This window comes from Micromonospora humi, from assembly GCF_900090105.1.
GTDB lineage: Bacteria > Actinomycetota > Actinomycetes > Mycobacteriales > Micromonosporaceae > Micromonospora > Micromonospora humi.
Window position 1 is genome coordinate 56622 of the sequence record NZ_FMDM01000016.1, and the last position, 56273, is coordinate 112894.

Below are 56273 nucleotides of genomic sequence, written 5' to 3' on the forward strand. Positions count from 1 at the left end.
CCGATCCAGCCGCTGGGATGGCGGACCCGCATCCGGTTGTCCGGGTCGACCAGCTCGGCGACCGGCAGCCGGGCGACGTGCGCGACCTCGGCCGGCTCCCGCGGGTGCACCGGGTGCGGGTCGTGCCACCAGGCGAGCACCGGGGTGACCACGAAGTCGCTGACCGGGATCCAGAGCCGGGGCAGCTCGGCCAGCACGGTGACGCTGCCCGGGTCGAGGCCGACCTCCTCGTTCGCCTCGCGCAGCGCGGTGGCCCGGGCGTCGGCGTCCTCCGGGTCGGCGGCGCCGCCGGGGAAGGCCGGCTGACCGGCGTGGTTGCGCAGTGTCGCGGCGCGCTGGAGGACCAGCACGTCCGGCCCGACGCCGGGCTCCTCGCCGAGCAGCACCAGCACGGCGCTCTCCCGGCCGCCGGTCTCGGGGGTGGTGAGCCGGGTGAAGTCCTCCGCCCGCGCGGTGCCGAGCCGGCCCAGCAACGGGTCGAGCCAGGCCGGCGGCCGTCGGGTCATACCCGCACCCCGAGGTGGGTCTGCACGAGCGTCGCGAGACGGGCGTCGTCGAGCGCGCCGGTGCCCTCGATGTGCCGGATCCGGCCGTCGGCGCCGACCAGGACGGTCAGCGGGAACGCGCTGCGTTCGAGCGCGCGCTCGAACGAGTCGCCCTGGTCGACGAGCATCGGGAAACCGACGCCGAAGTCCTCGCCGATGGACTGCGCGCCGCCGCGGCTGTCCCGGCTGTTCACGCCGATCACCTGGAACCGGCCGTCGGCCCGTTCGCTCAGGCGCTGGAAGGCGGGCAGTTCCTTGCGGCAGGGCGGGCACCAGGACGCCCACACGTTGATCACGGCGGGGCCCTTGACGTCGCGCAGCTTGACCGGCGCGCCACCGGTGAAGCAGTTGAGCGCCAGGTCGGGCAGCGGGCCGAGGGGCTTTCCGGCCGGCGCGGGCACGGCCGAGGCCGGCGCGACGGTCAGCGGGGCGCAGTCGGCGAACGGGGACGGGCGCTCCGCCCGGGTGGCCGGCGCCGGGCCGGCCGGCTCTTCGGCCGTGGCGGTGCAACCAGCCGCCGCCAGCAGCACCAGCGGGGCGAGCAGGCGGGCGAGCCGGCGGGTCACGGCGCGTCCGCCGCGGCCGCCTGCTGCGGCACCAGGTCGGGGTCGAGGCCGACGGCCGCCGCGAGGTCCCGCGCGCGGGGGCCCTTCAGCAGCTTCGCCGCCGCGGCCGGCTCGGTCGGCCCGGTGCCGTAGGCGGGGCAGAGCTTCGCCAGCGTGCACGCGCCGCAGGCCGGCTTGCGCGCGTGGCAGACCCGGCGGCCGTGGAAGATGATCCGGTGCGACAGCATGGTCCAGTCGCGCTTCGGGAAGAGCGCGCCGATCGCGTGCTCGATCTTGACCGGGTCGGTCTCGGCGGTCAGCTGCCAGCGCTGCACCAGCCGCTGGAAGTGGGTGTCGACCGTGATGCCCGGGACGTCGAACGCGTTGCCGAGGATGACGTTGGCGGTCTTGCGCCCGATCCCCGGCAGGGTGACCAGGTCGGCCAGCCGGCCCGGGACCTCGCCGTCGTAGCGCTCGCAGAGCGCGCGGCCCAGGTTGATCAGTGAGCTGGTCTTGTTGCGGTAGAAGCCGGTGGGCCGGATCAGCTCTTCCATCTCGCCGCGGTCCGCCCCGGCGTAGTCGGCGGCGGAGCGGTAGCGGGCGAACAGCTTCGGCGTGACCTCGTTGACCTTCTTGTCGGTGCACTGGGCGGACAGGATCGTGGCGACCGCCAACTCCAACGCGTCGGAGTGGTCGAGTTCGCAGTGCGCGTCGGGGTGGGTCTCGGTCAGCACCCGCCCGATGCGGCGGGCCCGACGCGTACGGCCGAGGTCGGTCTCGGGGGAGCGCGTGGTCACGCCGGCCAGCCTACGTCGCGGGGCCGACGCTCCGGTGGGTCGACGCGGGCGGCGTGCGCTCAGCCACCCTTCGGCGCGCTGATCTTGCCGGACGCGTCGATCTTCGCGCCGGTGTCCGGGAAGTCGGCCCGGGTCACCTCGCGGACCAGACCGAGGCCGCGGTCCTGCCGGTCGACGGCCGGCCGACCGACGCCGTTCATCGCGGTCGAGGTGAACGTGCCACCGGCGAAGCGACCCTCGGCGGTGAGCGACACCTTGAGCACGCCGCCCCACCCGAGCCGACCGGAGCTGTTCAGCGACTTCCCGCCGCCGGCGAAGTTGCCCAGGCTGTAGGCGATCAGCCGGCCCTGGTAGAACTCCATGCCGCGCAGCACGTGCGGGCCGTGCCCGATCACCAGGTCGGCGCCGGCGTCGATCACGGTGCGGGCGAAGCGCATCGGGTCGCCCCGGTTCTCGCCCACGTACGTCTCGGTGCCCGGTTTGACCCTGGTCTTCTCGGCGCCCTCGGCGCCCATGTGCACCTGCACCACGACCAGCTTGGCCATCCCCTTGGCCATCTCGATGACCTGCTTGGCGGCGTCGAGGTCGACCAGGCTGTTCGACCAGGGGTACGACGAGAAGCCGACCACTGCCACCTTGACGCCCTTGACGTCGACCACGGTGATCTCGCCGGGCGCCCCGGTGTGCTTGAGCCCGTGCGCCTCCAGCGCCGACTGGGTGTTCTCGTAGCCCTGCTGGCCGTAGTCGTTGCCGTGGTTGTTGGCCTGGTTGAGCAGTTGGAACCCGGCCGAGCGCAGGTGCGCCGCGTAGCCGGGCGGCGCCCGGAACTGGTAGCAGTTCTTCGGGTTCGGGCCGCACTTGCCGGCGCCGGTGTCCTCGGTGAGCGGCTCCTCCAGGTTGCCCATCACCAGGTCGCCCTTGAGCGCGGACTTCACGTCGTCGAAGAAGCCCTTGCCGCCGTTGGGCGGCAGCCGGTTGGGCGCGTTCCCCATGATCACGTCACCGGTCGCGGTGAGGGAGATCGACGCCTCGGTCGTCCCGCCGGTCGCCGCCGGCTGGTCGCCGGTCGCGGGGCCGGCCGAGCCGGTCGACCCGCCACCCTGCCCGGTCTGCCAGACCGGGTCGTCGGTGCCGCCGGAGTCGGAGCACCCGGCGGCGAGCAGGACGGCGAGGAGCGCGACGAGCGCGACGAGGCGCGAGCCGGGGGCCGGACGGCCGGGGACGGCACGGCGCGGGCCGGCGGCGCGGCGGGAACGGGGCAGAGAGCGGGCGGGAGCGTACATCGTCGGCGACGCTACCGTGCCGGGAACGCCGCGACGAGGACCGAATGGCCGGAATACCGGGACCGGCGGTTGTCGGCGGGGCCCGCCGGACCGTCTCCGGACGCTCGGGGCGACGGCGGGAGCGGTCCGGCCTTGCCCGGTCGGACCAGGGGGCTCCGCCGCCCCGCCGGCCGGTGAGCTGCTGCTCGGCGAGGAGACCTCAGCCGGCCCGCCGGTCGGACCAGGGGACGACGGTGCCGGCGCCGCCGGCGCGGACGGCGGCGTGCACGGCGCGGGCCAGCGGGGCGCCCCAGGTCGAGCGCGGGCCGCCGTACGGGGCCGGCTCGCCGTCGGCCGGGCAGAGCACGGTGACCGCGTCGGTGGCGGTGCCGGTGGCCGGCAGTCCCAGGTCCCAGATCGCCTGCGCCTTCGCCTCGGTGGCCGTGGCCACCGCGTTGACCAGCGCCGCGTCGCCGAGGCGGGCCGGCACGTACACGACGATGTTGACCGTCCCGACGCGTTGGGCGGGCGCCGCGGGCGCCGGCGCGGCGGCCCACACCGGGGTGCCCAGGCCGACGGTCGCCCAGACCCGCACGTCACGGTCCGCCCGGCGCACCACCTCGGCCACGTCCACCCCGGTCAGCAGCCCGACCCCGGGACCGGTCAGGTCGAGGTCGCGGGCCAGCTCGGCCAGGTGGGCGGCGGGGTCGTCCCGGTCGTACGACATCGGCACGGTCGCGTTCAGCACCCACCGGCGGACGCCGATCCCCCCACCCAGCGGGGCGGAGCCGACCGCCAGCAGCGGCGCCTCGGCCCGCCAGCACAGCAGCGGGATGTCCCACCCGGATTCGGACCGGCTGGTCAGGGTCGGCTCGCTCAGCACGCCGGTCACCCTACGATCACAGGTGGGAACGGGTGGTGCCGGCCCGGCCCGGAGGGCGGGTATCCAGGGGTGCACCTCCGATTCCTGCTCATGTGCGCCTAGACTGGCGGCGCGCGAGGGATCAGCGGACGGCGGACCCGGGCCGACGGACGGCACGCGCAGGCGGAGGTGCGCGATGGACGAGGTACTGGCCCGCAGCGGGATCTTCCAGGGTGTCGACCCGGAGGCTGCCGAGGCGCTCGCCAAGGAGATGGAGACGATCGACGTCCGCAAGGGCGAGGTCGTCTTCAACGAGGGCGAGCCCGGCGACAGTCTCTACATCCTCCTGTCCGGCAAGATCAAGGTGGGCCGCCGCGCCGCGGACGGCCGGCAGAACCTGATCGCCGTGATGGGCCCGTCGGACATGGTCGGCGAGTTGTCGCTGTTCGACCCCGGCCCGCGGACCGCGACCGCCACCGCGGTCACCGACACCCGGCTGGTCCGGCTGCGCAAGCAGGCCCTGCGGCCGTGGCTCAACAACCGGCCCGAGATCGCCGAGCAGCTGCTCCGGGTGCTGGCCCGCAGGCTGCGCCGGACGAACGACTCGCTCGCCGACCTGATCTTCACGGACGTGCCGGGCCGGGTCGCCAAGAACCTGCTCCAGATGGCCGGCCGGTTCGGCACCCGCGACGGCGGCGTGCTGCGGGTGACCCACGACCTCACCCAGGAGGAGATCGCCCAGCTCGTCGGCGCCTCCCGGGAGACCGTCAACAAGGCGCTCGCCGACTTCGCCTCCCGCGGCTGGCTGCGGCTGGACGGCAAGAGCATCATCATCCTCGACCCGGAGCGCCTGGCCCGCCGCGCCCGCGTCTGATCCACCGCCGGCCCGGGTGTCTCCCGGCCGTCCTTCGTCCCGGCCCGGACCGCCGCACGCGGTCCGGGCCGGTTCCGTCCGGGGCCAGTCCTCGCCCGGACCGATCCTCGGTCGGGCCGGTGCCACCCGAACCGATGCCCGCCCAGGCCGGTGCTCGGTCGGGCCGGTGCCCGCCCAGGCCGGTTCCATGCCGGCGGTGTCGCCCTGACCGGGCCGATGGCGCCGGCGTGGCGGCGGGCCGCAGGGCAGCACCGTAGGGTCGTCTGCCGGGCGCAGAATCGCTGGACCTGCCGGCGCCGGTCGCGCAGGCTCGGGCGATGCATGAACGTGTCGCCGTCCTCTCCGACATCCACGGTGTGCTGCCGGCGCTGGAGGCCGTCCTGGCCGAGCCGGACGTGGCTGCCGCCGACCTGATCGTGCTCACCGGCGACCTGGCCGCCGGTCCGCAGCCGGTCGAGGTGCTGGACCGGCTCACCGCGCTCGGCGACCGTGCCCGCTGGGTCGGTGGGAACGCCGACCGGGAGCTGGTCGAGGCGCGGGCCGGGAAACCGTCGGAGATCGAGGTCTCCAACTGGGCGGCCGGGCAGCTCCGCGCCGACCAGGTGGCCCGGCTGGCCGCGTTGCCGCCGTACCTCAGGCTGCCGGTGACCGGTCTCGGCGAGGTGCTGTTCTGCCACGCGACGCCCCGCGACGACGTGGAGGTCGTGCTCGTCGACTCGCGGCCGGCGCGCTGGGCCGAGGTCTTCGCCGGCCTGCCCGCCGAGGTCGGGACCGTGGTCTGCGGGCACACCCACATGCCCTTCGCCCGGTTGGTCGACCGCCGCCTGGTGGTCAACCCGGGCAGCGTAGGCATGCCGTACGGGGGCGCGGGCGCCTGGTGGGCGCTGCTCGGCCCCGGTGTGCAGTTGCGCCGCACCCGGTACGACGTGGACGCCGCCGCCGACCAGGTGGTCGCCGGGTCCGGCTTCCCCGAGGCGGCGGCGTGGGTCGACGAGTATCTGCGCGGGCGCTACTCCGACCTGGACGCGCTCGCCGTCTTCGGGCCCCGGGACGGTCGCTGACCGTCCATCCTGGACGGGTCGCCCCGATCCGCGACTCTGCGATAGCGTGGCGTGATGGGCCGGCGGTACCGGATACTCCTCGTCTCCAGCAGCGGCGGTGTCCTGCTCGACCTGCTCGCCCTGCGCCCCTGGTGGGAGCGGCACGACCCGGTCTGGGTGGCGGTCCACGCCCCCGACACCGAGGTGGCGTTGGCCGGGCAGCGGGTGCATTGGCGGCCCGAGCTGTCGACCCGCACCCGGCTGCGGGTGCTGCCGGCGACCTGGTGGGCCCTGCGGCTGCTGCGTCGGGAGCGACCCGATGTGGTGGTGTCGGCCGGCACCGGGGTGGCCGTCGGCGTCTTCCTCGCCGCCCGCCTGCTCCGGGTGCCCTCGCTGTGGCTGGAGACGTTCAACATGACCGGGCCGGCCGGCGCCGCCGCCCGGCTCTGCTCCCGGCTCGCCGCCGCCGTGCTGGTGCAGCGTCCCGCGCTGCTGGCGTCCCGCCCCCGCGCGGTGCTCATCGGGGAGCTCTACTGACCATGGCCCGCGTCCTGGTCACCGTCGGCATGGGCCCCTGGCCGTTCGACCGCCTGGTCGACGCCGTCACGCCGCTCTGCGCCGCGCACGAGGTGTTCGTCCAGACCGGCACCTCGACGGTGACCCCGCCGTGCCCGCACGCCCCGTTCCTCCCCCTGGACGACCTGCGGGAGCGGCTGGCCACCGCCGACGTGGTGGTCACCCACGCGGGGAACACCGTCCGGCTGGTGCAGCGACTCGGCCGGGTGCCGGTGGCGGTGGCCCGGGAGGCGGCGCGGGGCGAGATGGGCAACGACCACCAGGTCGCCTACCTGCGCGAGGAGGAACGCTCGGGGCGGGTGGTCGCGGTGTGGGAGGTGGCCGACCTGCCGGCCGTGGTGGCCGCGCACCCCGAACGGCAGCGGCGGTTGCTGGCCGAGCGGCCGCTGCCCGGCGCGGTCGACGGCGAACGGCTCGCCGAGACGCTGGACGCGCTCTGCGCCCGGCTGGTCCGATGAGCCGGGCCGGCGAGCGCCCGACCAGGCCGGTGAGCCGGGCCGGCGAGCGCCCGACCAGGCCGGTGAGCCCGGCCGACGAGGCGTCGCGCCGGCCGGGCACGTCGCCGTTCGCCGCTCATCCGCTGCGCCGATACGCGTTCGCCTGGTCGGTGCTGGCCGGTCGCACCGGCCGGCACCTCGACCTGGGCTGCGGTCCTGGCGACTTCCTCGGCACGCTGCACGAGCACGGCACCGTGACCTGCGAGGGCGCCGACCCCCACCCGGGCTACCTGGCCGGGCTCGCCGAGCGCCACCCGAGCCTGCCGCTGCACCGGCTCCGAGTCGGTGGGCCGCTGCCGTTCGCCGACGGCCGCTTCGACTCGGTCAGCCTGCTCGACGTGCTGGAGCACGTGCCCGACGAGGCCGCGGTGCTCGCCGAGGCGCACCGGGTGCTCGCCCCCGGCGGGCTGCTGGTGCTGACCGTGCCGCGCCGGCACGTCTTCAGCTTCCTCGACCCCGACAACGCCAAGTTCGACTTCCCCCGGCTGCACCGCCTGGTCTACTCGTGGCGGTTCGGGCCGCAGGTCTGGCACAGCCGGTTCGCCGACCTCTCCGACGATCTGCGCGGCGACATGTCGGTCGGCCGGGACCGGCACACCAACTACCGCACCGCGGACCTGCTCCGCCTGCTGCGCGCCGCCGGCTTCGCACCGACCACGGTGACCGGCGCCAACCTGTTCTGGCGGTGGTTGCAGATCCCGGCGCTGCTCGCCGGCGGGCCGGTACGCCGCCTGCTGGAGCGCGGCATCCACCTCGACGGCCAACTGTTCCGCTCGGCCAACCTCTTCGTCGTCGCCCGGAGGCACCCGTGAGCACCGTCGACATCGTCCGGAGGCACCCGTGAGCACCGCCGACACCGGCCGGAGGCGGCGATGAGCGTGGCGGACACCGCCCGGCTGGCGTGGTTCTTCGGCCGGCTCGCGGTCAAGGAGCGGGTCGCGCCCCGGCTGCACGTACGGCCGCTGGTCGCCGAGCTGTTCCTGACCGACAACTGCAACCTGCGCTGCACGAGCTGCGGCTGTTGGACCACCAACACCCGGGGTGAACTGTCCACCGAGGAGTGGCGGGACGTGCTGCGCCAACTCGTCGCGCTGCGCATCCACAAGGTGAACTTCACCGGCGGTGAGCCGTTGATCCGGCCGGACGCGCTGGCCCTGATGGCGTACGCCCGCGAGGTGGGGGTGCGTCACCTGCACCTGAACACCAACGGGATCCGGCTCACCCCGCCGGTTCTGACCGAGGTGCTCGCCGCCGGCGTACGCAGCTTCAACGTCTCCGTCGACGGCCCGACGGCATTGGTGCACGACCGGATCCGGGGCCGGCTCGGCGCGTTCGAGACGACGACCCGGCACCTGCGGCACCTGATCGCGGAGCGCGACCGGCTCGGCCTGAAGGTGCGGATGAACTTCACCGTGATGCGGGACAACGTGGACAGCCTGCCCGGCATCGCGGCACTGGCCCAGGAGCTCGGTGTGGCGCTCTACCTCAACCTGGTCACCGACCGGACGTTCCTGTTCCGCACCGAGGCGGTCACCGGGCAGACGGACGTTGCCGGCGACCGGCTCGACGCGGCGCTGGCCGAGCTGGAGGCGGTGGCCCGGGCCGACCGGCGCTGGCTGCCGCGCTACTCGGAGCTGCGCTACCTGCGCGGGCACTTCGACGACCTGGTGCAACGTGACCTGCCGTGCGCGGAGTCGCAGCTCAAGCTGATGGTGCACTCCCGGGGCGAGGTCGGCGGCTGCTGGGCGCACGACCCGACCGCCTCGGTCCGGCAGCGTCCGATCGCCGAGATCGTCGACGCTCCGGCATACCGCGCCGAGCACGCGCGGCTGTTCCGCAAGGAGTGCGTCGGCTGCGGCAGCAACTACAGCCTCAACCTGCGGTGGCGGCCGGGCACCTATCTGGCCGACCGGCAGTGGCGACGCGGGCGGCGCAGCCTTGTCTGAGCCGATGCGCCCGAGCCAGCCGCTGTACGACGCGCTGGCCCCCGGCTACGAGGAGCACTTCGCGGTGCCGCACCGGCGCGCGTACGACGATCTGGCGTGGGAGCGGGTGCGGGCGCTGCTGCCGCCGGACGGCCCGGTGGTGGACGCCGGTTGCGGGGTGGGCCGGTGGGCCCGGCGGCTGCTCGACCTGGGCCATCCGGTGACCGGCGTCGAGCAGGCCCCGGGGATGGTCGCCGAGCTGCGCCGCCGTCCGCCCGGGCCGGGCTTCACGCTGGTCGAGGGCTCGATGACGGAGGTGACGCTGCCCGCGACGGCCGGCGCGGTGCTGGCGATGGGCTCGCTGCAATACACCGCCGACCCGGAGGGCGCGGTCCGGCAGCTGGCCGGTTGGCTGCGCCCGGGTGGGGTGCTGGCGGTGCTGGTCGACTCGCTGGTGGGGCTGGTGCTGGAGCTGGTCGGCGCCGGCCGGGGCGAGGAGGCGGTGGAGCGGTTGTCCCGCCGCCGGGGCGTCTGGCGGTCCGCCGGGCACGCGGCCGACCTGCACCTGCTGGATCGCGCCCGGCTGGAGGCCGGGTTCGCCGCCGCCGGCCTGGTCGAGGTGCGCAGCGCCGGGCTGCTGGTCAGTGCCGGGCCGCTGGGCCGGGCGGGGTTGGCCGAGCGGCTCGCCGCCGACCGGGACGCGCTGCTCGCGCTGGAGCGCCGGCTGGGCGATGATCCGGTCCTCGCCGACGCCGGCAAGCAGCTGCTGGTGACCGGCCGCCGCGCCCCGACCTGACCGTTCGGGCCGCCGCCCGGCGGTCGGAGCGGCGAGGTTCAGCCCAGGCAGCGGTGCAGCGCGGCGACGACCCGTTCCGCCTGCTCCACGGTGAGTTCCGACGACATGGGCAGGGCCAGCGCCTCGGCGTCCAGCCGTTCGGTCACCGGCAGCCGTTCACCGCCGCCGAGCGGGCCCCGGTGGATCGCCGCGAAGTAGGGCTTGGTCTGCACGCCGAGGGCGGCCAGCTGCGCCGCCACCCGGTCGCGGTCGGCGAGCCGGGCCACCCAGTGCACCCAGCAGTGCCGGTCCCCGGCGCGGACCCGCTGGAACCGCATCGGCAGGGTGCGGGCGGCGTCCGCGTACACCTCGGCCACCTCGGCCCGGCGGCGGACCAGCGTGTCCAGCTCGGCGAGCTGGTCGACCGCGACCACGGCGGGCAGCTCGTTCATCAGCTCGGAGCGGGTCCAGCCGGCCGGTGCGGCGAGCACCGCCTCGGCGGCGCCGGCGGGCAGCACCAGGGCGCCGCCGGCCCCGCCGGCCGAGACCACCTTGGCGAAGCTCATCGAGTACGAGTGGGCCAGCGCCTGCTGCGCCACCGGGCGCCCCTGGTGCAGGCTGCCGAGGGCGGCGGCGGAGTCGGCCAGCAGCGCCACCCCGGCGGGGTCGCAGACGGCCCGCAGGGCCGGGTAGTCGCACGGGTTGCCGAAGGTGTCGACGCAGAGCACCACCCGTACCCCGCCCTGCTCGACCGCGGCGGCGACGGCCGCCGGGTCCAGCGTCCAGGTCGCGGCGTCCACGTCGACGAAGCGCAGCGCGTACCCGAGTTGGACCAGGATCTCCGCGGTCGCGGGGAACGTGTACGACGGCAGCACGGCCACGTCGCCGGGGCGGGCCGGGCCGACGGTGGCGGCCACCATGATCCGCAGTGCGGCGGTGCCGGACGCGGTGACCAGCACCCGATGGTCGTCGTCGAGTTCCAGCTCCTTGCCCAGCCGTTCGGTCAGCTCCCGCGTCCACCGGTTGCCGTGCTTGACCTCGCCGCTGGCGAGCGCCTCCTGCTGGCGGGCGGCCACCAGCTCGGGGTGGGCCGGCGGGGGCGGCACGACGACCGGCAGCGGCGGCCGGAACAGCGGCGTCCGGTCGTGGTCCACCTCGGCGACCAGCGCCGGCAGGTGCGGGCGGAGCGGGCCGATCCGGTGGCCGGCGGCGGTCAGCCTGTCGGTGACCACCAGGCCGGAGCTGTCCGGCGTCCGGCGGGGCACGGTCCGCAGCGGCGCCGACGAGCCGCACAGGTCCCGGATCCAGGTGGCGAGGTCGGTCAGCGGCACCGGCTTCCCGCCGACGTTCCAGACGCCGGGGCCGATGCCGTCGCGCAGCATCCGGGCGAGCGCGTCGGCGGGCAGGAAGCTGCGGACGGCGTCCGCGGTGACCGGGAGCGGCAGCCCCTGCCGGGCCCGGCGGATCAGCCGGGTGGCGACCCGGTGCTGCCCCGCGCCGACGACGTTGGCGAGTCGGAGCACGGTGAGCCGGTCGGGGTCGACCGCGTCGGCGACGAGCCGTTCCTGGGCGAGCTTCGCCATCGCGTACGTCCAGCGGCCGGTGGGGTCGGCGTCGGCCATGGCGCGGGCCAGCGGGGCGGCCCGCCAGGGCGGGCACGGGCTCCGAGCCAGGTCGCGGGCGAGCGCACACCAGTCGTCGATCTCCTCGACGGTCCACGGCAGCTCGGGCGCGGTGTCCTCGGTCAGCGGACCGGCCGCCGCGCCGTAGACCTCGACGGACGAGGTGAGCACCACCCGGCGGCCGGTGAGCCGGGGCAGCAGCCGGGCGGTGCTGACGGCGTTGTCCAGCGGCAGCGTCCAGGGCCGGCGGGGGCGTGGCTCGCTCGCGCCGAGCAGCACCACGACGACGCCCGGCGGCAGCTCGGGCGGGTCGTCGGTGAGCAGGTCGACCCGGATCCAGTCGAGCCCGGCAGCGGTGCTCGCCTCGGCCGGCGGTCGACGGTCCACGGTGGTCACCCGCGCGCCGGTGGCCAGCAGCGCCTCGGCGGTCACGGTGCCGAGGAAACCGGCGCCGCCGACCAGCACGAATTCATCCATGTCGTGCCCTCCCCGTGAACGGAGCACAGTATCGCGGAATCCCACCGTCGGAGGTGTCGGATGTCCGCCCGGAGAAAAAGTCAGTCTTGACTGTTTGTTTCCGGGGCGGGACGCTGTCCCCGTGCCCACCGCACCGACCCGCGTCCCGCAGCAGGAACGCAGCCGCGCCACCCAGGCCCGGCTGCTGGAGGCGACCGTCGAGTGCCTGGTGGAGCACGGCTGGTCCGGCACCACGACCACCGTGGTGGCCGCCCGGGCCGGCGTCTCCCGCGGCGCGCAGCTGCACCACTACCCCACCAAGGCCGCCCTGGTCACCGCCGCCGTCGCCCACCTCGCCGAACGCCGGGCGGTGGAGCTGCGCACCGAGGCGGACGCGCTGCCCGCCGGCCCGCGCCGGCTGGACCGGGTGGTCGACCTGCTCGCCGCCGCCTTCACCGGGCCGCTCTTCGTCGCCGCCCTCGAACTCTGGGTCGCCGCCCGCACCGACGCCGAGCTGCGTGACGCGCTCGTGCCGCTGGAGGCCACCGTGGGCCGGGAGATGCACCGCCTCACCGTCGAGCTGCTCGGCGTCGACGAACGCCGCCCCGGCGTTCGTGAGGCGGTGCAGGCCACCCTCGACCTGCTGCGCGGGCTGGGCGTGGCCAACCTGCTCAGCGACGACTCGACCCGCCGCACCGCCCTGCTGCACACCTGGAAACGCCAGCTCGCCACCCTGCTCACGCCCGACGCCACCACCGACCCGCGCGACGCCCGCCCCGCCGCACCGGGGCCGGCCGACGCCGCCCCGCCCACCGCCGGCCCGTCCGGCGACGGGCGGCAGTGACCCGAAGCCCCTGACCGGCACGACTCGCCCGGAGGCACCATGGTCGACCCGACCGCCCTGCTCGCGGACCTGGCCGCCGAGTCCGAGCAGCTCGACGCGCTCGTCGCGGAGCTGCCGGCGGACGGATGGGAACGCCCGACACCCGCACCGGGCTGGACCGTCTCGCACCAGATCGCGCACCTGGCCTGGACCGACCACGTGGCCCACCTGGCCGCCACCGACGAGTCGGCGTTCTTCGCCTCGGTCACCGCCGCGCCGGACCCGTCCCGCCTGGTCGAGGACGGGACGGAGTCCTTCCTCGCCCCGCCGCCCGCGCTGCTGGCCCGCTGGCGGGACGGCCGGGCCGCGCTCGCGGCCGCCCTGGCCGCCAGCCCGGCCGGCGAGAAGCTGCCCTGGTACGGGACCCGGATGTCGCCCGCCTCGATGGCCACCGCCCGGATCATGGAGACCTGGGCGCACGGCGAGGACGTCGCCGACGCGCTCGGCGTCACCCGCGCCCCGACCGCCCGGCTCCGGCACATCGCCCATCTCGGCTTCCGTACCCTCGGTCATGGTTTCGCCGCCCACGGCCGCGCGGTGCCGGCGGACCCGGTCCGGGTCGAGCTGAGCGCGCCCAGCGGCACCGAGGTCTGGGCGTTCGGGCCGGCGGACGCGGCCGACCGGGTCACCGGCCCGGCGCTCGACTTCTGCCTGCTGGTCACGCAGCGCCGGCACCGCGCCGACCTGGCCCTGGTCGCCGCCGGCCCGGTCGCCGACGAGTGGCTGGACGTGGCCCAGGCGTTCGCCGGTCCGCCCGGCGGCAAGCGAGAGCCGGCGCGGGAGGTCTCCCCGTGAAAGTGCTGCGGGTGGGCAACGCGTCGGGCTTCTACGGCGACCGCTTCGCCGCCTGGCGGGAGATGCTCGACGGCGGCGAGCTGGACGTGTTGACCGGCGACTACCTGGCCGAGCTGACCATGCTCATCCTCGGCCGCGACCGGATGCGCGACCCCTCACTCGGCTACGCGAAGACGTTCCTGCGGCAGCTGGAGGGCGTGCTCGGCACCGCGCTGGAGCGCGGGGTCACGCTGGTCACGAACGCCGGCGGCCTCAACCCGGGCGGCCTGGCCGACGCGGTCCGGTCGCTCGCCGGGCGGCTCGGCCTCGACGTGCGCGTCGGGTACGTGGCGGGCGACGCGCTCCAGCGACCGGACGCGCTGACCGCGAACGCGTACCTGGGCGCGTTCGGGATCGCGGCCTGCCTCGACGCCGGCGCCGACGTGGTGGTCACCGGCCGGGTCACCGACGCGTCGCTGACGGTCGGGCCGGCGATCGCCCGGTTCGGCTGGACCCGCGACGACCTCGACGCGCTGGCCGGGGCGACCGTGGCCGGGCACCTCATCGAGTGCGGGGCACAGGTCACCGGCGGGAACTTCAGCTTCTTCACCGAGTTGCCGGACGGCGGCCACCGCCCCGGCTTCCCGATCGCCGAGCTGCACCCGGACGGGTCGTCGGTGCTGACCAAGCACCCGGGCACCGGTGGCGCGGTCACCGTCGAGACGGTCACCGCCCAGCTCCTCTACGAGGTCGGCGGGCCGGACTACCTCGGCCCGGACGTGGTGACCCGGCTGGACACGGTCCGGCTCGACCAGGCGGGCCCGGACCGGGTACGGGTCTCCGGGGTACGTGGCACACCGCCGCCGGACACGCTCAAGGTGGGCGTCAACAACCTGGGCGGCTTCCGCAACTCGATGACGTTCGTGCTGTGCGGCTTGGACATTCCGGCCAAGGCGGCCCTGGTCCGGGGCCAGGTGGAGGAGGCGGTCGGCAAGGAGGGGCTGGAGTTCACCCTGGCCCGCACCGACCATCCGGACGCCGCCGACACCGAGGCGGCGAGCGCGCTGCTGCACGTACACCTGCGCGACGGCGACAAGGCGCGGGCCGGGCGGGCGTTCTCGGCGGCCGCGGTGGAGCTGGCGCTCGCCTCCTACCCGGGCTGCACGTTGACCACGCTGCCCGGCGACGCCACCCCGTACGGGGTGTTCACCGCCGACGCCGTCGCGCAGGACGCGGTGGAGCACGTCGCGGTGCTCCCCTCCGGCGAGCGCGTGCCGATCCCGCCGCCCTCCGTGGTGGGTGGTTTGCAGGGGCCCCCCGCTATGCACCGGGCGTTGACAGGGGGCCCCTCCTTGCACCGCACCCGGCGGGGGGCGCTGGGTGAGGTGGTGGGCGCGCGGTCGGGCGACAAGGGCGGCGACGCCAACCTGGGCGTCTGGGCCCGCACCGACGCCACCTGGTCGTGGCTGCGCGACTGGCTCACCGTGGAGCGGCTGGCGGACCTGTTGCCGGAGACGGCGACGCTGACCGTCGAGCGGTACGAGCTGCCGAACCTGCGCGCGGTCAACTTCGTCATAAGAGGCCTGCTGGGGCAGGGCGTGGCCGCGTCCACCCGGTTCGACCCGCAGGCCAAGGCGCTCGGCGAGCTGCTTCGCGCCCGGGTGGTCGACCTGCCGGCGGAGGCGTCGCGATGACCATCGTGGACACCCCGGAGCGTCGCCAACTGCGCGAGCTGACCCGCGCCTTCGTCACCCGGGAGGTCCTGCCGCACCTGGCGGACTGGGAGCGGGCCGGCGAGGTGCCCCGGTCGCTGCACGAGACCGCCGCGAAGATCGGGCTGCTCGGCATCGGCTTCGCCGAGTCGGTCGGCGGCAGCGGCGGCGACCTGCTCGACTCGATCGTGGTCACCGAGGAGATCATCCGCTCGGGTGGCTCGTCCGGGTTGGTCGCCGCGTTGTTCACGCACGGCATCGCGCTGCCGCACATCGTGGCCGCACAGGACGAGGCGCTCGTCGACAGGTACGTCCGGCCGACGCTGGCCGGGACGATGATCGGCGCGCTGGCGATCACCGAGCCGGACGGCGGCTCGGACGTGGCGGGCATCCGCACCTGCGCGGTGCGCGACGGCGACCACTACGTGGTGAACGGGTCGAAGACCTACATCACCAGCGGCGTCCGGGCCGACTTCGTGACCACCGCGGTCTGCACCGACTTCCCCGGGTCGGGCTCGCTGAGCCTGCTGGTGATCGACAAGGGCGCACCCGGGTTCACCGTGGGCCGGCGGCTGGAGAAGCTGGGCTGGCACTGCTCGGACACCGCCGAGCTGTCCTTCGCCGACGTGCGGGTGCCGGTGGCGAACCGGGTCGGCCCGGAGGACACCGCCTTCCTGGCCATCATGCAGCAGTTCGCCGCCGAGCGGCTCTCGCTCGCCACCCAGGCGTACGCGACCGCGCAGCGCTGCGTGGACCTGGCGGTGCGGTGGTGCCGGGACCGGTCCACGTTCGGCCGACCGCTCGCCAGCCGGCAGCTCGTCCGGCACCGGCTGGCCGAGATGCACACCCGAGCCGAGGCGGCCCGCGCGTACGTGCACGAGGTGGCCGAGCGGGTGGCCGCGAAGCAACCGGTGGTGACCGAGGTGGCGATGGCGAAGAACGTGGCGGTGGCCGCCTGCGACTTCGTGGTCGACGCCGCGCTGCAACTGCACGGCGGCTTCGGCTACCTGCGCGACGCCGAGGTGGAACGGCACTACCGGGACGCCCGCATCCTCGGGATCGGCGGCGGCACCACCGAGATCATGAACGAGATCATCGCGAAGGGCATGGGCCTGTGAGCACTGTTCTCCAGAGCACGATCGACGCGACGACGCCGGGCTTCACGGCCAACCGGGAGGCGCTGCTGGAGCGCCTCGCCGAGCTGGACGCGGCGCTCGACCAGGCCCGCGCCGGGGGCGGGGAGAAGTACGTGACCCGGCACCACGGGCGCGGCAAGCTGCTCCCCCGGGAGCGGATCGAGCTGCTGCTCGACCCGGACAGCCCGTTCCTGGAGCTGTCGCCGGTGGCCGCGTACGGCACGGATTTCCCGGTCGGCGCCAGCACCGTGACCGGCATCGGCGTGGTCGAGGGCGTGGAGTGCCTGGTCGTGGCGAACGATCCGACGGTACGCGGCGGCGCGATCAACCCGTGGTCGCTGGCGAAGACCCGGCGGGCGGGCGAGATCGCGCTGGCCAACCGGCTGCCGATGGTGAACCTGGTCGAGTCGGCCGGCGCGGACCTGCCCACCCAGGCGGAGATCTTCATTCCCGGCGGGCGGGTGTTCCGCGACCTGACCCGGCTCTCCGCGGCAAAGATCCCCACGGTCAGCGTGGTCTTCGGCAACGCCACCGCCGGCGGCGCGTACGTGCCCGGCATGTCCGACTACACCATCATGATCCGGGACCGGTCGCAGGTCTACCTGGCCGGACCGCCGCTGGTGAAGATGGCGACCGGTGAGGTGACCGACGACGAGGCGCTCGGCGGCGCGAAGATGCACGCCGGCACGTCCGGCCTGGCCGACTTCCTCGCCGAGGACGAGCGGGACGGGATCCGGCTGGCCCGGCAGTGCGTCCGCCGGCTCAACTGGCGCAAACACGGCCCGCCGCCGCGCAACCCGTCCCCGCTGCCACCCCGGCACGATCCGGAGGAGTTGCTCGGCATCGCCAGCGCCGATCTGAAGGTGCCGTTCGACCCGCGCGAGGTGCTGGCCCGGGTGCTCGACGACAGCGCGTTCGACGAGTTCAAGCCCGGCTACGGCAGCGCGCTGGTGACCGGCTGGGGCGAGTTGCACGGCTGGCCGGTGGGGGTGCTGGCCAACGCCCGGGGGGTGCTGTTCAGCGAGGAGGCGCAGAAGGCCGCGCAGTTCATCCAGCTCGCCAATGCCGCCGACACCCCGCTGGTCTTCCTGCAGAACACCACCGGCTACATGGTCGGCACCGAGTACGAGCAGCGCGGCATCATCAAACACGGCGCCCTGATGATCAACGCGGTGTCGAACTCGACGGTCCCGCACCTGACCGTCAACCTGGGCGCCTCCTACGGCGCGGGCAACTACGGCATGTGCGGCCGGGCGTACGACCCGAGGTTCCTGTTCACCTGGCCGAACGCGAAGTCGGCGGTGATGGGCCCGGCCCAGCTGGCCGGTGTGCTGTCGATCGTGGCCCGGCAGGCCGCCGCGGCCCGGGGACGCGAGTACGACGAGGACACCGACGCCGCCATGCGGATGATGGTCGAGCAGCAGATCGAGTCGCAGTCCGGGGCGCTGTTCCTCTCCGGCCGGCTCTACGACGACGGGGTGATCGACCCCCGGGACACCCGTACCGTCCTCGGGCTCTGCCTGTCGGCGATCCACAACGGACCGGTGAAGGGCGCCGACGGTTTCGGCGTCTTCCGGATGTAGGGGGCTGGGGAATGATTACGAGACTTCTCGTGGCCAACCGGGGGGAGATCGCCCGCCGGGTCCTCGCCACCTGCCGGGCGCTCGGCGTGGCCACCGTGGCCGTGCACTCCGACGCGGACGCCGACGCGCCGTTCGTGGCCGAGGCCGACCAGGCGGTCCGGCTGCCGGGGAACACGCCCGCCGAGACGTACCTGCGCATCGATCTGATCCTGGACGCGGCCCGCCGGTCCGGCGCGGACGCCGTCCACCCCGGCTACGGCTTCCTCGCCGAGAACGCCGAGTTCGCGGCGGCGGTGACCGACGCCGGCCTGACCTGGGTGGGGCCGACGGCGAAGGCGATCGCCGCGATGGGCGACAAGATGGCCGCCAAGGCGCTGCTCGCCGACGCGGGCGTGCCGATGCTGCCCACCTGGACCGACCCCGACCAGGTCACCGACTTCCCGGTGCTGGTGAAGGCCAGCGCGGGCGGCGGCGGCCGGGGCATGCGCATCGTCCGCGACGCCGCCGGGCTGGCCGAGGCCGTCGCGGGCGCGCGCCGCGAGGCGGCGGCGGCGTTCGGCGACGGCACGGTCTTCATCGAGCGGTACGTCGAGCGCGGCCGGCACGTCGAGGTGCAGATCTTCGGCGACACCCACGGCACGGTGGTGGCGCTCGGGGTGCGCGACTGCTCGATCCAGCGCCGGCACCAGAAGATCGTCGAGGAGGCGCCCGGGGTGCTCCCCGACGACGTGCGCGAGCGGCTGCACTCCGCGGCGGTGGCGGCCGGGCGGGCGGTCGACTACGTCGGTGCCGGCACGGTGGAGTTCCTGCTCGCGCCGGACGGGCAGGTGCACTTCCTGGAGATGAACACCCGCCTCCAGGTGGAGCACCCGGTCACCGAGCTGACCACCGGGCTGGACCTGGTCCGGCTGCAACTGCTGGTGGCCGAGGGCGAGCCGCTGCCGGTGTCGGCGACGCCGGCCGCCGAGGGCCACGCCATCGAGGTGCGGCTCTGCGCCGAGGAACCGGCCCAGGGTTTCCGCCCGGCCACCGGCACGCTGCACCGGTTCGCGATCCCCGGGGTCGACGCCGAGTTCGGACCGGCCCGCGGGCTGCGCCTGGACTCGGGCGTGGTGGACGGCTCGACGGTGAGCGTGCACTACGACTCGATGCTGGCCAAGGTGGTCGCCTGGGCACCCACCCGCGCCGAGGCGGCCCGCGCCCTGGCCGGCGCGCTGGCCCGGGCCGAGCTGCACGGCGTCGCCACCAACCGGGACCTGCTGGTCCGGGTGCTGCGCAGCGGTGAGTTCGCCGCCGCCGAGGTGGACACCGGGTTCCTGGAGCGGCACCCCGAGGTCTTCGAGCCGCTGCTGCCGGCCGACCGGGTTCCGCTGGCCGCGCTCGCCGCCGCGCTGGCCGGGGCCGCCGCGCGCCGGGCCGCCGCGCCGGTGCTCGCCGGGCTGCCGTCGGGCTGGCGCAACGTGCCGGCCGTCCCGCAGGTCACCCGATTCACCGACATCGAGATCAGCTACCGCCTCACCCGCACCGGCGCACTCGCCGAGTGGGAAAGGCGGGGCCCCCGGTTAACGGATTCGGTAGAGGAGGGGGCCCCGCTTAACACCGAAACCCCAACGGTGGAGCTGGTGAGCGCCGCGCCGGAGCGGGTGGTGCTCGACGTCGACGGGGTGCGGCACGCGTTCCGCGTACACCGGGTGGGTTCGTCGGTCTTCGTGGACGGCCCGGACGGGGCGGCGAGCCTCACCGAGCTGCCGCGGCTGCCCCGGCCCACGGCGGCGCTGGCGGCCGGATCGCTGCTCGCGCCGCTGCCCGGCGCGGTGACCCGGGTGCACGTCGAGGTCGGCCAGCGGGTCGCCGCCGGCGACCTGCTGCTGACGCTGGAAGCGATGAAGCTCGAACATCCCGTGCTCGCCCCGGCCGACGGTGTGGTGGCGGAGCTGCCGGTGCCGCCCGGCGGTCAGGTGGAGACGGGCGCGGTACTGGCCGTGGTCGACCCCGAGGAGGACCCGCAGTGAACTTCGACCTCACCGAAGAGCAGGACCAGCTACGCGACGCCGTCCGGGCGCTGGGCCGCAGGTACGGCCACGACTACTTCGTCCGCAAGGCCAAGGCCGGTGAGCACACCACCGAGCTGTGGCACGAGGCCGGCCGGCTCGGCTACCTCGGCGTCAACATCCCCACCGAGTACGGCGGTGGGGGCGGCGGCATCACCGAACTGGCGCTGGTCTGCGAGGAGCTGGCCGCCGCGGGCTGCCCGCTGCTGCTGCTCGTCGTCTCCCCCGCCATCGCGGCCACCGTGATCACCAAGCACGGTACGGAGGAGCAGCGCAAGCGTCACCTGCCCGGCCTCGCCGACGGCTCCCAGAAGATCGTCTTCGCGATCACCGAACCGGACGCCGGCTCGAACTTCCACCGGCTCGGCACGGTGGCCCGCCGCGACGGCGACGACTGGCTGCTCTCCGGCCGCAAGGTCTACATCTCCGGCGTGGACGAGGCCGACCACGTGCTGGTGGTCGCCAGGACCGAGGACTCCTCGACCGGGAAGCTCAAGCCGGCGTTGTTCATCGTGCCCACCGACGCGCCCGGGCTGGAGAAGTCCAAGCTGGACATGGAGATCCTCTCCCCGGAGAACCAGTTCCTGCTCTACCTGGACGACGTCCGGCTGCCCGCCGACGCGCTGGTCGGCGAGTCGCTCGACGCCGGCCTGCCGGCGCTGTTCGCCGGCCTCAACCCGGAGCGGATCACGGTCGCCGCGATGGGCGCCGGCACCGGCCGGTACGCCATCGAGAAGGCGTCCGACTACACCGCCACCCGCAAGGTCTGGGGCGGCCGGTCGATCGGCTCCCACCAGGGCGTGGCGCACCCGCTCGCGCACGCGGCCGTGCAGGTGGAGTTGGCCCGCCTGATGATCCAGAAGGCGGCGGCGCTCTACGACGCCGGCCGCGACCTGGAGGCCGGCGTCTCCGGCAACATGGCCAAGTACGCGGCCGGCGAGGCCGCCGCGCTCGCCGTGGACACCGCCGTCCAGGCGCTCGGCGGGGCCGGCATGACCACCGAGTACGGCGTGGCGACGCTGCTCGGCGCGGTGCGCGCCGGCCGGATCGCCCCGGTCAGCCGCGAGATGATCCTGAACTTCGTCGCCCAGCACGTCCTCGGCCAGGACAAGTCCTACTGACCGTCCACGTCCGCCCCGCCGCCGCACGGAACCCGTTCGACGCCGGCGGCGGGGGCGGGGAGACTGGCGGGGTGTGGGCGGGTGAGGTGGAGCGGGCGGGCGAGCGGCTGTACGCCGTCTTCGCCCGGCACCCGATGCCCCCCGACATGGCGGCGTGCGACCACTGCGTCGACCCGGCCGACGTCGACCGGTTCCGGCGCACCCCGCTGCGCGCGCTGACCCCGGAGCAGCTCGGCAGCTACCTCGGCAACTCGGGCACCTGGGGCGACGGGAGCGAACTGCCGCACCTGGTGCCCCGACTGCTGACCGCGTACGCGGGCGGCGAGATGACCGACTGGTGGTGGCCGGCGACCGTGACCCGCCGGATCGGCGAGCAGTGGGCGGACTGGACACCGGCCGAGCGGGACGCGGTCGAGGACTTCCTCCGCGACTGGTGGCGGAGGACGTTGACCTCGTGGCCGTCGACATGTCCGGCGGAGGAGGTGCTGGACGCGGTGGCCGCACTGGGGCTGAACATCGACCCCTACCTGGCGGACTTCGCCGAGTTGTCGGGCGAGGCGCCCATCCGCCACCTGGCGGAGGTCGTGCGGTGGTCGGCGCCGGACGAACGATCCGGGTGGGAGCTGGCGCACTGGTTGGCCTCCGACGTCCCGGCCGATCTGCTGTGGACGGCGGCGGTGGCCACTGCGGGCAGCCCGCTCGGCGACGAGCTGGCCGAGGCGGGGGACCTGGCCGACCTGCTCCGGAACACGCGCTGACCAGGTCGCTTGCCGACTCCGGGGCAGGCCCGCGTCGGGCGTCGGGTGCCGGCCGCGCGACGGTCAGTCGACCGTGCGGCAGGCGGCGTCGATCCGGTGGACCGGGCGGACCCGACGGCCCAGACCCCCCAACAGCGAGTCCTCCACGTGGAAGTCGCGCACCCGGAGCTGCCGCCGGGGCAGCTCGTCCTCGCTCGGGCAGAGCACCTGCGCGCGTACCAGGCCGATCGGCAGGTAGCGGACGCCGCCGCGCTCCTGGAGCAGCACCACGTCGACGTCGTCCACGGTGACCACGTGACCGCGGACGTCCTCCATGACGCCGGGCGACGACTCGACGGTGGTCACGGTCAGCGGCAGCACCGGCGTGGTGATCACCGGCAGCGCCGCCCAGACCAGCATGGCCAGCACCGCCGCCTCGGTGATCGAGGCGAGCGGTCGGGTCACCGCGGCCGGCAGCGGGCCGGTCACGAAGAGCGCCACCACCGGGGGTACGACCAGCAGCATCAGCGCGAGCGTCTCGCCCTGCCGGACGGCGTCGAGCAGGGTGGGCGCGAGCAACCACAGGTATCCGGCGAAGCCGGCGGCGAGCAGCAACAGGCGCGGTGCCCGCTGCTCGTGCAGCCGCTCCGGGCTGAGCTGGAAGGCCGCCACGAACGCCGGGAGCAGCAGCGGCAGGTAGAGCAGTGGCCAGGTGACCAGTGCGAGCAGGAAGCTGGCCACGGCGAACCAGGCCGGCGTGCTGTCCACCCAGCGGGCGAAGAGCGGGCGGCGCGTGCCCGGTGGCATCCGCTCCACGCTGACCCGCAGCACCGCCCCGAGCGCGAAGATCGCGACGAGCGCGGTGGAGAGCAGCGCGGCAGCCGTGGTGAGGAAGCCGGCCAGCAGGTTCACCGTGCCGACGTTGGCCACCAGCAGCAGCGTGGTCTGCAACTCGCCGCCCGCCTCGACACCGAGCCGGAGCACCGAGAAGACGGCCGGCACCCCGACCACCGCGGTCCAGAAGGACTGGGTGGCCCGGGCACGCCGGGCGTCCGGTTCGGCGGGCGGCGGTACGGGCCGGGGCGCCTGGACGTCACCGGCCGGCGCGACGCTCGCCGGCGGGGCCGTCGGGGCGGTCATCGCCGGGGTGCCTTGTCGTCGAAGTCGACGAGCTTCGGCACGTGCAGCGGCTGCGGTTGGGACTTCTCGGCCTTGAGCCACGGCCCGAGCGTGCGGTTGTAGGCGGTCAGCCAGGGACTGCTGATGCCGTCCCGGCCCTCCAGGTAGCTCTTCTGGAGGGCGAACGCGACCAGGTCGCGCAGCGCCGGGTCACCGATCGGCACCCCGATGCCGAGCAGCTCGCTGGTGCCGAACGGCATGTCGACGATCTCGAACTCGGTCGGGTACTGGGAGAGGAAGCCGGCCAGGATGGTCTCGTCGGAGCTGACCGCGTCGTAGCGGCGTTCCCGGATGCCGCGGACGCAGTCGCCGACGGTCTTCACCACGTACGCGCGGACCTGGTGCTTCTCCAGCTCCGCCTCGGTGGTGGAGCCGCCACTGGTGCAGATCCGCAGCTCCGGCCGGCGCAGGTCCTCGATGGTGCGGATGCGGTCGCGCAGCCGCGTCGGCACCATCACCTCCTGGGTGGTGACGAAGTAGGGCCCGGCGAAGCTGATCAGCTTCTCCCGTTCCTCGGTCATCGAGAAGCTGGACACGACCAGGTCGACGGTGCCGCCCTGGAGCGCGGGGATGCGGTCCTCGGTGGCCAGCGCCACCCACTGGATGCGCTGGTCACCCTGGAAGCCGAGCGACGCGGCGATGTAGCGGGCGATCTCGACGTCGAAGCCGACGTGCGCGCCGTCGCGCAGGGCCCCCATCAGCGGCTCGGTCTCGGATATCCCGATCTTGATCTTCGCCTGACCGTCGACGTGCGACTCGTGCAACTTGTCGAGGACCGAGGGCAGTGGCGGTTCGCGACGGTTGTCGCAGCCGGCGGCGGCGGCCAGGGTGAGCGTCACCGCCACGGCCAGCGTGGTGGCGAGCGAGCGGAGCCGGTGGCGGGGAGAGACCTCGGGCATCGGGCACCTCGATCACGGACACGACGACGGGGCACTCAGAGTAGCCGCCACCACACAATGGGCTGCGTTCCTGTCGGCCCGGGGTGCGGCGGGCGCCCGATCACCCGCCGCACCCCGGGGGTCCGTCAGCGGACGGTCAGCGTGCCGACCGCCGGCCGCGGCGTGGCCACCGGCGGCAGCCGCTTCGGCTCGCCCCGGCCCGGCTCGCCGGCGCGGGCCAGCTCGCTCTTCGAGGAAGCCGCCCGGTCGGCCGACGGGTCGTCCTGGAACGGCTGGGAGTCACCGACGCAGAGCGTGCCCTTGGCCGGCGGCTTGCCGGTGAGCAGGTAGGTGTCGATCCGGCTGGTCACGCACGCCGAGGTGCCGTACGCGGTGTGCCCCCAGCTGTCGCTGCTCAGCAGCCGGCTGTTCGGCAGCAGCCTGGCCGAGCCGACCGCGCCCTGGTAGTTGGTGGCCGGGTCCCAGTAGTTGCCGACCACCAGCACCGGGGCGGCGGTGGTGCGGTTGAACGGGCCGGTGTAGGCGTCCTCGTCACGCACCGTCCAGGTGTTGCGGGCGCAGGGCGCGGTGCCCCAGGCCCAGGCCCGCCCGAAGTACGGTGCCCGCTGGTCCTCCTTGGCCGACAGCGCCGGCCAGGCGTCCGCGCTCTTCGGGTGGTAGGCGTCGGTGCAGTCCACGGTCAGGAACGTCTCCAGCCCGTTGTTGTACGGGAAGTCGTATCCCCGCTGCTGCCGGGCCTTCGCGGCGCGGGCGGCGAGCGCCTTGCGGGCCGCCGCGGTGGCGGCCTTGCCGGCGGCCGGGTCGGTCGCGTCCAGCAGCAGGACGGTGATCTCCACGACGGAAGACCAGCCGTACGGGTCGTAGAGCGCGCCGAGGGTGGCGCCGACGAAGTCGGCGTAGCTGACGGTGTACGAGCCGTAGTCCGGGTCGTCGATCACCGCCGGCTTCTTGCGCAGCCGCTTGGCCACCGTCTCGTAGGCGGCGACCGGGTTGCCCTTGGCGGCCAGCTCGCACTTGTCGGCGCCGACCTTGCCGCACCGGACCAGGATCTCGTGCAGCGCCTTGTAGGCACCGTCGGCGCTGCGCAGCCGGGTCTCCTGGAGCTGGTTGCGGGCCTTGCCCTGGCCGACCCAGGCGTTGGGGTTGAGCACGCCGTCGACGACGAGCGCGCGGAACCGGTCCGGGAACATGTTGGCGTAGTACTGGCCGAGCGCGGTGCCGTAGCTGAAGCCCAGGTAGCTGAGCTTCTTGTCGCCGACCGCCCGGCGCAGCACGTCCATGTCGCGGGCCACCTCGGCGGTGGACGCCGCGCCGGTCAGCGGCTTGCCGGTGGTCGAGCACGCCTTGCCGACCGCCTTGGACGAGGCGACGTACGCCTTCTCCTCGGCCTTCGTCCACGGGAACGCGACGTTCAGCCCGGCGTACGCCCGGGTCTGGTCCTTCACCGACGGGAAGCACTTGATGTTGTCGCTGGCCGCCACGCCGCGCGGGTCGACGCCGACGATGTCGAAGCGGTCGAGCAGGTCGTCGCCGAGGAAGTAGGGTGCGGCGAGCGCGATGTCCGTGCCGGAGCCGCCCGGGCCACCCGGGTTGAGGAAGAGGCTGCCGACCTTGTGCTGCCGGTCGCGGGCCTTGACCCGGAGCAGCGCGACCTCGGTGGTGGCGCCCTTCGGCTTGTCGTAGTCCAGCGGCAGCCGGACCGTCGCACACTCGGCGTAGTCGTAGCAGGCGTACCAGTCGAGCTTCGGCGTGGGTACGCGGTCCACCCGGCGTGCCTCGGCCGTGCTGGTGCGGTCGTACGTGGGCGGTTGCGCTGCCGGCGCGGCGGCCGCGGCGGGCGCGACGGCCGATCCGGCGAGGAGGATCCCGGCGATCCCTGTTGCGGCGAGGGACCGGACTACTCGGGGCATGTGGCTGCCTTCCGGTGGGGAACAGATCCGTCGAGGAGACCTCGACCCTCGTCACTCTAGGGATCGACGGCCATCGGAGGGGCCCCGCAAAAGCGGACCGATGCGGCAAAAGGCCAATGGGCGTAACGAATTTTTCTTGATCGACGCTTTTCGCGATCCTCTGTGGAACGGATCAGTGACGGGAAGCCGTCCCGGGCCGGCGGTTGACAGGCCGGCCTGCTGGGCCATGCTTGTCGGGTGAGTTCGTTCCCGAGGTCGAGTGCGCGGACGAAGGCCCTCGTCGCCTCCGTGGCGACGGTGGCCGCGCTGGTGACCCTGGCGGCCTGGCGGCCGCCCGGCATCCTGTCGGTCGTGCTGGCCCTGGTCTGTGTCGTGCTCGGCATGGTCACCGGGGTGACGATCACCGCCGCCCGGCAGCCCGGCGGCGGTGGCGTCGAGACCCCGCGGGCCCAGGGCTGGCCGGCCCCCGACCCGGGGTACGGGGTGGACGCCGACACGCTCGAGGCGATCGACCCGCGCGCGGTGCGGAACCTGCGCACCCCGGCCGGTCACCCGGTCGACGCGGACACGCTGGAGACGCTCGACCCGAGGTCGGTGCGGCAGCAGCAGCGGGCCGGGAACGGGCTCAGCGACCGGTGAGGGTGGGGCGGGCGAGCGCGTTCACGCCCTGCCCGGCCAGGCAGCGATAGGTGCGGTCGGCCTCGGTGTCGGCCGGCGGCAACACTTCGAGGTTCCACCCGGTCGCCTTCTCGACGCCGCTGACCAGGCGGAACGTGCCGGTGTTGCAGACCTTGCGGACGGCCGGGTCGGCGGTGACCGCGTCGTGCGCCGCCCCGGCGAGCGCGGCCGGCAGGTCGCCGGCCGCATAGGTCTCCCAGGTGTGCTGACCGTCGCACGGCACCCGGCTCGCCTCGGCCCGGTCCCGGCGCAGCCGCACCGGGCCGTAGCACTCCAACTCGGACCCGCAGCGCGCCCCGGCCGGGAGCCGGACGTCGGCCGACGCGCACCCGGGCAGCGGCGTCGCCCCGGCCACGCCGGTGGCCGGCACGGTCGGCGAGACCGCGGGCGGCGGCCCGCCGGCCAGCCAGGCGCCGCCGGCGGCGGAGGCGGCCAGTGCGAGCACGCCGGCCCCGCCGAGGAACCAGCGCCTCGGCCAGCGCCGGCTCCGGGTCGGCACGGTCGGGTGGTCGTCCTTGGCGGGCTGCCGCGGGCTCGGCCCGCCGGTTCGGCCGTACGGGCCGCCGGTGCCGACGAACGGGGTCGTCGGGGCGGCCGGGTCGAGCGGGAGCGCGGCGAGCATGCCGCGCAGCTCGACGGCGGAGGGACGCTCACCCGGGTCGTTGGACATGCCCAGGCGCAGCACGTCGATCAGTTCCTCGGGCACCCCGGGCAGGCCGGGAATCGGCTGCTGGAACATCTCCAGCACCGTGACCAGGCTCGGATTGCGCTCGGACTGCCAGCGCGGGGGGCGGCCGTGCATCACCGCGTAGAGTGTGGCGCAGAGCGCGTACACGTCCACGGCCGGGCTGGGCGGGCTGTGGCTGAACATCTCCGGCGGCGCGTACGCCGGGGTGAGAACCTCCAGCGTGACCGAGGCGTCGCGCACCTCGGCCAGCACCGCCAACCCGAAGTCGGCGAGCACCGCCGAGTTGAACTCGGAGTGCAGGATGTTGGCCGGCTTGACGTCGCGGTGCAGCACGCCGGCCGCGTGCGAGTGGGCCAGCGCGTCGGCGATCTTCACGCCGAGGTCGCGGGTCTCCGCCGCGTCCAGCGGTGAGGTACGCATCCGTTCCGCGTACGAGCCGTCGCAGAGCTCCATGATCAGGTAGGGGTGCTGGTCGACGGTGACCCCGACGTCGAAGAGGTCGACCACGTGCGGGTGCGACGACATCCGGCCGGCGGCTCGGGCCTCGCGCAGGAACCGGGCCTGGTCGCGCTCGCTGTCCAGCGTCCGGTTCTCGACCTTGACGGCCACCTCACGCCCCACCGAGATCTGGGTCGCCCGGTAGACGGTGGCGTAACCACCCCGGGCGAACACCTCCAGATCGGTCAGACCGGGCACGATGGGCAGCCGCAGGGCGCCGGGCGGGGTCTCGGTCACGGCTCGAAAATACCCAACGGTCCCGGTCGGTCAGCGCGCCGCGTCGGAGGCCGGCACCGGCACGGAGTCGCCCGACCCGGTGGGGACGGTCGGATCGGCTGTCGCCCGGCGCGCGTCCCACCACAGGCCGGCGGCGGTCGCCAGCGCGCCCAGCCCCTCCCACGCGGCCACCCCGAAGAACCGCCCCGGCGCCACGTCGGAGAGCACCGCGATGGTGAACACGGTGAACGTCACCAGCCGGAACCAGACCGTGAAGCGGTAGAACGGGCGCCACTCGGTGGCCACCGCGAGCAGGTAGTAGACGCCCATGTTGAACGAGGCCATCGAGGCGGCGGTGAGGAACGTGCCGGTGTAGTCGCCCGGCGCGCGCTCGGCCGGCACCTCGAAGCCGAGCAGGCGCAGCTGGGTCTCCGGCCAGATCAGGCCCAGCGCGCCGAGCAGCAGCGCCAGCAGCCCGAAGACCGCGATCGTCCAGCCGGCGCCGGAGCGCGGCAGCCTCATCGTCCCTCCTCATGCACCCGCGGTGGCGCTCGCCCACGCGCGCCGCCGCCCCACGCTATCCGCCCGCACCGTCGAACACATCCCCGGAACCGGCAGAACCGGAAGTGCTCAGCCGGCGCGGAGGCGGGCCCGCAGCGCGTCGGCGGCGGCCCGTTCGCTGCGCTGCTCGGTGGCGTACGCCAGGCGCACCGCCTCCTCGGCACTGGCCAGCGCCTCGACCGGACGGCCGCAGGCGTCCAGCGCCTCGGCCAGCACCAGTCGCGCCACCACCTGGCTCCGGACGTCCTCGGCCGGGGCGGAGATCGCCCGCTGCGCCCAGTCCAGCGCCTGCTCCCGCTGGCCGTGCGCGAGCAGCGCGCCGGCGTACCGGGCCATCGTCTGGCGCCGGGAGAACAGCAACGAGGGCGCGTCGGCCGCCCCGGTGGCCACCGGGGCGAGCAGCCCCACCGCGGTGCCCGGGTCACCGGCCGCGACCCGCGCCATGGCCAGCAGCACCCGCGGCGCGACCTGGGCCGGCGCCTGCGGGTTGTGCGGTTCCACACTGGTCAGCACCGAACGCGCCTCCCGCTCGGCGGTCTCGCAGTCGCCCATCTCCAGCGCGACGAAGCCGCGCAGCGTGCCGGCCATCCCGGTGAGCAGTGGGTGGGTGGTGCGATCGGCGTACTCGAGGGCGTCGCAGAACAGGTCGGCCGCGTGTTCCGGCTCGCCCAGCCCGCGCGCCACCACGCCGCGCACCACCAGCGCGAAGCCCTGCCCCCAGTCGTCACCCACCTCGGCGAAGTCCCGGTACGCGCGCCGCGCCGCCCGGTCCGCCTCGGCCAGGTCGCCCAGCTCGGCCGTGGCGTACGCCTCGACCGCCCGCAGCGTGCCCACCGCCCACGCCTCGCCGACCCGTTCCCCGAACGGCAGGAACACCCGGGCCAGCCGACACGCCTCCCGCAGCCGGCCGGCGAGCAGCCGGGCGAACGCGGTGGTGCCGCGCAGCCAGGCCCGCCCGTACGGGTCCTTCAGCTCGGCGAAGAGCCGGGCGGCCCGGCCGAGCACCGCGTCCGTGCCGGCGAAGTCGCCCCGGGTGGTGGTCACCCAGGCCAGGTTCTGCAACGACCACGCCTGCCCGCGCGGGTCCCGGGCGGCGAGACTGACCTGGTAGGAGGCGGCCAGCCGGCTGCTCGCCTGCCCGAGCCGGCCGGCGATGAAGTCGGCCATGCCGAGCCGGCGCATCGCCGAGCCGCGCACGGTCGGCAGGTCCGCGTCGGTGGCGACCTGCAACGCCTCCTGATAGCTGCGCTCGGCCCGCTCGGCGTCGCCCAGGGTCTGCTGGGCCTGCCCGGCGAGCAGCAGCGCGGCGGCCCGGGTGGCCGGTTCGCCGGCGTTCGCGGCGATCTTCTCGGCCGAGGCGAGCGCGTCGGCCGGACGGCCGATCTGCAACAGCGCCCGGGCGTGCACCACCCGGTCGGCCGGGGGCACCGCGCCCCGGGCCAGCTCGGCCGCGCGTTCGGCGTACTCGACGGCGAGGGCCGGCTCGCCCACCCGCAGCGACCGTCGGGCGGCCCGGCCCAGCGCGGCCACGCCCAGGTCGGCGACCGCCCGGGCCGGCGCGTCCGGGCGGAGCTTCACCGCGTCGGCCAGCACGGTCGCCCGCTCGACGTGCTCGGCGACGAAGTCGTCCCGGGCCGCCTCGGTGAACCCGCCCGCCGGGGCGCCGGCCGGGGACACGCTCTCCGGCGCGGCCCAGCGCGCCAGCGCGGCGTGCCGCTCGGCCAGCTCGGCCTTGCTCACCCCGGCGTACGCGGCCTCCCGCATCAGCGGGGTGGCGAAGGCGAAGCCGGTGCGCGTGCGGTGCAGCATGCGGCGTTGCAGCAGTTCCTCGACGGCCCGCTCCCACTCGACCGCGGCCACCGCGGCGGGTCGACCGTCCCGCCCGGCCCGCTGCTCGCGCAGCGCCTCCAGCGCGCCGGCGACCGCGGCGTCGCCGACGACCGCGGCGTCACGCAGCACCGAGCGGGCGTCCGGCGGCAGCGCGTCGATCCGCGCGGCGAGGACGGCGGCCAGGTCCCGGGAGAGCAACCGGCTGCCCAGCGAGCCGGGAGCCAGGCGCCAGGACACGTCCGCGCCGCGGCCCGGGCCGGCGGTCAGCGCCCCGCGCTCCATCAGCAGCGTGACCAGCTCGGCCAGGTAGAACGGGTTGCCCTGGGCGGTGGCGAGCAGCCGGTCGGTGTCGGCCTGGGGCAGCCGGCCCCCGGCCAGATAGCTGGTGAGCAGCCGGGCCGCGTCCGCGCCGCGCAACGGCGGCAGCGCGTGCACCTCGGCGTCCGCGAGCCGGGTCAGCGCGCCGGCGGTCCGCACCAGTTCGGGGCGGCCGAGCAGCAGCACCAGCACCGGGCCGGCGAGCCGGTTGAGGGTCAGCGCGAGCGCCTTGACCGTCTCGGCGGTCGCGTCGTGCAGGTCGTCCACCACGATCACCATCGGCGCCTCGCCGGCGAGCGCGCTGAGCAGGTCCGCGACCGCGTTCGGCACCGCCTCGGCGTCCGGTGGCGCGGTGGCGGCGTTCCACTCGACGCTGTCCGCGGCGGGCGGCAGCTCGGCGTACCCGAGCAGGGCCAGGAGCTGGTCCACGGCGATCGGCGGCGGGTCGCCGGGGAGCCGGGCGAGGCGCTGGCCGAGCCGGCGCAGCCGCTCCTCGACGGCCGGCCGGGTGACCGCGGTGGCCGCGTCGTTGGGCAGGCCGACGGCGGCGCGGACCAGGTCGGCCAGGGGCGCCAGCCGGCGCCGCTCGCCGAACGCGGCGCAGCGGACCGAGAGCACCCGGGCGCCGGTGTGCGCCGCGTACCGGCCGGCGCCGACGTCGTAGCCGGCGGCGAGACGTTCCACCTCGGCGGCGAACCGGGACTTGCCGATGCCCGCCTCGGCGGTCATCAGCAGCACCCGGGGCTCACCCCGGTCGATCACCTCGGCGAGCCGGCCGGCGACCCGACCGATCTCGGTCTCCCGGCCCACGTAGGGCGCCTCGTCGCCGAGACCGGACCGGGTGCCCGGCGCGTCCAGCAGGCCCAGCAGCTCGTACGCCTCGACCGGCTCGCGCTTGCCCTTGAGCCGCAGCGGGCGCAGCGCCCGCCAGGAGGCGACGTGCCGGGTCGCGGTGGAGGTCCGCGCGCCGGCGTAGATCGCGCCGACCGCGGCGGCGTCGGCGAGCCGGGCGGCGGTGTTCACCGTGTCGCCGATGACCGTGTACTCGATCGCGGCCTGGATGCCGGCGATGACGTCGCCGGTGTTGAGCCCGACCCGCAGGCCCAGCGGCGCGCCGCCGCCCCGCTCGTCGTCGAGCACCCGGCGGACGGCCCGCTGCATGGACAGCGCCGCCCGGACCGCGCGCTCGGCGTCGTCCTCGTGCGCGACCGGCGCGCCGAAGACCGCCATGATCCCGTCGCCGGTGAGCTTGTCGACGTGCCCGCCGAACGTCTTGACCGCGCCGGCCAGGGCGGCGAGCACCCGGTCGGTGACCGCGCCGACCCGTTCCGGGTCGAGGTCCTCCGACCAGGAGGTGAATTCGGAGAGGTCGCCGAAGAGCACGGTGACCACGCGGCGCTCGGCGGCCGGCAGGGTGGCCGCGGCCGGCAGCGCCGCACCGCAGTTGTGGCAGAACCGCGCGCCGGGCACGGCGACGGTCCCGCACACCGGGCAGGTCACGGCTGCTCCACCCCGAGGTGTTCGAGCTGGGCGCGGACCGACCACTCGGCGGCCCACCACAGCGACCGGTCGACGTCGGCGTAGACCACGGCCACCACCTCGGGCGCGGTGGTGGCGCCGGCGGCCACGGCGGCGCGTACCTGGTCGAGCCGGGCCCGCCGGTGGGCAAGGTAGAAGTCGGCCGCCGCGCCGCAGTCGGCGAGCGCCGGGCCGTGGCCCGGCAGCGCCGGAATCCCGCGGTACGTCGAGAGCAGTTCCAGGCTCGACAGGTAGTCACCGAGGTGCCCGTCCGGGTGGGCGACCACGGTGGTGCCCCGGCCGAGGATGGTGTCGCCGGTCAGCACCACCCGCTCGCCGTCGTGCTCGACCAGGAAGCAGACCGAGTCGGCGGTGTGCCCGGGGGTGCTCAGCAGCCGGAGCGTCATCCCGAAGCCGCCGAGGTCCTCGACCGGACCGGTCAGCGGCTCACCGCCGATCGTGTGCGCCGGGTCGGCGGCGAGCACGGGCGCGCCGCCGAGCAGTTCGCTGAGCCGGGGCGCGCCCTCGGTGTGGTCCGGGTGCCCGTGCGTGATCAGCACGAGCCCGACCGGCCCGTGCGCGGCGATCGCGGCCAGGTGCTCCTCGTCGGCCGGCCCCGGGTCGACCACCACGGCCGGCGCGTCCGGGCCGGCCCGCAGCACCCAGGTGTTGGTCCCGTCGAGCGTCATCGCCCCCGGATTGGGCGCACGCAGCAGCGACACCCACCCCGGCAGTTCCTCCGCGAGGGCCGCTGCGGCCCCCGTCACACGCCCACCCATGGCAGCGATCGTACGACCCCGCCCGCCATCCCCCGCGATCTTGCAGTTCCGGCCCGGGGTTTGTCCTCGTTCGGGGCTTCTGCCGGGGCGCAACCTGCAAGATCGCGGGGACGGGGAGTTACGCGACCTCGACGATCAGCTCGACCTCGACGGGGGCGTCGAGGGGGAGTTCGGCGACGCCCACCGCGCTGCGGGCGTGCCGGCCGGCCTCGCCGAAGACGGCACCGAGCAGGTCGGAGGCGCCGTTGATCACGGCCGGCTGGCCGGTGAAGCCGGTCGCGCTGGCCACGAACCCGGTCAGCTTCACGATCTTGACGACGTTCTCCAGCCCGACCAGCGCGTCGATCGCGGCGAGCGCGTTCAGCGCACACCGCTCGGCCAGGTCCTTGGCCTGCTCGGCGGAGACACCGTTGCCGACCTTCCCGGTGGCGAGCAGCTTGCCCTCGGCCATCGGGAGTTGGCCCGAGACGTAGACGTGCTGCCCGGACTGGACGGCCGGCACGTAGCTGGCCACCGGCGGCACCACCTCGGGCAGTTCGAGACCGAGTTCGGCGAGCTTCGCGTGGGGTCCGTTGCTCATCTGATCTAGCCCTTCGGGCGCTTCAGGTAGGCGACGAGCTGCTCCGGGTTCGGGCCGGGCACCACGGAGACCAGCTCCCAGCCGTCCTCGCCCCAGTTGTCGAGGATCTGCTTGGTCGCGTGGACCAGCAGCGGAACCGTGGCGTATTCCCACTTCTGCATCGGAGGAAGGCTCCCTTGCCTGGCTTGGACTTCGGTCAGGCACAGCCTACGGTCCGGCGACCTCAGCCGGTCGCGGGACGCTGCTCCGGCGCGGGCGGCTCGCCGCAGGGGCCCAGGTGCTCGTAGCGCTGCGGGCAGCGGCTGCGGTCGGCCAGCAGCAGATCGCAGAAGACCCGGTGCCGGTTGTTCTGGTCGTCGGCGGTGGAGACGGTGGTCTCCCCGGCGTCCAGTTCGGCCAGGAAGCCCAGCGAGGTGGCCACGATGCTGGCGAGCGCGGTAGCCGCCGCCAGGTCGGGCACCCGCACCGGCAGGTGGATGACGTAGCCGGGCTCCTCCTCGTCCCGGCCGCGGCCGGCGGGCCGGACCAGCGTGCGGACCACCTCGACCGGGGGGCGGTAGGAACGCTCGTTGAACGGCGTGCCCGCACCGGGGCCCTCGGCGTCGCCGGGCCGCGCGGCCCGGTCGCCGGGGGGAAACTGGGCTCGGGGAATGTTCTCCGCGTCGCGCATCCGCTGCCTCCGGGCGTCATACCTGCTCACAAGCACCATCGGGCGGCTCGAAGTCCCCCGATCCGGCCACCGCGTCGCGACGAACGTAGGACGCGGCGACCGTCCCGACAACGGGACGCGCATGACTGATCACGTTAAGTCACATATGCGACACAAGGCTGGTCGGGAACGCGACGGCTTTCTCGCGTTCGGCACGCCGTCCACGCGGGGCTGGCAACCGGCCCGCCGACCGCTACCCTTCCGGACTGGGCGCGCGCGGTGCGCACACCCACCACCTCGACCCCGTGCCCGTCGCCTGGGGCGGCGACGGGCGCGCCGCAACCCGGGGGAGATCGATGACCCAACCACCCGCCGGTGGCGCCACCGGCACGCCTGGCGACCCCTTCCCACCACCGTCCTCCGCCGGGGCCACGCCGGCCGGACCCGGCCAACCACCGCTCACCGCCACTCCGGGGCCCGCGCCCGGTCACCCGCCGTACCCGGCCGGCGCGCCGAGGCGCAAACGCCCGACGCTGCTGATCGCCTCGATCGTGCTGGCCGCGGCGGTGCTGCTCTGCGGCGGTGGCGGCACGGTCGCCTTCCTCGCCCTGCGCAACGGCGAGGACGGCCAGGGCGCCAAGGAGCCACAGGTGGCGGTGGACGGCTTCGTCAAGGCGGTCTACCAGGACCGGGACGCCGAGAAGGCGGCCACGTTCGTCTGCTCCGCCGCCCGCGACGACGAGAAGATCGCCGCCAAGGTCGCCGAGGTGCAGAAGTACGCCGGCCAGTACCAGAACCCCCGGTTCCGCTGGACCAACCCGACGGTCGACAACCAGACCGGGGACCGGGCCACGGTCTCCACCCGGGTCACCATGACCACCGCCGACGAGAAGGTCGCCGACCAGGAGCTGCGCTTCACCGTGGTGCGGAAGACGGGTTGGTGGGTCTGCGAGGTCGCCTGATCCCGACGGCTGGTTACGCTCGACGGGTGGCAGCGAGTGAGCAGCCGGCCGAGTCCGCCGGCAGATGGCGGGGCCGCCTGCACGTGGTGACCGGCAAGGGCGGCACGGGCAAGACCAGCGTGGCGGCCGCGCTGGCCCTCGGGCTGGCCGCCGGGGGCCGGCGCACCCTGCTGGTCGAGGTCGAGGGGCGGCAGGGCATCGCCCAGCTCTTCGACACCGACCCGCTGCCCTACGAGGAGCGGCACCTCACCGACGCCCCCGGCGGCGGTGAGGTGCGGGCCCTGGCGGTGGACGCCGAGGAGGCGCTCCTCGAATACCTGGACATGTTCTACAAGCTCGGCGCGGCCGGCCGCGCGCTGCGCAAGCTCGGCGCGATCGACTTCGCCACCACGATCGCCCCGGGCCTGCGCGACGTGCTGCTCACCGGCAAGGTCAAGGAGGCCACCACCCGCAGCGTCGGGTCACGCCGGGCGTACGACGCGGTGGTGCTGGACGCCCCGCCCACCGGGCGGATCGGCCGTTTCCTCAACGTCACGGCGGAGACCGCCCGACTCGCGAAGGTCGGCCCGATCAAGACCCAGAGCGAGGGGGTCTCCGCGCTGCTGCGCTCGCCGATGACCTCCGTGCACGTGGTGACGCTGCTGGAGGAGATGCCGGTCCAGGAGACGCTCGACGCGGTGGCCGACCTGTCCCAGCTCGGCTTCCCGGTCGGCCGGGTGATCGTGAACGGTGTCCGCCCGCCGGTGCCGGCCGGTCGCGCGGTGACCGCGGCCGAGCTGAAGCGGGGGTTGGCCGCCGCCGGCCTGCCCACCGACGCCCGGACCGTGGCCGGCCTCGCCGGGGAGGCGCGCGACCAGCGGGTACGCCGTGAGCTTGAGGACTCGCTCCGCGGCGACCTGGTGGAGCTGGGGCTGCCCCTGACCGAGCTGCCGCTGCTGCCCGACGGGGTCGACCGGGCGGGGCTGGCGACGCTCGCCGACGCGCTCGTCCGGGCGGATTGACTCACACCTGCGGCCGGCACGGAGCAGAGAGCCCCTCGGGACCGATACGCTCGATTGGTGCCTTCCGAAGACGCGGCGCCTCCGCTGGACGTCGACCAGATCCTCGCCGACCCGGGCGTGCGGATCGTGGTCTGCTGCGGTGCGGGCGGCGTGGGCAAGACGACCACCGCCGCGGCGCTGGCGCTGCGGGCGGCCGAGCGGCACGGGCGGCGGACGGTGGTGCTCACCATCGACCCGGCCCGCCGGTTGGCCCAGTCGCTCGGCCTGACCGAGCTGGACAACACGCCCCGCCAGGTCAAGGGCATCGACGTCGAGGCCAGCGGCGGTGAGCTGCACGCCATGATGCTCGACATGAAGCGCACGTTCGACGACGTGGTGCTCCAGCACACCGACCCGACGAAGGCGGCGGAGATCTTCGCCAACCCCTTCTACCAGGCCATGAGCTCCACCTTCGCCGGCACCCAGGAATACATGGCGATGGAGAAGCTGGGCCAGTTGCACGCCCGGGGCGACTGGGACCTGATCGTGGTGGACACCCCGCCGTCGCGTTCCGCGCTCGACTTCCTCGACGCGCCGGCCCGGCTGTCGCGGTTCCTCGACGGCCGGATGCTGCGGCTGCTGCTGGCCCCGGCGCGCAGCGGCGGGCGGAGCATGTTCAGCCTGGTCACGGCCAGTTTCGGGATGTTCTCCAAGGTGGTGCAGAAGGTGCTCGGCGCCCAACTGCTCACCGACCTGTCCGGCTTCGTCGCCGCGCTCGACTCGATGTTCGGCGGGTTCCGGCAGCGGGCCGAGCAGACGTACCGGATCCTGCAGGCTCGCGAGACGGCGTTCCTGCTGGTCGCGGCGCCGGAGCCGGACGCGGTCCGGGAGGCCGCCTACTTCGCCGGCCGGTTGCGTGACGAGCGGATGCCGCTGGCCGGGCTGGTGCTCAACCGGGTGCACGAGCCGGCGGCGGAGTTGGGCGCGGCGGAGAGCCTGGCCGCTGCGGAGCGACTGGCGGGCGTCGGCGGGCACGAGGGCACCGTCGAGGTGCTGCGCGCGCACGCCGCACTGGCCCAGCAGGCGGACCGGGAGCAGCGGGTGGCGGCGCGGTTCACCGAGGCGTTCCCGGCGGTGCCGGCGGTGTCGGTGACGGCGCAGCCCGCCGACGTGCACGACGTCGACGGGCTGCGGACGATCGGCGAGGCGATCAGCCGGCGGTGAACGCGCCGGCCGGCCGGGACGTCAGGTCGCGGTGGTGACCAGGACCTTGTCCTTGCCGGCCTTCTCCTTGGCGTTCTTCCGCATGGCCGCCTCGAACATCTTGCGCCAGCTGGTCACCTGCGGGTGACGGCGCAGCAGCGCCCGGCGTTCGCGTTCGGTCATGCCTCCCCACACCCCGAACTCGATCCGGTTGTCGAGCGCGTCGGCCAGGCACTCGTACCGAACTGGGCAGCTCCGGCAGATCCTCTTCGCCACGTTCTGTTCGGCGCCCTGTACGAACAACGCGTCCGGGTCCCCGTTCTGACACGCCGCCAGCGACGGCCAGTCAGTGATCATGCCCATCTGTACACGTCCCCCCTTGCAGTACCTACCGACTTCGCGCGAGCAGCCCCCGAACTTCCCCCGGTCGTCCGCGCCGGCCTCCCCAGGGCGGCATGGACGACGTGTGACTGCGATCGCCGTCACCATCATGCTGTGTAGTCACCCGATTACGCAACGTTGTCGGCAAAATCCATTGTTCCGGACATTCCCGGCTTCCCGGGCCTTCGCCGCCGTCTACCCGACCCCGGTACGACAAAACGCGGCTGTTTGACGGAACTTCTGTGGATCTCACGCAACCTCGCCCCGGGTGTCGTGCGTTTAGCACAACGAGGCCGGCGCGTGATGGAAATGGGGAAAGTTCCCCGTGCGCCCGCCGATCCCTGCTCGCGTACCCTGTCGAGGTGACCTGGATGCGGAAACGTGACCACAACGTCTTTACCAACGCCGCATCGCTGCTGATCTGCGGCCTGTTGGCCGGTGTGGTGGTCGCCGCGGCGGCCTTCCCCGCGGTGGCGATGTCCGGCCTGGCCGCGAAGGCGGGCGCCGAGACGTTCGGCGCGCTGCCCAAGGAACTGACGGTGGCGCGGGCCCCGCAGATCACCTACGTGTACGCCTCGGACGGCAAGACGCCGCTGGCCACGATGTACGACGAGAACCGCAAGGACGTCAAGCTCAAGGACATCTCGCCGCACATGCGCAAGGCGATCATCGCGGCCGAGGACCACGACTTCTACAAGCACAACGGCGTGGACCTCAACGGCGTGGCCCGGGCGTTCGTCAACAACCAGTCCGCCGGCTCGTCGCGGCAGGGCGCGTCCACGCTCACCATGCAGTACGTCCGGCTGGCCATCTCCTACTCGGCCACCCACCCGGCCGACGTGGTCGCCGCCACCGAGGACACCAGCACCCGCAAGCTGCGCGAGATGAGCCTCGCGCTCCAGGTCGACAAGGAACTCTCCAAGGACGAGATCCTGGAGCGCTACCTGAACATCGCCGCGTTCGGCAACGGCGCGTACGGCATCTACGCCGCCAGCCAGGTCTACTTCGGCAAGCTGCCGAGCAAGCTCGACATCCAGGAGTCGGCGATGCTCGCCGGGCTGGTGAAGGCGCCGACCTCGTTCGACCCGACGACCAAGGCCGGTTACCCGGAGGCGGTCGGCCGACGCGACTACGTCATCCAGAACATGGTGCAGATCGGCGCGATCAACCAGGCCGAGGCGGACGCCGCCAAGAAGATCAAGCTGGTGGTCAAGGACAAGCGCACGCCGAACGGCTGCGTGCAGGCCAACACCAACTCCTGGGGCTTCTTCTGCGACTACTTCTACCGCTGGTGGCTCCAGCAGGAGACGTTCGGCGCCACCTCGTACGACCGCGACCGGCGGTTGAAGAGCGGCGGCTACTCCATCATCACCAGCCTTGACGTGCAGGCGCAGGCGGCCGCCGACAGGGCGGTCCGTAACCATCTGAGCAACAGCAGCAAGGCGGCCCGGATGGTGGCCGTGATCGAGCCCGGCACCGGTCGGGTCCGGGCCGTGGCGGTGAACCGGAAGTTCAAGATCGACGATCCGAAGAACCCGCAGAACAAGCTCTCCAGCGACCCGCGGAAGGCCAAGAAGAAGATCCGGGGCAACTACCCGAACACGGTGAACCCGCTGGTCACCGGCGGCCCGGGCATCGCCGGCTACCAGGCCGGCTCGACCTTCAAGATCTTCACGCTGGTCGCCGCGCTGGAGAAGGGCTACCCGCTCAGCTACAGCATCAACGCGCAGAAGGTGTTCAAGTCCGACTACCCGGTCGAGTTCAACTCCCCGGCCGCCTGCCCGGGCACGAACAAGTACTGCCCGCAGAACGCCAACGAGTCGATGGCCGGCCCGCACAACATGTGGAGCGGCTTCGGCTTCTCGGTGAACACCTTCTTCATCGACCTCCAGCAGCGGGTCGGCGCGGAGAACGTGGTCAAGGCGGCGCAGAAGCTCGGCATCAGCTTCCGCTCGTCCGACGACGCCAAGCTCGCCGCGAACCCGCACCAGTGGGGCGCGTTCAGCCTCGGTGTCTCGCAGACGACCCCGCTGGAGCTGGCGAACGCGTACGCCACGCTGGCCGCCGACGGGAAATACTGCGACCCGATCCCGGTGCAGCAGATCCGCGGGCCGGACGGTGACAAGCTCGACATCGCCAACCCGCACTGCGAGCAGCGGGTCAGCACCGAGGTGGCGCGCGCCGCCGTGGACGCCGCCCGCTGCCCGGTCGGCGACCGCTCCAGCACCTCGAAGTGCGGCACCGCCACCGCCGGCAACGTCCGTGGCATCGTGAAGGCCCCGGTGGCCGGCAAGTCCGGCACCACCGACTCGGAGAAGACCTCCGCCCTGGTCGCCATGACGAAGCAGTACGCGGTGGCCGGCATCATGGCCGACCCGGACTGGGCCCAGACCAACCAGAAGATGGGCCACGACGTGAAGGACGGCATCAACCCGGCGGTCTACGAGACCCTGCGGGACGCCATGAAGGGCAAGGAACGGAAGAACTTCACGCCACCCAACGGCAAGATCGTGATGGGTGACCAGCGCTCGATCCCCGGCGTGAAGTGCCAGACCGTGGACGCCGCCAAGTCGCGGATCAGCGGCGCCGGCTTCGAGCCGGTGGTGTCCAGCAACAAGGTGCCGTCGGAGTGCCCCGCGGGCACCGCGGCCGGCACCAGCCCGGACGGGCGGACCATCAAGGGCGGCGTGGTCCTGATCGAGGTCAGCTCCGGGCAGGGCGCGCCGGGGCCGGGCAACACCGCCGGACCGGGCGGGCCGGCGGTCCCCCCGAACCCCGGCAACGGCCGACCAGGCCGGCGCTGACCGGCAACGACGACGACGGGCGGGCACCCCACCGGGGTGCCCGCCCGTTCCGTGTCGGCGGGTGCGTCAGAGGCCGAGCTGGCGGCGTACCTCGGCGGCGACCCGACCACCCTCGGCCCGGCCGGCCACTGCGGCCTGGGCCGCCTTCATGGCCGGGCCCATCTGCGCCTTGCCGGTGAAGCTGCCCGCGGCGAGCGCCCCCGAGACCAGCTCGGCCAGCTCCTCGTCGGAGAGCTGCTTCGGCAGGTAGCGCTCCAGCACCTCACCCTCGGCGGTCTCCTTGCCGGCCTGCTCGGCGCGCCCCGCGTCGGCGAAGGCGGTGGCCGCCTCACGGCGCTTCTTCGCCTCCTTGGTCAGCACCGCCAGCACCTCGTCGTCGCTGAGCTCGCGCTTCTCGCGGCCGGCGACCTCCGCGTTGCCGACGGCCGCGAGGGCCATCCGCAGCGTCGAGGTGGTCAGCTCGTCGCGCGCCTTGAGAGCGGCGCGCATGTCGGTGGTGAGACGGTCCTTCAGCGTGCTCATGAACGGTGAAACTACCCTGAACACCATGCGAAAGCGCACACTATTCCGGCTCGCGGCCGGCACCGTCGCCGCCGGCGCGGCGACCCTGGCCTACGCGTCGCTCGTCGAGCGCAACCTGTTCACCCTGCGCCGGTACGACGTGCCGGTGCTCCCGACCGACGCCGAGCCGCTGCGGGTGCTCCACCTGTCGGACCTGCACATGATGCCGAACCAGCGGCGCAAGCAGGACTGGGTGGCCTCGCTGGCCGCGCTCGACCCGGACCTGGTGGTGGTCACCGGCGACAACATGGCCGACCCGGAGGCGGTGCCCGGCGTGCTGCGGGCCCTCCAGCCGCTGCTCGACCTGCCCGGCGCGTTCGTGTTCGGCTCCAACGACTACACCGGGCCGGTGCTGAAGAACCCGTTCACCTACTTCCTGCCCGACCGGGAGTACACCGACGGCGTGCCGCTGCCGTACGAGGAACTGCGGGGCATCCTCACCGGCGCCGGCTGGGCGGACCTGAACAACGCCCGCACCACGCTCAAGGCCGGCGGTCGGGAGATCGAGCTGGTCGGCGTGGACGATCCACACATCGAGCGGGACGACTACGACGCGGTGGCCGGGCCGGCCGGCGACTCCGCCGCGCTGTCGATCGCCCTGGCCCACTCGCCGGAGCCGGCCGTGCTGGACCGGATGGCCGCCGACGGCTTCCGGCTGCTCCTGGCCGGGCACACCCACGGCGGGCAGGTCTGCGTGCCCGGCTACGGCGCGCTGGTGACCAACTGCGGGCTGCCCCGATCGACGGCGCGCGGGCTGCACCGCTGGCCCGGCTCGGATTCCTGGCTGCACGTCTCCGCCGGGTTGGGCACGCACCCGACCGCGCCGATCCGCTTCGCGTGCCGGCCGGAGGCGAGCATCCTGACCCTGATCCCCCGCTGAATCGACCCCCGGCAGCGCCGGGGGATACCGAATTTGATCCTGGGATCGGGTGAGCTACTATTTGTCGGCACGCCTCGGGGTGTGGCGCAGCTTGGTAGCGCGCTTCGTTCGGGACGAAGAGGTCGTCGGTTCGAATCCGGCCACCCCGACAGAGGTCAGAGGGCACATCCGATCCATGGATGTGCCCTCTGGTGCATCCTCGGTCCGATTCGGTCGAATCCCAGTGCGGGTCGTGTAGACGGAGTTGAATCCCCCCCGCCCCGCCGACACCCGGCACCCGTTCTGACCCCGTCAGCGGAGCCAGGCCCGTCGGCACCCGTCGAACCCCACGCCGTACCCCCCATACAGTTCCACTCATGCCTCAGCCAGCCCGCGAGTGGAACACCATGGGTGTCTGGCGTTGGCGCTGCCGTAGCAGCATCCGTACGCCCTTGGCGGCGGCGCGGCGGCGAGGGCTGCGCCGTCCCCGAGGACGACTGCGGCACCCGGCTGCGGGCGGTTGATCGGCCCACCTGGCAAGGTAGGACCCATGCCAGCGATGATCCGATCCCGCCTGACCGATTGGACCACCGTCGTACCCGTGCTCGCCGTGCTCCTGCTGGTCTTCACCTGGGGCCGGGAGCTGCCCGGCGCGCTGATCTTCGTGGTGGCCGCCCTGCTCGCGGTCGCCGTCCTGGCCGCCGTCCACCACGCCGAGGTGGTCGCGCACAAGGTGGGTGAGCCGTACGGCTCGCTGGTGCTGGCGGTCGCGGTCACCGTGATCGAGGTCGGTCTGATCGTCACCCTGATGATCAGCGGTGGGGACAAGACGCAGGCGCTGGCGCGGGACACCGTCTTCGCCGCCGTGATGATCACCTGCAACGGCATCCTCGGTCTGTCGCTGCTGCTCGGCGCGCTGCGCCGGCAGGTGGCGGTGTTCAACCCGGAGGGCACCGGCGGGGCACTGGCCACCGTGGCCACCCTCGCCACGCTCAGCATGGTGGTGCCGACGTTCACCACCGCCCGACCGGGTCCGGAGTTCTCCCCCGCCCAGCTCGCCTTCGCGGCGGTCGCCTCGCTCGCCCTCTACCTGTTGTTCGTGATGGTGCAGACCGGCCGGCACCGGGACTACTTCCTCCCGGTGACCCAGGAGGGCAGCATCATGGCCGAGGACCGCGACGGCGACGGGCACGCCGAGCCGCCGTCCACCCGCACCGCGCTGGCCAGCCTGGCGTTGCTGGTGGTGGCGCTGGTGGCGGTGGTCGGTGACGCGAAGACCATCTCCCCGGCGATCGAGAGCGCCGTCCAGGCGGCCAACCTGCCGCAGGCGTTCGTCGGCGTGGTCATCGCGCTGCTGGTGCTGGCGCCGGAGACACTCGCCGCCGCCCGGGCGGCCCGGCGGGACCGGGTGCAGATCAGCCTCAACCTGGCCCTCGGCTCGGCGATGGCCAGCATCGGGCTGACCATCCCGGCCATCGCGATCGCCTCGATCTGGCTGGACGGCCCGCTGCTGCTGGGCCTCGGCGGCACCCAGATGACGCTGCTCGCCCTGACCGCGGTGACCGCGGTGCTCACCGTGGTGCCCGGGCGGGCGACCGTGCTCCAGGGTGGGGTGCACCTGGTGCTGCTCGCCGCGTTCGTCTTCCTCGCCGCCAGCCCCTGACCGGCAGCCGGCCCGTGACCGGTCGCCGACCCCGGATCGACGTGCCGGCCGGCCTCGGTCAGTCGTGCAGCTCGGTGCGGGCCACCTCGGCGAACGCCGCGCTCAGGTAGTCGGCGAACGGGCGGTCGGTGACCGCCAGCAGGTCGGCGACGAGCAGCGGGGCGTGCCGGGCCACGGCCGCCGGGTCGGGCGGGTCGTCGTCGTCACCCGGGTCGTAGACGCCGAGCGCGCCGGCCAGCAGCACCAGCAGGACGTGCGGATCGACCTCGGGCCACCACGTCGCGGCGGCCCGGACGCAGCGCTCCAGCACCTGGCGGACGTCGTCGCCGTCCAGCCCGTCCGGATGCCCCTCCTCCAGCAGGAGCCGGACCACGCCGCCGAGCACCAGCCCGGCCCGGTCGACGGTGGCGAGCCGTTCGACGGCCGGTCGGTACGCCCCGGCGTCCCGGGCCCGGGCCGCGTCGACCGCCTCCGTGGCGGTCACGGCGATCTCGCGGGCCGGTGCGGGCAGATGACGCCAGGTGGTGGTCACCGGGCCAGCATGGCAGACCGGGTGGGCTTGCTCACCTTCCGGCTGGGCGTCCGCCGGGCACTGCGGTAAACGGGTCGCGGTCGTCGTACCCGCCACCCAGAATCCCAGCCATGCTGCGCCGCGCCCTGCCCGCTCGTCCCGAAGCCCGCCGGATCCTCCTCGGCACCCTGCTCTCCGCCGTCGGGCGCGGTCTCACGCTGCCGTTCCTCTTCATCTACCTCACCGACGTGCGTGGCCTGACCGACGCCCGCGCCGGCCTGGTGATCGGCTGGTTCGGCGCGGTGACGCTGGCGCTGTCCCCGCTGGGCGGCACGCTGATCGACCGGTTCGGCGCGCGCCGGGTGGTGCTGCCGTGCCTGGTCGTCGAGGCGGTCGGCACCGCCTCACTGGCCCTGGTCGACTCGACCGCGTCGGCGTTCGGCGTGATGACGCTGGTGGCGATCGGCAGCTCGGCGATCTGGTCGGGGCAGAACACGATCCTCGCCTCGCTCACCGGCGACGGTGAGCGGCAGCGGGTCTTCGGGCTCAACTTCGCCCTGCTCAACCTGGGCATCGGCGCGGGCGGCCTGATCTCCGGCGCGGTGGTCGACGTGGCGCGCCCGGTCACCTTCCAGGCGGTCTACCTGCTGGACGCGGTGAGCTACCTGACGCCGGCCCTGATCCTGCTCACGCTGCCGCACGTGGGGCGCCGGCCGGCCGCGCCGGTGGGCGAGGGCGCTGCCGCGCCGACGGCCGGCGGTTACCTGACCGTGCTGCGGGACCGGCCGTTCCGTCGGCTCGTCCTCTTCGGTCTGGTGCTCACCACCTGCGGGTACGCGCAGATCGAGGTGGGCTTCGCGGCGTACTCGGTGCGGGTGGTGGAGGTGACGCCGCGGGTGGTGGCCTGGGCGCTCGCCGCGAACACCGTGATGATCGTGCTCTCCCAGCTGTTGGTGATCCGCCGGATGGAGGGTCGCAGCCGGACCGGCGCGCTGGCGGCGGTCGGCGCGGTCTTCGCGGGCGCCTGGCTGGTGCTCGGCGCGGCCGGCGTGGTCGGTGGCGGCAACGCGCTGCTCGCGGCGCTGGGCGTGGTGGCCTGCTCGGCGATCTTCGGGTTCGGCGAGACGATGCTGTCCCCGGTCATGCCGGCCCTGACCAACGCGCTGGCCACGGACGAGCTGCGCGGCCGCTACAACGCGATGAGTTCGATGATCTTCGGGATCAGCGGGGTGGTGGGTCCGGTCACCGCCGGCCCGCTGATCGGCGCGGCGGACGGGCGGGTCTGGGTGGCGGTCGTGGTCGGCGGCTGCCTGGCCGCCTCCCTGCTGGCCCTGTCGCTGCGCCCCCTGCTCACCCCCGCCCAGGATGGCCGCCCCTCGCCCGCCCCCACCCCGCAACCCCAGCCCGCCCCCGCGGCCTGACCCGCAACGGACGAGGAACGGGCCCCCGGGAGCAGTGCTCCGGGGGCCCGTTCGGGGATGTGCTGCCGTCAGGCGGCGGGAACCTCCGCGGTGGTCTGGATCCGGTCCAGCGCCGGCGCGGACACCGGCGACTTCTCGGTCAGGTACGCGGTGAAGGCGTCCAGGTCGATCTGGCCGGTCACCGCGTTGGTGCCGCCGGTCAGGACGCTGAAGCCGTCGCCACCGCCGGCGAGGAAGTTGTTCACCGTGACCCGGTAGGTCGCGGTGTCGGTCACCGGGGTGCCGTTGATGGTGAGGCTGCCCCGGACCACCCGGGTGCCGGCGCACGGCGTTCCGGCCGGCGCGGTGGTGCCGTTGACGTCGACGACGTAGTGCACGGTCGAGGACGCGTAGAGCACCCGGGCCACGGTGAACTGCTGCTCCAGCATGCAGTAGAGCTGCGCACCGGTCAGGTCCAGCGTGACCAGGTTGTTGGCGAACGGCTGCACGGTGAACGCCTCGGCGTAGGTGACCGGGCCGGCGTCGACGTCGGCGCGTACGCCGCCCGGGTTCATGAACGCGGCGACCGCGTTCTGCTCGTTGTCGGTCGCGGCGAGCTGCGCGTCGGCGATCACGTTGCCCAGCGGCGACTCACCGGTCTGGTAGGTCGGCTTGCCGTTGGCGTCGACCCCGGTCTGGTAGAGGTTCTCCTGGGTCTTGGTGATCGCCTCGGTGGTCTCCCCGACGATCCGGTCGGCCACCGGGCCGAGCGCGGTCTTGTACCGGGTGATCAGCTCGGTCGAGGCCGGGTCCTTGGCGACGTCCCGGGTGACCACCACGTTGTTCGCCGACGCGCTGACCACGTCCCGGGTCCGCGGGTCGATCTTCAGGTTGATGTCGGTGACCAGGCGGCCGAACGAGCTGGCGCTGGTGACCAGCTTGCCGTTGATGTTGCAGTTGTACGCGGCGTGGGTGTGCCCGCTGACGATGACGTCGATGGCCGGGTCCATCCGGTTGGCGATGTCGACGATCGGGCCGCTGAACCCGGTGCAGTCGTTGATGCCGCCGCCGTTCTGCACGCCACCCTCGTGCAGCAGCACGACGATGCTCTTGACGCCGAGCAGCTTCAGGATCTTGGCGTACTTGTTGGCGGTGTCGGCCTCGTCGGTGAAGCGCAGCCCGGCGACGCCCTGCTGGCTGACGATGTTCGGGGTGCCCTCCAGGGTCATCCCGATGAAGCCGATCGGCACACCCTTGACGATCTTGATGCCGAACGGCTGCATCAGCGGCAGGCCGGTGGAGGTCTTGAACGCGTTCGCGGAGAGGTACTTGAACTTGGCGCCCTCGAACGGCGTGCCGTCGGCGCAGCCGTCGACCGGGTGGCAGCCGCCGCGCTGCATCCGCAGCAGTTCCTTGGCGCCCTCGTCGAACTCGTGGTTGCCGACGCTGGCGAACTCGAGCCCGGCGAGGTTCATCTCCTCGATGGTGGGCTCGTCGTGGAACGCGGCGGAGAGCAGCGGCGAGGCGCCGATCAGGTCGCCCGCCGCGACAGTGACGGTGCCCTTGCCCTGCTGCTGGGCCGCCGCACGCATCGCCTTCAGGTGGCTGGCCAGGTATTCCGCGCCACCGGCGGTCTGGCCGTCGATGGTGCCGCTGGACCCGGTCGGCGGTTCCAGGTTGCCGTGGAAGTCGTTGATCGCGAGCAGCTGGACGTCGACCGGCTTCGAGTGGGCCTCGGCCTGGTCGGGGGTGACGGCGACCGCGGTGAACGCGGTCGCGGCGAGTGCGGCCAGGCCTACGGTGGCCCGGCGGCGCATCCCGGAGACGGACATGGAACTCCTCGTGAGATACCGGCGCGTGGCGGCCGGGCGATGGTTCGCCCGGCGGCCCTGATCCGTGCCGTGACAGGGGTCGATCGCGGAAGGCGGCACTCGGGGGGAACGCCGCCCGCCGGGGTAGCTTCTCATCCGCCGGGCCGCAGGTCGAGTCCACGGCGTCGGCTCCCAGGGACCAGGGAGCCGACGCCGACGCTCATGTCACGCGGAATTCTTTGCGCTGGCAACCACCGTTGGCCGAAACACCTCCGGCAGGTCACCCATCGCGAGCCGAACGGCCGCTCACGCCCGCCGGTCCGACATCCGAGGCGGACTGTCCGAACTCGACCGGAGCGCCGGAGAGGCGGTTCCCGAGCCGCCGTGGGCCGCCCGTACCAGTGCGCGCAACGCGGACCCGGTCCACCGCCCGGCCACCCCGGGCCGGCCCGCCAGGTAGTCGACGGTCCGCGCGACGTCCCAGCCGTGCGCCTCCCGCAGCCCGCGCGCCAGCATGCCGAGGTAGACCGCGGCCGGACGGGTCCAGGGCACCTCCACCGCCCGGTGCCCGGCGGTGAAGGTGAGCATCGGCAGGCCGTCGCGCTCACCGACCCGGAGCAGCGTCTCGTAGCGGCCCGGACCGAGCGTGGCCCGGCCGGTCCCGGCGGCCGCGCGGATCCCGGCCAGGTCGGCGCCGGGCCGCCGGTACATCTCCTGGGCCGCGATGTCGGCGAACTGCTCGACCGTCACCAGGTAGCCGCGCACCGCAGCCCGCCCGGGCAGCTCCGGATCGTAGAACGCCATGCCGCCGGTCCAGGCCCGGGACTCGCCGGCGAAGTAGATCCCGCCGGGGATCAGCGCCGGGACCGTCCGGTGCGGCGGTCGACAGTCCCGGCAACCGGGGTACGTGCGCAGCCCGCCGGGCGGCCGCCCGCCGCGCACATACCAGTCGAGTCGCGCCGCGTGCAGATTCGACCCGTAGGCGACGTACCAGAGGAGCGTCACGGGGTCAGGCCCAAGAGGTCCGTCCGGCGGCGTGACTGACCTGGACGGTGTGCGTGACGCAGCCGCCGTCGGCCACCCGGTGCAGCAGGAACGCGGTCGGTTCGGCGACCCAGCCGATCTCGTCCTCGTCGCTCATGGTCAGGCTCGCCTGCACCCAGGTGCTCGGTGCGGTGGTCAGGACCGTACCGGCGAACGCGCTGGTCACCGGCCGGTGCAGGTGGCCCGCGGCGACGCGTACGACATGGGGGTGCCGCCCGAGCACGGCGGCGAGCGCGTCGGCGTCGGCGAGCCGGATGGCGTCGGCGGCCGGGACGCCGACCGCGACCGGCGGATGGTGCAGGCACACCACGGCGGGCGCCTCCGGCCGGCCGGCGAGCACCCCGTCGAGCCAGTCGAGCTGCTCGTCACCGAGCCGCCCGCCGGAGCCGCCCGGGGCTAGCGAGTCGAGCACCACGAGCGTGGCGTCCGGGTGGTCGACGTGGTAGTGCGCGGAGAACCCGCCGGCCAGGTGGGGGGTGCCGCCGAACGTGTCGAGCAGCGACTCGCGGTCGTCGTGGTTGCCGGTGGCCAGGTGGACCGGCAGCGGGACCCGACCGACGATCTCGCGGAGGGCGAGGTATTCGTCCGGCCGACCGTGGCCGGTCAGGTCGCCGGTGATCACCACGCACTCCGGTCGGGGGCGCAGGGCGAGCACCGTGCCCAACGCCCGGTGCAGGCCGGCCGCCGGCTCGGCGGCGAGGGGACCGGTGGTCACGTGCGGATCACTGAGTTGGGCGATGAGCATCGGCGCCTCCTCGGGCCCGGGATCTCCACGCTATCGCCGCAGGCGTGGGCCGCGCAGCCCACAAGCGGCGCCCACAGCCTGTGGATAGCACATGTGTACGAAGGTCGACGGCACCCGCGATGAGTACATTTGATCGCGGCCCCACCCCCTCCCAACAGGAACGACGTGGATCACGAGCGAGTCCTCCGCGACGTCACGGTGCGCCTTCCCACGGCGTCGACCGTGCCGGAGGCGTGCCAGTGGACCGTCGCCGCGCTCGCCCGGCACACCCCGGCGACCGCCACCGTCCTGCTCCGCGTCCACGACCGCCTCCGGTGCGTCGCGGCCACCGGCGCCTGGCAGGTCTTCTCGCACGTGCCGGCCACCACCGACGCGCCGACCCGGCACCGGCCCGAGCCCTCGGTGGTGCGCCGGGTCTACACCTCCGGCGAGACCGCCGCCGTGTCCGACGTCGCCGTCGACCCCGACTACCTGCCGGTCCGACCGGACGTCACCGCCGAGCTCTGCGTGCCGGTACGCGACCCGGCCGGCCGGCCGATCGGCGTGCTCGACCTGCAGTGGAGCGAGCCGGTGACGCTCGCGCCGTGGCGGGAGACCGCCGAACGGCTGGCCGACCGGCTCGGCGCCCGGATCGCGGCGCTCGGCGGCCCGCCGGCCGAGAGCCGCAGCGAGAAGCTGCTCCGGCACGCCGCCGCGTTCACCGCCGCGCCGACGGACTGGGACCTGATGACCGCCGCGATCACCGCGGCCCGGGACGTGTCCGCGCTCTCCGCCGCCGTGCTGGTGCTCACCGGCCGGCGTGGACCCCGGCTGGGTGCGGCCACCGACATCCCGGGCGAGTTGGAGGCCCGGATCCGGGCCGAGCTGACCGGGTCCGGCCCGGCCGCGCTCGACCGGATGATCGACCGGGCCCACCGGTACGGCTCGGCGTACACGCTGGGCGAGGCGGGGCACCCGCCGACCGGCGAGTACCTGCCGCTGACCCGGGCCGGCGCGCGCACGCTGGTGGCGGTGCCGGTCGGCGCACCGACCGCCGGCGGCGTGCTGCTGGTGGCCGACGAGCGGTCGCTCCGGCCGGACCCGACCACGGTCAACCTGATCGAGTTGCTGGCCGGGCAGGCGTGGACCTGCCTCGACCGGCTGCGCACCCTGGCGCGGCTGCGCGAGCAGGCCAGTTCGGACCCGCTCACCGGGCTGCGGCACACCGGGCCGTTCGGGCAGCGGATCGCCAGCGCCACGCCGGGGCGTACCGCGCTGCTGGCGATCGACGTCGACGGGTTCAAGGACGTCAACGACACCTACGGCCACCAGGCCGGCGACCGGCTGCTGGTGGGGCTGGCCCGGGCGCTGGAGGGTGCGTTGCGCCAGGGCGACGAGCTCTACCGGACCGGCGGCGACGAGTTCGTCGCGGTGATCGAGGTGAGCCACCCGCAGGAGGCGGTCGGGATCGCCGAGCGGCTCACCGAGGCGGCGCGCCGCACCGGCCGGACGATCAGTGTCGGCATCGCACTGCCCCGCCCCGGCGAGACCCCCGACCGCACCCTGCACCGCGCCGACCAGGCCCTCTACGCGGTCAAGCGCCAGGGCCGAGACGGCGTCCACCTCTCCGCCGCCTGACCCCGCCCCGTCCCGTCCCCGCCCCGCCCCCGCGCGTCGATCTTGCACTTTCGGCCCGGATCACGCGGCAGATGCACCTTTTGTCCGGGCACAACCTGCAAGATCGCCGAGGTCAGGGGGTGAGTTCCTTGGCGAGGAGTTCGGCGATCTGGGCGGTGTTCAGGGCGGCGCCCTTGCGGAGGTTGTCGCCCGTCACGAAGAGGTCGAGGGCGCGGGGGTCGTCGACGGCGCGGCGGATCCGGCCCACCCAGGACGGGTCGGTGCCGACCGCGTCGATCGGCATCGGGAACTCCCCGGCCGCCGGGTCGTCGACCAGGATCACGCCCGGCGCGTTGCGCAGCACCTCGCGGGCGCCCTCGGCGTCCACCTCGGTGGCGAAGACCGCGTGCACGGCGACCGAGTGCCCGGTCACCACCGGCACCCGCACGCACGTGGCGGAGACCTTCAGGTCGGGCAGCCCGAGGATCTTGCGCGACTCGTTGCGCAGCTTCAGCTCCTCGGAGGACCAGCCGCCGTCGGCCAGCGAACCCGTCCACGGCACCACGTTGAGCGCCAGCGGCGCGGGGAACGGGCCCAGCTCGTCGCCGACCGCCTGGCGTACGTCGCCGGCGCGGGAACCGAGCACCCGGTCCCCGGCGATCTTGCCGAGCTGGAGGTGCAACGCGTCCACCCCGGCCTGCCCCGCCCCGGAGACCGCCTGGTAGGAGGCGAGGACCAGTTCGCGCAGGCCGTACTCGCGGTGCAGCGGGGCGACCGCGACGATCATCGCCAAGGTGGTGCAGTTGGCGTTGGCGATGATCCCCTTCGACCGGTTGCGCACCTGGTCGGGGTTGATCTCGGGGACCACCAGTGGCACGTCCCGGTCCATCCGGAACGCGCCGGAGTTGTCCACCACCACCGCACCACGGGCCACCGCGACGGGTGCCCACTCGGCCGAGACGTCGTCGGGCACGTCGAACATCGCCACGTCGACGCCGTCGAAAGCCTCGGGCGTGACGGCCCGGACGGTCAGCTCCTCGCCCCGGCACCGCACCCGGCGGCCGGCCGAGCGCTCGGAGGCGAGCAGCCGGATCTCGCCCCACACGTTGCGGCGCGAGGAGAGGATCTGGCACATCACGGTGCCGACGGCACCTGTCGCGCCGACCACGGCGAGGGTGGGCAGCGGCGGCATCCGCGTTACCGCCCGGTGCCGGCGTAGACGACGGCTTCGGTGTCACCACCCAGCTCGAAGGCGTCGTGGATGGCGCGGACCGCCTTGTCGAGGTCGGTGTCGCGGCAGACCACGGAAACGCGGATCTCGGAAGTGGAGATCATTTCGATGTTCACGCCGGCGGTGCCGAGCGCGGCGAAGAAGCCGGCGGCGACGCCCGGGTGCGAGCGCATGCCGGCGCCGATCAGGGAGACCTTGCCGACGTGGTCGTCGTAGAGCAGGCCCTTGAACTTGACCGTCTCCTGGATCTTGCTGAGCGCGGCCATCGCGGTCGGGCCGTCGGCCTTCGGCAGCGTGAACGAGATGTCGGTGCGGCCGGTGCCCTCGGTCGACACGTTCTGCACGATCATGTCGATGTTGATCTCGGCGCCGGCGACGGTGTCGAAGATCCGCGCGGCGGCACCCGGCTCGTCGGGCACCCCGACGATGGTGATCTTCGCCTCGCTGCGGTCGTGGGCGACCCCGGTGATCAGTGCCTGTTCCACAGCAAGGTCCTCCATCGATCCGGTGACCATCGTGCCGGTGTTGGTCGAGTATGACGAACGGACGTGGATCGGCAACCCCGCGCGCCGGGCGTACTCGACGCTGCGCAGGTGCAGCACCTTCGCGCCGCAGGCGGCCAGCTCCAACATCTCCTCGTAGGTGATCTGCCTGATGTGCCGGGCGTTCGGCACGATCCGCGGGTCGGCGGTGAAGACGCCGTCCACGTCGGTGTAGATCTCGCAGACGTCCGCGTGCAGCGCGGCGGCCAACGCCACGGCGGTGGTGTCCGAGCCGCCCCGGCCGAGCGTGGTGACGTCCTTGGTGTCCTGCGAGACACCCTGGAAGCCGGCGACGATGACCACCGCGCCCTCGTCGAGCGCACCCTTGAGCCGCCCCGGGGTCACGTCGATGATCCGGGCCCGCCCGTGCACCGAGGTGGTGATCACGCCGGCCTGCGAACCGGTGAACGAGCGTGCCTCGTACCCCTGGTTGTGGATGGCCATGGCGAGCAGCGCCATCGAGATCCGCTCGCCGGCGGTGAGCAGCATGTCCAGCTCGCGGCCGGGCGGCAGCGGGCTGACCTGGTTGGCCAGGTCGAGCAGCTCGTCGGTGGTGTCGCCCATGGCGGAGACCACCACGACCACGTCGTCGCCCGCCTTGCGGGCCGCCACGATGCGCTCGGCCACCCGCTTGATCCGCTCGGCGTTGGCGACGGAGGACCCGCCGTACTTCTGCACCACGAGTGCCACGACGGTGCGCTCCCCTCCCAGTGACGGCCCTGAGCGTGCCGACGCCGCCGGGTTTCTCGGTCCGGCGGCGCGTGTCAGACCTCCTCAGGGTATCGGGCGGGCCGCGCGGCCGGAGCGGGTGATCCCACCATCCGGCCCGGGACGCCAACCGGTACAGCCGTACGGTGGGCTGACCCGGACCGCCACGACGTCGCAGAATGACCCGGTGCACGCTCATCGACGCGCGGCCCGGCGGCTGACCGGCGTACTCGCGCTCACCCTGCCGGCGCTGCTCGCCGCCTGCGTCGCCGACCGCCCGCGGACGGCGCCGGCCGACGGCGCCGATCCGGTGCCGGTGCAGGTCGACGCCGCCCGCGACGAACTGGCCGGGCTGGCCGCCGCCGCGCAGGACCGACACCTCGTCGCCACCTACGCCTGGGCGCCGCCCGGCGGGCCGTCCCGCACCGTCACCTGGACCAGCGCGAACGACGACAGCTGGCGGGTCGACGTGCCCGGGTGGGGGCAGGGCGGCACGGTGGACGTGTCCCTCGCCGGCACCTCGGACGGGCTGTTCCAGTGCGCCCTGCCGTCCACCGGCCGGACCCGCCCGGCCGGCTGCGTGCGACTCGGCGACGCCGACGACGCGGTGCCCCGCCGGTTGGACCCGCGGGTGCAGCACCCGTTCACCGACTGGCTGGAGGTGCTCACCGACCGGCGGGCGCCGCTCGCGGTCTCCCCCGCCCCGACGCCGCCCGGCGTCACCGGCCGGTGCTACGCGGTCGACTCCACCGCGGCCTCGATGAACGCGCCGCTGGACGTGGGCGTCTACTGCTTCGGCGAGGACGGCACCCCGCTGGCGGTCCGCGCCACCCTGGGCAGCCTCACCCTGACCGGCAGGCCCGGCCCGGCGCCGGGGACGGTGGAGCTGGCCGGCGCGGTGACCGAGGGCGAGCCGGTCGACCGCGAGGCGCCTTAGCATTTTGTCCGTTACGGGTGTTCTTGGCCACATCGAGCCGACCCGCCTGGTACGGCAAAACGGACAACCGGGACGCTGGGTCCATGACCGACCTGACCCCGCTGCTCGCCTTCCGGTGGAGCCCTCGCGCGTTCGACCCCGACGCGGAGCTGACCGCCGACGAGGTGGCCGCCCTGCTGGAGGCGGCCCGGTGGGCCCCCTCGGCCGGCAACGCCCAGCCGTGGCGGTTCGCGCTCGGGCACCGGCAGGACGAGACGTGGAAACGGATCCTGGTCGGCCTCACCGACGCCGACCAGGGTTGGGCCCGACACGCCGCCGCCCTGCTGCTCGCCGCGCACGCCGGTGGCGAGCCGGAACGGACCGCGTACGACCTGGGCCAGGCGGTCGCCCACCTCACCGTGCAGGCCACCGCGCTCGGCCTGCACGTACGCCAGCTCACCCGCCTCGACCGCGCCCGCCTCACCACCGAACTGGACCTGCCCGACGACATCCGGCCGCTGGCGGTGGTCGCGATCGGCCGCCTCGGCGACCCGGCCGCCCTGCCGCTCGACCTGTACGAGCGGGAGACCGCGCTCCGCCGCCGCCGACCCGTCGGCGCCCTGCTCCTGCGCTGAGGCGTCACCGGTCCGCGTGCCCGGACGCGCGACCCCGCCGGACCGCGTCGCCGCACCCGACCCCGCCGATCCGCGTCGCCGGATGCGGCGCAGCGGGTCGGCGGTGCGGCGTCAGGCGCCGCGCGCCGCCCGGAGCAGGGCGGCGCCGACGTCGGTGTTGCGGTAGAGCACGTGCCGCCCGGCCCGGGACCGCGCGATCAGCCCCGCCGCGTGCAGCGCGGTGAGGTGCTGGGAGACGTTGCCGGCCGACATCCCGGTGAGGCGCGCCAGGTCGGTCGTGGTCACGGCCGTTTCGAGCAGGTGCAGCAGCGCGGCCCGACCGGCGCCGACCACCCGGGCCAGCGGATCACCCGGTGGTGCCGGGGCCCGCTCCCAGAGCCTCCCCACCGCCCGGACCGGGTACGCCCCGGCGGGCAGCGAGTCCTCCAGCAGGTTCCACAGCACCCGCCGGTCGGTGAACACGCCCGGGTTCAACGCCAGCCCTCGACCGCGCAGGTCGAAGTCGCGCTCGAACGGGTCGTCGCTGACCACCCGGTCGCCGAGCCAGCGCAGGCTCGGATGGAGCTGCTCGAACAGCCGGCCCGCGCCGCCCTCGGCCAGCTGGGCCGCCCGGTGGGCCACGTCGGCGTCGAGCAGCGCCTGCATGCGGGGCCAGTCCGGGCCGATCGCCTCGTCGTGCCAGATCCGCACGGCGTCCACGAGCCGCGGTAGCAGTCCGCGCGGATCGGCCAGCAATGCCGACCCGAACGGGCTCAGCGGCCGGCTCGGGAGCGTCGCCAACAGGTCCTGGACCACCACGTCCGGCGGGGTCGCCGCGATCTGGTCGAGCTGCTCGGCCATCCCCGCGCCCGGTCGGGCCGCCGGGGTGAGGAAATCCGGCAGCCAGCGGCGCGGGAGGGTCAGCTCCACCAGCGGGCGGACCCGGACGGCCACCTCCGGCCGGCGCAGCGTCGCACGGGCCCGGTCGATCCACGACAGGTGCACGGCGTAGCGGACCGGATCGGACAGCGCCCACATGCTCATCACCGTCTCGTTGGCCGGCGACACGGCGAACCGCACGCCCGCCACGTCGGCCAGGGTGAAGCGCAACTCGGACACACGCACCCCCGAACGCCGGATTCGGCCCAGACTAAAACGCTCGACGGGAGCGCGGGGGGCACGGTTGGCTCACCGGTCATGGGGGCCAGAGAGAACATCCGCACCGCCGTCCGCCACGTCGTACCGCCGGCCGGGCTGACCCGCGCCCTGGCCGTGCAGGCCATGGTGTTCGCCGTCGGCCACGGGCTGTTCCAGGCCGGCAGCGCGGTCTTCTTCACCCGCGCGCTGGGGCTGAGCCCGGCCCAGGTGGGGCTCGGCCTCTCGCTGGCCGCCGGGGCATTGCTGCTCGGCACCGTCCCGCTGGGCGGCCTCACCGACCGGCACGGCCCGCAACGGGTGTGGATCGCCTGCCTGCTGCTCGACGCGGCGCTGTTCGCGACCTACCCGCTCGTCACCGGCTTCGCCGGCTTCCTCGCCGTGGTGCTCGCGCTGGCCGTCACCGGCGCGGCGACCGGGGTCGCCCGCCAGGTCTACTCGATCAACGTGTTGCGCCCGGAGGAACGGGTCACCGCGATGGCCTACCAGCGCTCCTCGCTCAACGTCGGCT

51 protein-coding genes, 1 tRNA gene and 1 pseudogene (2 of these 53 cut by a window edge) are annotated in these 56273 nt (G+C 74.1%); 28 read left to right on the forward strand and 25 right to left on the reverse strand.

Translation table 11 applies throughout. The features are described 5' to 3' along the window. The 5 genes from GA0070213_RS25875 to GA0070213_RS25895 form a co-directional block, all read right to left on the reverse strand. Positions 1 to 506, reverse strand: partial view of an NUDIX hydrolase gene (locus tag GA0070213_RS25875; protein WP_091070208.1) — the 5' portion only. It extends 184 nt beyond the left edge of the window; only the first 506 of its 690 coding nucleotides appear in the window; it begins with the start codon at positions 504 to 506; the stop codon falls past the left edge of the window. Continuing rightward, on the reverse strand, positions 503 to 1111 hold the full coding sequence (locus tag GA0070213_RS25880) for a TlpA family protein disulfide reductase (protein ID WP_091070211.1): 609 nt from the start codon (positions 1109 to 1111) through the stop codon (positions 503 to 505). The genes GA0070213_RS25875 and GA0070213_RS25880 overlap by 4 nt, the downstream gene beginning before the upstream one ends. Further along, positions 1108 to 1887: an endonuclease III gene (nth, locus tag GA0070213_RS25885; RefSeq protein ID WP_091070213.1), complete on the reverse strand. Its 780-nt coding sequence runs from the start codon at positions 1885 to 1887 to the stop codon at positions 1108 to 1110. Before nth ends, GA0070213_RS25880 begins: the two co-directional genes overlap by 4 nt. 59 nt (positions 1888 to 1946) lie before the next feature. Then, the gene (locus tag GA0070213_RS25890; RefSeq protein ID WP_091070215.1) at positions 1947 to 3170 is read right to left on the reverse strand and encodes a CapA family protein; all 1224 of its coding nucleotides are present in this window, start codon (positions 3168 to 3170) and stop codon (positions 1947 to 1949) included. Positions 3171 to 3369: 199 nt separating this feature from the next. After that, positions 3370 to 4032, reverse strand: coding sequence for an adenosylcobinamide amidohydrolase (locus tag GA0070213_RS25895; RefSeq protein WP_091070421.1), 663 nt, complete (start codon positions 4030 to 4032; stop codon positions 3370 to 3372). 175 nt (positions 4033 to 4207) lie between these two features. On the opposite strand from GA0070213_RS25895, the gene GA0070213_RS25900 reads away from it, so the two are divergent. The 7 genes from GA0070213_RS25900 (at position 4208) to GA0070213_RS25930 (ending at position 9719) form a co-directional block, all read left to right on the forward strand. Then, positions 4208 to 4885: a Crp/Fnr family transcriptional regulator gene (locus GA0070213_RS25900; RefSeq protein ID WP_088976469.1), complete on the forward strand. Its 678-nt coding sequence runs from the start codon at positions 4208 to 4210 to the stop codon at positions 4883 to 4885. A gap of 317 nt (positions 4886 to 5202) precedes the next feature. Beyond that, complete coding sequence (locus GA0070213_RS25905; RefSeq protein WP_091070217.1) at positions 5203 to 5946, forward strand: metallophosphoesterase family protein; 744 nt, start codon at positions 5203 to 5205, stop codon at positions 5944 to 5946. A gap of 54 nt (positions 5947 to 6000) precedes the next feature. Continuing rightward, entirely contained in the window at positions 6001 to 6462 is a 462-nt protein-coding gene (locus tag GA0070213_RS25910; RefSeq protein ID WP_091070219.1) for a glycosyltransferase family protein, read from the forward strand. 2 nt (positions 6463 to 6464) lie between these two features. Beyond that, positions 6465 to 6959 (forward strand): hypothetical protein, encoded by a 495-nt coding sequence (locus tag GA0070213_RS25915; RefSeq protein ID WP_091070222.1) that lies wholly within the window; start codon positions 6465 to 6467, stop codon positions 6957 to 6959. Beyond that, positions 6956 to 7810 (forward strand): class I SAM-dependent methyltransferase, encoded by an 855-nt coding sequence (locus GA0070213_RS25920; RefSeq protein WP_091070225.1) that lies wholly within the window; start codon positions 6956 to 6958, stop codon positions 7808 to 7810. The genes GA0070213_RS25915 and GA0070213_RS25920 overlap by 4 nt, the downstream gene beginning before the upstream one ends. A 60-nt stretch (positions 7811 to 7870) precedes the next feature. Next, positions 7871 to 8944 carry a radical SAM protein gene (locus GA0070213_RS25925; RefSeq protein ID WP_091070229.1) on the forward strand — a complete coding sequence of 358 codons (1074 nt, stop codon included), beginning with the start codon at positions 7871 to 7873 and terminating at the stop codon, positions 8942 to 8944. A 4-nt stretch (positions 8945 to 8948) separates the two neighbouring features. Next, the gene (locus GA0070213_RS25930; protein ID WP_091070232.1) at positions 8949 to 9719 is read left to right on the forward strand and encodes a class I SAM-dependent methyltransferase; all 771 of its coding nucleotides are present in this window, start codon (positions 8949 to 8951) and stop codon (positions 9717 to 9719) included. A gap of 38 nt (positions 9720 to 9757) precedes the next feature. Here the strand turns inward: GA0070213_RS25930 and GA0070213_RS25935 are convergent, their stop codons facing one another. Continuing rightward, on the reverse strand, positions 9758 to 11797 hold the full coding sequence (locus GA0070213_RS25935; RefSeq protein ID WP_091070234.1) for an aminotransferase class I/II-fold pyridoxal phosphate-dependent enzyme: 2040 nt from the start codon (positions 11795 to 11797) through the stop codon (positions 9758 to 9760). A gap of 121 nt (positions 11798 to 11918) precedes the next feature. On the opposite strand from GA0070213_RS25935, the pseudogene GA0070213_RS25940 reads away from it, so the two are divergent. From GA0070213_RS25940 to GA0070213_RS25975, 8 genes and pseudogenes are all read left to right on the forward strand, one after another. Then, a pseudogene (locus GA0070213_RS25940) lies at positions 11919 to 12521 on the forward strand (TetR/AcrR family transcriptional regulator); the annotation flags it as partial. A 138-nt stretch (positions 12522 to 12659) separates the two neighbouring features. Next, complete coding sequence (locus GA0070213_RS25945) at positions 12660 to 13454, forward strand: TIGR03084 family metal-binding protein (protein ID WP_091070236.1); 795 nt, start codon at positions 12660 to 12662, stop codon at positions 13452 to 13454. Further along, entirely contained in the window at positions 13451 to 15127 is a 1677-nt protein-coding gene (locus GA0070213_RS25950; protein ID WP_091070242.1) for an acyclic terpene utilization AtuA family protein, read from the forward strand. Before GA0070213_RS25945 ends, GA0070213_RS25950 begins: the two co-directional genes overlap by 4 nt. Further along, complete coding sequence (locus GA0070213_RS25955; RefSeq protein WP_091070244.1) at positions 15124 to 16263, forward strand: acyl-CoA dehydrogenase family protein; 1140 nt, start codon at positions 15124 to 15126, stop codon at positions 16261 to 16263. Before GA0070213_RS25950 ends, GA0070213_RS25955 begins: the two co-directional genes overlap by 4 nt. Next, positions 16260 to 17864, forward strand: a complete 1605-nt coding sequence (locus GA0070213_RS25960; RefSeq protein WP_091070247.1) for an acyl-CoA carboxylase subunit beta — start codon at positions 16260 to 16262, stop codon at positions 17862 to 17864. The genes GA0070213_RS25955 and GA0070213_RS25960 overlap by 4 nt, the downstream gene beginning before the upstream one ends. Positions 17865 to 17875: 11 nt before the next feature. Beyond that, positions 17876 to 19876 carry an ATP-binding protein gene (locus tag GA0070213_RS25965; RefSeq protein WP_091070249.1) on the forward strand — a complete coding sequence of 667 codons (2001 nt, stop codon included), beginning with the start codon at positions 17876 to 17878 and terminating at the stop codon, positions 19874 to 19876. Further along, positions 19873 to 21036: an acyl-CoA dehydrogenase family protein gene (locus tag GA0070213_RS25970; protein ID WP_091070252.1), complete on the forward strand. Its 1164-nt coding sequence runs from the start codon at positions 19873 to 19875 to the stop codon at positions 21034 to 21036. The genes GA0070213_RS25965 and GA0070213_RS25970 overlap by 4 nt, the downstream gene beginning before the upstream one ends. Positions 21037 to 21107: 71 nt before the next feature. Next, the gene (locus GA0070213_RS25975; protein WP_091070255.1) at positions 21108 to 21794 is read left to right on the forward strand and encodes a hypothetical protein; all 687 of its coding nucleotides are present in this window, start codon (positions 21108 to 21110) and stop codon (positions 21792 to 21794) included. 63 nt (positions 21795 to 21857) lie between these two features. Here the strand turns inward: GA0070213_RS25975 and GA0070213_RS25980 are convergent, their stop codons facing one another. From GA0070213_RS25980 to GA0070213_RS25990, 3 genes are all read right to left on the reverse strand, one after another. Next, a complete protein-coding gene (locus tag GA0070213_RS25980; RefSeq protein ID WP_091070258.1) occupies positions 21858 to 22913 on the reverse strand; it encodes a hypothetical protein in 1056 nt (351 codons plus the stop codon). Then, positions 22910 to 23851 carry a transporter substrate-binding domain-containing protein gene (locus GA0070213_RS25985; protein WP_091070260.1) on the reverse strand — a complete coding sequence of 314 codons (942 nt, stop codon included), beginning with the start codon at positions 23849 to 23851 and terminating at the stop codon, positions 22910 to 22912. Before GA0070213_RS25985 ends, GA0070213_RS25980 begins: the two co-directional genes overlap by 4 nt. A 125-nt stretch (positions 23852 to 23976) precedes the next feature. Then, a complete protein-coding gene (locus GA0070213_RS25990; RefSeq protein WP_091070262.1) occupies positions 23977 to 25761 on the reverse strand; it encodes an alpha/beta hydrolase in 1785 nt (594 codons plus the stop codon). Between the two features lie 237 nt (positions 25762 to 25998). Here GA0070213_RS25990 and GA0070213_RS25995 point away from each other — a divergent pair, with 237 nt between their 5' ends. Beyond that, positions 25999 to 26400: a hypothetical protein gene (locus GA0070213_RS25995; protein WP_245716551.1), complete on the forward strand. Its 402-nt coding sequence runs from the start codon at positions 25999 to 26001 to the stop codon at positions 26398 to 26400. Here GA0070213_RS25995 and GA0070213_RS26000 read toward each other — a convergent pair. The 7 genes from GA0070213_RS26000 to GA0070213_RS26030 form a co-directional block, all read right to left on the reverse strand. Then, positions 26387 to 27862 carry a serine/threonine-protein kinase gene (locus tag GA0070213_RS26000; protein ID WP_091070264.1) on the reverse strand — a complete coding sequence of 492 codons (1476 nt, stop codon included), beginning with the start codon at positions 27860 to 27862 and terminating at the stop codon, positions 26387 to 26389. The genes GA0070213_RS25995 and GA0070213_RS26000 overlap by 14 nt on opposite strands. Before the next feature lie 30 nt (positions 27863 to 27892). Next, positions 27893 to 28363 carry a hypothetical protein gene (locus GA0070213_RS26005; protein WP_091070266.1) on the reverse strand — a complete coding sequence of 157 codons (471 nt, stop codon included), beginning with the start codon at positions 28361 to 28363 and terminating at the stop codon, positions 27893 to 27895. Between the two features lie 108 nt (positions 28364 to 28471). Beyond that, complete coding sequence (locus GA0070213_RS26010; protein WP_091070268.1) at positions 28472 to 32050, reverse strand: adenylate/guanylate cyclase domain-containing protein; 3579 nt, start codon at positions 32048 to 32050, stop codon at positions 28472 to 28474. Further along, the gene (locus GA0070213_RS26015) at positions 32047 to 32847 is read right to left on the reverse strand and encodes an MBL fold metallo-hydrolase (protein ID WP_091070271.1); all 801 of its coding nucleotides are present in this window, start codon (positions 32845 to 32847) and stop codon (positions 32047 to 32049) included. Before GA0070213_RS26015 ends, GA0070213_RS26010 begins: the two co-directional genes overlap by 4 nt. Before the next feature lie 118 nt (positions 32848 to 32965). Continuing rightward, positions 32966 to 33427 (reverse strand): RidA family protein, encoded by a 462-nt coding sequence (locus GA0070213_RS26020; protein WP_091070282.1) that lies wholly within the window; start codon positions 33425 to 33427, stop codon positions 32966 to 32968. Between the two features lie 5 nt (positions 33428 to 33432). Further along, on the reverse strand, positions 33433 to 33588 hold the full coding sequence (gene sp36 / locus GA0070213_RS26025; RefSeq protein WP_013289021.1) for a Sp36 family protein: 156 nt from the start codon (positions 33586 to 33588) through the stop codon (positions 33433 to 33435). A gap of 62 nt (positions 33589 to 33650) precedes the next feature. Continuing rightward, positions 33651 to 34097, reverse strand: coding sequence for a hypothetical protein (locus GA0070213_RS26030; RefSeq protein ID WP_091070284.1), 447 nt, complete (start codon positions 34095 to 34097; stop codon positions 33651 to 33653). Positions 34098 to 34432: 335 nt separating this feature from the next. On the opposite strand from GA0070213_RS26030, the gene GA0070213_RS26035 reads away from it, so the two are divergent. Genes GA0070213_RS26035 through bagB form a run of 3 tightly spaced genes read left to right on the forward strand, consistent with a single transcriptional unit; the run spans position 34433 to position 37242 of the window. Beyond that, the gene (locus GA0070213_RS26035) at positions 34433 to 35038 is read left to right on the forward strand and encodes an Rv0361 family membrane protein (RefSeq protein ID WP_091070287.1); all 606 of its coding nucleotides are present in this window, start codon (positions 34433 to 34435) and stop codon (positions 35036 to 35038) included. Positions 35039 to 35064: 26 nt separating this feature from the next. Beyond that, complete coding sequence (gene bagA / locus GA0070213_RS26040; protein WP_091070290.1) at positions 35065 to 36039, forward strand: ATPase BagA; 975 nt, start codon at positions 35065 to 35067, stop codon at positions 36037 to 36039. A 54-nt stretch (positions 36040 to 36093) separates the two neighbouring features. Continuing rightward, on the forward strand, positions 36094 to 37242 hold the full coding sequence (gene bagB / locus GA0070213_RS26045; protein ID WP_175441498.1) for an ArsA family ATPase: 1149 nt from the start codon (positions 36094 to 36096) through the stop codon (positions 37240 to 37242). 21 nt (positions 37243 to 37263) lie between these two features. On the opposite strand, the gene GA0070213_RS26050 is transcribed toward bagB, so the two are convergent. Next, positions 37264 to 37584: a WhiB family transcriptional regulator gene (locus tag GA0070213_RS26050; protein ID WP_091070295.1), complete on the reverse strand. Its 321-nt coding sequence runs from the start codon at positions 37582 to 37584 to the stop codon at positions 37264 to 37266. A 389-nt stretch (positions 37585 to 37973) separates the two neighbouring features. Here GA0070213_RS26050 and GA0070213_RS26055 point away from each other — a divergent pair, with 389 nt between their 5' ends. Then, positions 37974 to 40406 (forward strand): penicillin-binding protein, encoded by a 2433-nt coding sequence (locus tag GA0070213_RS26055; RefSeq protein ID WP_091070424.1) that lies wholly within the window; start codon positions 37974 to 37976, stop codon positions 40404 to 40406. Between the two features lie 66 nt (positions 40407 to 40472). On the opposite strand, the gene GA0070213_RS26060 is transcribed toward GA0070213_RS26055, so the two are convergent. Then, positions 40473 to 40928: a GatB/YqeY domain-containing protein gene (locus GA0070213_RS26060; RefSeq protein ID WP_091070297.1), complete on the reverse strand. Its 456-nt coding sequence runs from the start codon at positions 40926 to 40928 to the stop codon at positions 40473 to 40475. A 25-nt stretch (positions 40929 to 40953) separates the two neighbouring features. Here GA0070213_RS26060 and GA0070213_RS26065 point away from each other — a divergent pair, with 25 nt between their 5' ends. The 3 genes from GA0070213_RS26065 (at position 40954) to GA0070213_RS26075 (ending at position 43489) form a co-directional block, all read left to right on the forward strand. Beyond that, a complete protein-coding gene (locus GA0070213_RS26065; protein WP_091070299.1) occupies positions 40954 to 41847 on the forward strand; it encodes a metallophosphoesterase in 894 nt (297 codons plus the stop codon). A gap of 75 nt (positions 41848 to 41922) precedes the next feature. Next, positions 41923 to 41996 (forward strand) — tRNA-Pro (locus GA0070213_RS26070). Between the two features lie 389 nt (positions 41997 to 42385). After that, the gene (locus tag GA0070213_RS26075; protein WP_217628660.1) at positions 42386 to 43489 is read left to right on the forward strand and encodes a calcium:cation antiporter; all 1104 of its coding nucleotides are present in this window, start codon (positions 42386 to 42388) and stop codon (positions 43487 to 43489) included. A 58-nt stretch (positions 43490 to 43547) separates the two neighbouring features. Here GA0070213_RS26075 and GA0070213_RS26080 read toward each other — a convergent pair whose 3' ends face one another. Further along, positions 43548 to 44021 (reverse strand): hypothetical protein, encoded by a 474-nt coding sequence (locus GA0070213_RS26080; protein WP_091070305.1) that lies wholly within the window; start codon positions 44019 to 44021, stop codon positions 43548 to 43550. Between the two features lie 110 nt (positions 44022 to 44131). Between GA0070213_RS26080 and GA0070213_RS26085 the strand changes: the two genes are divergently transcribed. Then, positions 44132 to 45421, forward strand: coding sequence for an MFS transporter (locus GA0070213_RS26085; protein ID WP_091070307.1), 1290 nt, complete (start codon positions 44132 to 44134; stop codon positions 45419 to 45421). A 68-nt stretch (positions 45422 to 45489) separates the two neighbouring features. Here the strand turns inward: GA0070213_RS26085 and GA0070213_RS26090 are convergent, their stop codons facing one another. The 3 genes from GA0070213_RS26090 to GA0070213_RS26100 all read right to left on the reverse strand — a co-directional run bounded on the left by GA0070213_RS26090 (position 45490) and on the right by GA0070213_RS26100 (position 49000). Next, positions 45490 to 47232: a bifunctional metallophosphatase/5'-nucleotidase gene (locus tag GA0070213_RS26090; protein WP_091070310.1), complete on the reverse strand. Its 1743-nt coding sequence runs from the start codon at positions 47230 to 47232 to the stop codon at positions 45490 to 45492. A gap of 285 nt (positions 47233 to 47517) precedes the next feature. Next, positions 47518 to 48216 carry a histone deacetylase gene (locus GA0070213_RS26095; protein WP_091070313.1) on the reverse strand — a complete coding sequence of 233 codons (699 nt, stop codon included), beginning with the start codon at positions 48214 to 48216 and terminating at the stop codon, positions 47518 to 47520. A 4-nt stretch (positions 48217 to 48220) separates the two neighbouring features. Then, positions 48221 to 49000: a phosphodiesterase gene (locus GA0070213_RS26100; RefSeq protein ID WP_091070315.1), complete on the reverse strand. Its 780-nt coding sequence runs from the start codon at positions 48998 to 49000 to the stop codon at positions 48221 to 48223. Between the two features lie 165 nt (positions 49001 to 49165). On the opposite strand from GA0070213_RS26100, the gene GA0070213_RS26105 reads away from it, so the two are divergent. After that, positions 49166 to 50617 carry a sensor domain-containing diguanylate cyclase gene (locus tag GA0070213_RS26105; RefSeq protein ID WP_091070318.1) on the forward strand — a complete coding sequence of 484 codons (1452 nt, stop codon included), beginning with the start codon at positions 49166 to 49168 and terminating at the stop codon, positions 50615 to 50617. Positions 50618 to 50729: 112 nt separating this feature from the next. Here the strand turns inward: GA0070213_RS26105 and GA0070213_RS26110 are convergent, their stop codons facing one another. Beyond that, on the reverse strand, positions 50730 to 51788 hold the full coding sequence (locus tag GA0070213_RS26110) for an aspartate-semialdehyde dehydrogenase (protein WP_091070319.1): 1059 nt from the start codon (positions 51786 to 51788) through the stop codon (positions 50730 to 50732). Between the two features lie 5 nt (positions 51789 to 51793). Continuing rightward, the gene (locus GA0070213_RS26115; RefSeq protein WP_091070322.1) at positions 51794 to 53059 is read right to left on the reverse strand and encodes an aspartate kinase; all 1266 of its coding nucleotides are present in this window, start codon (positions 53057 to 53059) and stop codon (positions 51794 to 51796) included. 205 nt (positions 53060 to 53264) lie between these two features. Between GA0070213_RS26115 and GA0070213_RS26120 the strand changes: the two genes are divergently transcribed. Together GA0070213_RS26120 and GA0070213_RS26125 are read left to right on the forward strand one after the other, a co-directional pair. Next, on the forward strand, positions 53265 to 54014 hold the full coding sequence (locus GA0070213_RS26120; RefSeq protein WP_245716552.1) for a hypothetical protein: 750 nt from the start codon (positions 53265 to 53267) through the stop codon (positions 54012 to 54014). A gap of 83 nt (positions 54015 to 54097) precedes the next feature. Further along, complete coding sequence (locus GA0070213_RS26125) at positions 54098 to 54628, forward strand: nitroreductase family protein (protein WP_091070323.1); 531 nt, start codon at positions 54098 to 54100, stop codon at positions 54626 to 54628. Between the two features lie 111 nt (positions 54629 to 54739). On the opposite strand, the gene GA0070213_RS26130 is transcribed toward GA0070213_RS26125, so the two are convergent. Then, a complete protein-coding gene (locus GA0070213_RS26130; protein WP_139128724.1) occupies positions 54740 to 55732 on the reverse strand; it encodes an ArsR/SmtB family transcription factor in 993 nt (330 codons plus the stop codon). A gap of 72 nt (positions 55733 to 55804) precedes the next feature. On the opposite strand from GA0070213_RS26130, the gene GA0070213_RS26135 reads away from it, so the two are divergent. Next, positions 55805 to 56273: the start of an MFS transporter gene (locus GA0070213_RS26135; RefSeq protein WP_091070326.1), read on the forward strand. The gene runs 806 nt beyond the window's last position; 469 of the gene's 1275 nt are visible here — the first part of the coding sequence; the start codon lies at positions 55805 to 55807; its stop codon lies off the right edge, out of view.

Bases quoted from the DNA above. Each gene is read 5' to 3' on its own strand.
- GA0070213_RS25890 (WP_091070215.1), bottom strand. From the start codon at position 3,170: ATGTACGCTCCCGCCCGCTCTCTGCCCCGTTCCCGCCGCGCCGCCGGC.
- GA0070213_RS25900 (WP_088976469.1), top strand. From the start codon at position 4,208: ATGGACGAGGTACTGGCCCGCAGCGGGATCTTCCAGGGTGTCGACCCG.
- GA0070213_RS25905 (WP_091070217.1), top strand. From the start codon at position 5,203: ATGCATGAACGTGTCGCCGTCCTCTCCGACATCCACGGTGTGCTGCCG.
- GA0070213_RS25910 (WP_091070219.1), top strand. From the start codon at position 6,001: ATGGGCCGGCGGTACCGGATACTCCTCGTCTCCAGCAGCGGCGGTGTC.
- GA0070213_RS25915 (WP_091070222.1), top strand. From the start codon at position 6,465: ATGGCCCGCGTCCTGGTCACCGTCGGCATGGGCCCCTGGCCGTTCGAC.
- GA0070213_RS25920 (WP_091070225.1), top strand. From the start codon at position 6,956: ATGAGCCGGGCCGGCGAGCGCCCGACCAGGCCGGTGAGCCGGGCCGGC.
- GA0070213_RS25925 (WP_091070229.1), top strand. From the start codon at position 7,871: ATGAGCGTGGCGGACACCGCCCGGCTGGCGTGGTTCTTCGGCCGGCTC.
- GA0070213_RS25930 (WP_091070232.1), top strand. From the start codon at position 8,949: ATGCGCCCGAGCCAGCCGCTGTACGACGCGCTGGCCCCCGGCTACGAG.
- GA0070213_RS25935 (WP_091070234.1), bottom strand. From the start codon at position 11,797: ATGGATGAATTCGTGCTGGTCGGCGGCGCCGGTTTCCTCGGCACCGTG.
- GA0070213_RS25945 (WP_091070236.1), top strand. From the start codon at position 12,660: ATGGTCGACCCGACCGCCCTGCTCGCGGACCTGGCCGCCGAGTCCGAG.
- GA0070213_RS25955 (WP_091070244.1), top strand. From the start codon at position 15,124: ATGACCATCGTGGACACCCCGGAGCGTCGCCAACTGCGCGAGCTGACC.
- GA0070213_RS25965 (WP_091070249.1), top strand. From the start codon at position 17,876: ATGATTACGAGACTTCTCGTGGCCAACCGGGGGGAGATCGCCCGCCGG.
- GA0070213_RS25980 (WP_091070258.1), bottom strand. From the start codon at position 22,913: ATGACCGCCCCGACGGCCCCGCCGGCGAGCGTCGCGCCGGCCGGTGAC.
- GA0070213_RS25985 (WP_091070260.1), bottom strand. From the start codon at position 23,851: ATGCCCGAGGTCTCTCCCCGCCACCGGCTCCGCTCGCTCGCCACCACG.
- GA0070213_RS25990 (WP_091070262.1), bottom strand. From the start codon at position 25,761: ATGCCCCGAGTAGTCCGGTCCCTCGCCGCAACAGGGATCGCCGGGATC.
- GA0070213_RS26005 (WP_091070266.1), bottom strand. From the start codon at position 28,363: ATGAGGCTGCCGCGCTCCGGCGCCGGCTGGACGATCGCGGTCTTCGGG.
- GA0070213_RS26015 (WP_091070271.1), bottom strand. From the start codon at position 32,847: ATGGGTGGGCGTGTGACGGGGGCCGCAGCGGCCCTCGCGGAGGAACTG.
- GA0070213_RS26020 (WP_091070282.1), bottom strand. From the start codon at position 33,427: ATGAGCAACGGACCCCACGCGAAGCTCGCCGAACTCGGTCTCGAACTG.
- sp36 (WP_013289021.1), bottom strand. From the start codon at position 33,588: ATGCAGAAGTGGGAATACGCCACGGTTCCGCTGCTGGTCCACGCGACC.
- GA0070213_RS26030 (WP_091070284.1), bottom strand. From the start codon at position 34,097: ATGCGCGACGCGGAGAACATTCCCCGAGCCCAGTTTCCCCCCGGCGAC.
- GA0070213_RS26035 (WP_091070287.1), top strand. From the start codon at position 34,433: ATGACCCAACCACCCGCCGGTGGCGCCACCGGCACGCCTGGCGACCCC.
- GA0070213_RS26050 (WP_091070295.1), bottom strand. From the start codon at position 37,584: ATGGGCATGATCACTGACTGGCCGTCGCTGGCGGCGTGTCAGAACGGG.
- GA0070213_RS26055 (WP_091070424.1), top strand. From the start codon at position 37,974: ATGCGGAAACGTGACCACAACGTCTTTACCAACGCCGCATCGCTGCTG.
- GA0070213_RS26060 (WP_091070297.1), bottom strand. From the start codon at position 40,928: ATGAGCACGCTGAAGGACCGTCTCACCACCGACATGCGCGCCGCTCTC.
- GA0070213_RS26065 (WP_091070299.1), top strand. From the start codon at position 40,954: ATGCGAAAGCGCACACTATTCCGGCTCGCGGCCGGCACCGTCGCCGCC.
- GA0070213_RS26075 (WP_217628660.1), top strand. From the start codon at position 42,386: ATGATCCGATCCCGCCTGACCGATTGGACCACCGTCGTACCCGTGCTC.
- GA0070213_RS26085 (WP_091070307.1), top strand. From the start codon at position 44,132: ATGCTGCGCCGCGCCCTGCCCGCTCGTCCCGAAGCCCGCCGGATCCTC.
- GA0070213_RS26090 (WP_091070310.1), bottom strand. From the start codon at position 47,232: ATGTCCGTCTCCGGGATGCGCCGCCGGGCCACCGTAGGCCTGGCCGCA.
- GA0070213_RS26100 (WP_091070315.1), bottom strand. From the start codon at position 49,000: ATGCTCATCGCCCAACTCAGTGATCCGCACGTGACCACCGGTCCCCTC.
- GA0070213_RS26110 (WP_091070319.1), bottom strand. From the start codon at position 51,788: ATGCCGCCGCTGCCCACCCTCGCCGTGGTCGGCGCGACAGGTGCCGTC.
- GA0070213_RS26125 (WP_091070323.1), top strand. From the start codon at position 54,098: ATGACCGACCTGACCCCGCTGCTCGCCTTCCGGTGGAGCCCTCGCGCG.